This window comes from Aeromonas sp. R4-2 (assembly GCF_040908295.1).
Classification (GTDB): Bacteria; Pseudomonadota; Gammaproteobacteria; order Enterobacterales; family Aeromonadaceae; genus Aeromonas; species Aeromonas veronii.
In genome coordinates this window covers 1-57,089 of the sequence record NZ_JBFODL010000016.1, presented here as the reverse complement: position 1 = coordinate 57,089, position 57,089 = coordinate 1, and the positions used below count along the sequence as shown (strand labels likewise).

General features: G+C 57.8%; 50 protein-coding genes and 2 tRNA genes (1 of these 52 running past the window's edge). 30 read left to right on the top strand and 22 right to left on the bottom strand.

From position 1 onward, the window contains the following. The 3 genes from AB5Y99_RS15020 to gshA all read left to right on the top strand — a co-directional run. Positions 1-436 carry the 3' portion of a YqaA family protein gene (locus AB5Y99_RS15020; protein WP_139462233.1) on the top strand. It extends 2 nt beyond the left edge of the window, so only the last 436 of its 438 coding nucleotides appear in the window; only part of the start codon is in view: it crosses the left edge, with 1 base visible at position 1; it ends in the stop codon at positions 434-436. 27 nt (positions 437-463) lie between these two features. Further along, on the top strand, positions 464-3,277 hold the full coding sequence (locus AB5Y99_RS15015) for a pitrilysin family protein (protein WP_279489764.1): 2,814 nt from the start codon (positions 464-466) through the stop codon (positions 3,275-3,277). Positions 3,278-3,338: 61 nt separating this feature from the next. Next, the gene (gene gshA, locus AB5Y99_RS15010; RefSeq protein ID WP_368210049.1) at positions 3,339-4,937 is read left to right on the top strand and encodes a glutamate--cysteine ligase; all 1,599 of its coding nucleotides are present in this window, start codon (positions 3,339-3,341) and stop codon (positions 4,935-4,937) included. Positions 4,938-5,018: 81 nt separating this feature from the next. Here gshA and AB5Y99_RS15005 read toward each other — a convergent pair whose 3' ends face one another. Then, positions 5,019-6,809, bottom strand: a complete 1,791-nt coding sequence (locus tag AB5Y99_RS15005) for a long-chain fatty acid--CoA ligase (protein ID WP_127006904.1) — start codon at positions 6,807-6,809, stop codon at positions 5,019-5,021. A 185-nt stretch (positions 6,810-6,994) separates the two neighbouring features. Here AB5Y99_RS15005 and AB5Y99_RS15000 point away from each other — a divergent pair, with 185 nt between their 5' ends. Next, on the top strand, positions 6,995-7,540 hold the full coding sequence (locus AB5Y99_RS15000) for a hypothetical protein (RefSeq protein ID WP_005340504.1): 546 nt from the start codon (positions 6,995-6,997) through the stop codon (positions 7,538-7,540). Between the two features lie 43 nt (positions 7,541-7,583). On the opposite strand, the gene rimI is transcribed toward AB5Y99_RS15000, so the two are convergent. Both rimI and AB5Y99_RS14990 read right to left on the bottom strand, forming a co-directional pair. Next, a complete protein-coding gene (rimI, locus tag AB5Y99_RS14995) occupies positions 7,584-8,033 on the bottom strand; it encodes a ribosomal protein S18-alanine N-acetyltransferase (protein WP_150996070.1) in 450 nt (149 codons plus the stop codon). Positions 8,034-8,142: 109 nt separating this feature from the next. Continuing rightward, positions 8,143-8,577, bottom strand: a complete 435-nt coding sequence (locus AB5Y99_RS14990) for a DNA polymerase III subunit psi (RefSeq protein WP_335819439.1) — start codon at positions 8,575-8,577, stop codon at positions 8,143-8,145. A gap of 314 nt (positions 8,578-8,891) precedes the next feature. Here AB5Y99_RS14990 and AB5Y99_RS14985 point away from each other — a divergent pair, with 314 nt between their 5' ends. The 3 genes from AB5Y99_RS14985 to AB5Y99_RS14975 all read left to right on the top strand — a co-directional run bounded on the left by AB5Y99_RS14985 (position 8,892) and on the right by AB5Y99_RS14975 (position 14,051). Then, positions 8,892-10,505: an ATPase RavA domain-containing protein gene (locus AB5Y99_RS14985; RefSeq protein ID WP_042084424.1), complete on the top strand. Its 1,614-nt coding sequence runs from the start codon at positions 8,892-8,894 to the stop codon at positions 10,503-10,505. A 9-nt stretch (positions 10,506-10,514) separates the two neighbouring features. Next, entirely contained in the window at positions 10,515-11,978 is a 1,464-nt protein-coding gene (gene viaA, locus AB5Y99_RS14980; protein WP_368210047.1) for an ATPase RavA stimulator ViaA, read from the top strand. A 225-nt stretch (positions 11,979-12,203) separates the two neighbouring features. After that, positions 12,204-14,051, top strand: coding sequence for a diguanylate cyclase (locus AB5Y99_RS14975; protein WP_368210046.1), 1,848 nt, complete (start codon positions 12,204-12,206; stop codon positions 14,049-14,051). A gap of 152 nt (positions 14,052-14,203) precedes the next feature. On the opposite strand, the gene AB5Y99_RS14970 is transcribed toward AB5Y99_RS14975, so the two are convergent. Further along, positions 14,204-14,926 (bottom strand): SDR family oxidoreductase, encoded by a 723-nt coding sequence (locus AB5Y99_RS14970; RefSeq protein WP_139402495.1) that lies wholly within the window; start codon positions 14,924-14,926, stop codon positions 14,204-14,206. 429 nt (positions 14,927-15,355) lie between these two features. Between AB5Y99_RS14970 and prfC the strand changes: the two genes are divergently transcribed. Continuing rightward, complete coding sequence (gene prfC / locus AB5Y99_RS14965; protein ID WP_085942070.1) at positions 15,356-16,945, top strand: peptide chain release factor 3; 1,590 nt, start codon at positions 15,356-15,358, stop codon at positions 16,943-16,945. Positions 16,946-17,196: 251 nt separating this feature from the next. Here prfC and AB5Y99_RS14960 read toward each other — a convergent pair whose 3' ends face one another. Together AB5Y99_RS14960 and mdtH are read right to left on the bottom strand one after the other, a co-directional pair. Further along, positions 17,197-18,108, bottom strand: a complete 912-nt coding sequence (locus tag AB5Y99_RS14960; RefSeq protein ID WP_368210045.1) for a GNAT family N-acetyltransferase — start codon at positions 18,106-18,108, stop codon at positions 17,197-17,199. Between the two features lie 139 nt (positions 18,109-18,247). Further along, entirely contained in the window at positions 18,248-19,444 is a 1,197-nt protein-coding gene (gene mdtH / locus AB5Y99_RS14955) for a multidrug efflux MFS transporter MdtH (RefSeq protein ID WP_005340523.1), read from the bottom strand. Between the two features lie 92 nt (positions 19,445-19,536). Between mdtH and AB5Y99_RS14950 the strand changes: the two genes are divergently transcribed. Then, positions 19,537-20,430 (top strand): LysR family transcriptional regulator, encoded by an 894-nt coding sequence (locus AB5Y99_RS14950; RefSeq protein WP_005340524.1) that lies wholly within the window; start codon positions 19,537-19,539, stop codon positions 20,428-20,430. Between the two features lie 32 nt (positions 20,431-20,462). Here the strand turns inward: AB5Y99_RS14950 and AB5Y99_RS14945 are convergent, their stop codons facing one another. Then, positions 20,463-22,238: a M4 family metallopeptidase gene (locus tag AB5Y99_RS14945; RefSeq protein WP_110304087.1), complete on the bottom strand. Its 1,776-nt coding sequence runs from the start codon at positions 22,236-22,238 to the stop codon at positions 20,463-20,465. Between the two features lie 346 nt (positions 22,239-22,584). Between AB5Y99_RS14945 and AB5Y99_RS14940 the strand changes: the two genes are divergently transcribed. Both AB5Y99_RS14940 and rimJ read left to right on the top strand, forming a co-directional pair. Then, positions 22,585-23,139: a GNAT family N-acetyltransferase gene (locus AB5Y99_RS14940; RefSeq protein WP_368210043.1), complete on the top strand. Its 555-nt coding sequence runs from the start codon at positions 22,585-22,587 to the stop codon at positions 23,137-23,139. Then, on the top strand, positions 23,139-23,690 hold the full coding sequence (gene rimJ, locus AB5Y99_RS14935; RefSeq protein WP_204480175.1) for a ribosomal protein S5-alanine N-acetyltransferase: 552 nt from the start codon (positions 23,139-23,141) through the stop codon (positions 23,688-23,690). Before AB5Y99_RS14940 ends, rimJ begins: the two co-directional genes overlap by 1 nt. Positions 23,691-23,752: 62 nt before the next feature. On the opposite strand, the gene AB5Y99_RS14930 is transcribed toward rimJ, so the two are convergent. The 3 genes from AB5Y99_RS14930 to AB5Y99_RS14920 all read right to left on the bottom strand — a co-directional run bounded on the left by AB5Y99_RS14930 (position 23,753) and on the right by AB5Y99_RS14920 (position 26,659). After that, positions 23,753-24,001, bottom strand: coding sequence for a hypothetical protein (locus AB5Y99_RS14930; protein ID WP_005340533.1), 249 nt, complete (start codon positions 23,999-24,001; stop codon positions 23,753-23,755). A 309-nt stretch (positions 24,002-24,310) separates the two neighbouring features. Further along, positions 24,311-25,360, bottom strand: coding sequence for an oxidoreductase (locus tag AB5Y99_RS14925; RefSeq protein WP_368210041.1), 1,050 nt, complete (start codon positions 25,358-25,360; stop codon positions 24,311-24,313). Between the two features lie 135 nt (positions 25,361-25,495). Next, positions 25,496-26,659, bottom strand: coding sequence for a multidrug effflux MFS transporter (locus tag AB5Y99_RS14920; protein WP_368210040.1), 1,164 nt, complete (start codon positions 26,657-26,659; stop codon positions 25,496-25,498). Between the two features lie 238 nt (positions 26,660-26,897). Between AB5Y99_RS14920 and rdgB the strand changes: the two genes are divergently transcribed. Continuing rightward, positions 26,898-27,494: an RdgB/HAM1 family non-canonical purine NTP pyrophosphatase gene (gene rdgB, locus AB5Y99_RS14915; protein ID WP_005340539.1), complete on the top strand. Its 597-nt coding sequence runs from the start codon at positions 26,898-26,900 to the stop codon at positions 27,492-27,494. 90 nt (positions 27,495-27,584) lie between these two features. Continuing rightward, positions 27,585-28,730: a radical SAM family heme chaperone HemW gene (gene hemW / locus AB5Y99_RS14910; RefSeq protein ID WP_368210038.1), complete on the top strand. Its 1,146-nt coding sequence runs from the start codon at positions 27,585-27,587 to the stop codon at positions 28,728-28,730. Positions 28,731-28,833: 103 nt separating this feature from the next. Here hemW and AB5Y99_RS14905 read toward each other — a convergent pair whose 3' ends face one another. Beyond that, the gene (locus AB5Y99_RS14905) at positions 28,834-29,073 is read right to left on the bottom strand and encodes an alternative ribosome-rescue factor A (protein WP_088870129.1); all 240 of its coding nucleotides are present in this window, start codon (positions 29,071-29,073) and stop codon (positions 28,834-28,836) included. 214 nt (positions 29,074-29,287) lie between these two features. Then, positions 29,288-29,743 (bottom strand): Zn(2+)-responsive transcriptional regulator, encoded by a 456-nt coding sequence (zntR, locus tag AB5Y99_RS14900; protein WP_005341244.1) that lies wholly within the window; start codon positions 29,741-29,743, stop codon positions 29,288-29,290. Positions 29,744-30,159: 416 nt separating this feature from the next. Between zntR and purH the strand changes: the two genes are divergently transcribed. The 4 genes from purH (at position 30,160) to AB5Y99_RS14880 (ending at position 34,340) form a co-directional block, all read left to right on the top strand. After that, on the top strand, positions 30,160-31,752 hold the full coding sequence (gene purH / locus AB5Y99_RS14895) for a bifunctional phosphoribosylaminoimidazolecarboxamide formyltransferase/IMP cyclohydrolase (RefSeq protein ID WP_158109190.1): 1,593 nt from the start codon (positions 30,160-30,162) through the stop codon (positions 31,750-31,752). 114 nt (positions 31,753-31,866) lie between these two features. Further along, complete coding sequence (gene purD / locus AB5Y99_RS14890) at positions 31,867-33,153, top strand: phosphoribosylamine--glycine ligase (protein ID WP_368210036.1); 1,287 nt, start codon at positions 31,867-31,869, stop codon at positions 33,151-33,153. A gap of 277 nt (positions 33,154-33,430) precedes the next feature. Further along, positions 33,431-33,805 (top strand): cytochrome b562, encoded by a 375-nt coding sequence (locus AB5Y99_RS14885; RefSeq protein ID WP_005349056.1) that lies wholly within the window; start codon positions 33,431-33,433, stop codon positions 33,803-33,805. After that, positions 33,786-34,340 (top strand): cytochrome b/b6 domain-containing protein, encoded by a 555-nt coding sequence (locus AB5Y99_RS14880; RefSeq protein WP_158109192.1) that lies wholly within the window; start codon positions 33,786-33,788, stop codon positions 34,338-34,340. The genes AB5Y99_RS14885 and AB5Y99_RS14880 overlap by 20 nt, the downstream gene beginning before the upstream one ends. A gap of 164 nt (positions 34,341-34,504) precedes the next feature. Here the strand turns inward: AB5Y99_RS14880 and AB5Y99_RS14875 are convergent. After that, positions 34,505-34,581 (bottom strand) — tRNA-Ile (locus AB5Y99_RS14875). Between the two features lie 165 nt (positions 34,582-34,746). On the opposite strand from AB5Y99_RS14875, the gene AB5Y99_RS14870 reads away from it, so the two are divergent. The 7 genes from AB5Y99_RS14870 to AB5Y99_RS14840 all read left to right on the top strand — a co-directional run bounded on the left by AB5Y99_RS14870 (position 34,747) and on the right by AB5Y99_RS14840 (position 40,135). Then, positions 34,747-36,048 (top strand): tyrosine-type recombinase/integrase, encoded by a 1,302-nt coding sequence (locus tag AB5Y99_RS14870; protein WP_368210034.1) that lies wholly within the window; start codon positions 34,747-34,749, stop codon positions 36,046-36,048. Between the two features lie 147 nt (positions 36,049-36,195). After that, positions 36,196-36,678, top strand: a complete 483-nt coding sequence (locus AB5Y99_RS14865; RefSeq protein ID WP_128821499.1) for a hypothetical protein — start codon at positions 36,196-36,198, stop codon at positions 36,676-36,678. Positions 36,679-37,842: 1,164 nt separating this feature from the next. Beyond that, the gene (locus tag AB5Y99_RS14860; protein ID WP_368210032.1) at positions 37,843-38,205 is read left to right on the top strand and encodes a helix-turn-helix domain-containing protein; all 363 of its coding nucleotides are present in this window, start codon (positions 37,843-37,845) and stop codon (positions 38,203-38,205) included. 76 nt (positions 38,206-38,281) lie between these two features. Continuing rightward, positions 38,282-38,545, top strand: a complete 264-nt coding sequence (locus tag AB5Y99_RS14855; protein ID WP_368210031.1) for a recombinase family protein — start codon at positions 38,282-38,284, stop codon at positions 38,543-38,545. 205 nt (positions 38,546-38,750) lie between these two features. Beyond that, positions 38,751-39,104 carry a hypothetical protein gene (locus tag AB5Y99_RS14850; protein WP_368210030.1) on the top strand — a complete coding sequence of 118 codons (354 nt, stop codon included), beginning with the start codon at positions 38,751-38,753 and terminating at the stop codon, positions 39,102-39,104. Between the two features lie 225 nt (positions 39,105-39,329). After that, the gene (locus AB5Y99_RS14845; RefSeq protein WP_368210028.1) at positions 39,330-39,704 is read left to right on the top strand and encodes a hypothetical protein; all 375 of its coding nucleotides are present in this window, start codon (positions 39,330-39,332) and stop codon (positions 39,702-39,704) included. Then, the gene (locus AB5Y99_RS14840) at positions 39,704-40,135 is read left to right on the top strand and encodes a hypothetical protein (protein ID WP_368210027.1); all 432 of its coding nucleotides are present in this window, start codon (positions 39,704-39,706) and stop codon (positions 40,133-40,135) included. The genes AB5Y99_RS14845 and AB5Y99_RS14840 overlap by 1 nt, the downstream gene beginning before the upstream one ends. Before the next feature lie 426 nt (positions 40,136-40,561). On the opposite strand, the gene AB5Y99_RS14835 is transcribed toward AB5Y99_RS14840, so the two are convergent. The 5 genes from AB5Y99_RS14835 to rpsU all read right to left on the bottom strand — a co-directional run bounded on the left by AB5Y99_RS14835 (position 40,562) and on the right by rpsU (position 45,455). Further along, a tRNA-Ile gene (locus tag AB5Y99_RS14835) sits at positions 40,562-40,638 on the bottom strand. 187 nt (positions 40,639-40,825) lie between these two features. Further along, positions 40,826-42,721: an RNA polymerase sigma factor RpoD gene (gene rpoD / locus AB5Y99_RS14830; RefSeq protein ID WP_263718854.1), complete on the bottom strand. Its 1,896-nt coding sequence runs from the start codon at positions 42,719-42,721 to the stop codon at positions 40,826-40,828. Positions 42,722-42,904: 183 nt separating this feature from the next. Beyond that, positions 42,905-44,692 carry a DNA primase gene (gene dnaG / locus AB5Y99_RS14825; RefSeq protein ID WP_323894319.1) on the bottom strand — a complete coding sequence of 596 codons (1,788 nt, stop codon included), beginning with the start codon at positions 44,690-44,692 and terminating at the stop codon, positions 42,905-42,907. An 88-nt stretch (positions 44,693-44,780) separates the two neighbouring features. Further along, positions 44,781-45,224 carry a GatB/YqeY domain-containing protein gene (locus AB5Y99_RS14820; protein WP_368210025.1) on the bottom strand — a complete coding sequence of 148 codons (444 nt, stop codon included), beginning with the start codon at positions 45,222-45,224 and terminating at the stop codon, positions 44,781-44,783. Positions 45,225-45,239: 15 nt separating this feature from the next. After that, positions 45,240-45,455: a 30S ribosomal protein S21 gene (gene rpsU / locus AB5Y99_RS14815; protein ID WP_005309452.1), complete on the bottom strand. Its 216-nt coding sequence runs from the start codon at positions 45,453-45,455 to the stop codon at positions 45,240-45,242. 179 nt (positions 45,456-45,634) lie between these two features. On the opposite strand from rpsU, the gene tsaD reads away from it, so the two are divergent. Then, on the top strand, positions 45,635-46,648 hold the full coding sequence (gene tsaD / locus AB5Y99_RS14810; protein ID WP_005340567.1) for a tRNA (adenosine(37)-N6)-threonylcarbamoyltransferase complex transferase subunit TsaD: 1,014 nt from the start codon (positions 45,635-45,637) through the stop codon (positions 46,646-46,648). A gap of 248 nt (positions 46,649-46,896) precedes the next feature. Here tsaD and AB5Y99_RS14805 read toward each other — a convergent pair whose 3' ends face one another. Then, positions 46,897-48,216 (bottom strand): anaerobic C4-dicarboxylate transporter, encoded by a 1,320-nt coding sequence (locus AB5Y99_RS14805; protein ID WP_100654514.1) that lies wholly within the window; start codon positions 48,214-48,216, stop codon positions 46,897-46,899. 125 nt (positions 48,217-48,341) lie between these two features. Further along, complete coding sequence (gene aspA / locus AB5Y99_RS14800; protein WP_005340569.1) at positions 48,342-49,784, bottom strand: aspartate ammonia-lyase; 1,443 nt, start codon at positions 49,782-49,784, stop codon at positions 48,342-48,344. A 442-nt stretch (positions 49,785-50,226) separates the two neighbouring features. On the opposite strand from aspA, the gene AB5Y99_RS14795 reads away from it, so the two are divergent. After that, complete coding sequence (locus AB5Y99_RS14795) at positions 50,227-50,703, top strand: FxsA family protein (RefSeq protein WP_323889796.1); 477 nt, start codon at positions 50,227-50,229, stop codon at positions 50,701-50,703. A 34-nt stretch (positions 50,704-50,737) separates the two neighbouring features. On the opposite strand, the gene AB5Y99_RS14790 is transcribed toward AB5Y99_RS14795, so the two are convergent. Beyond that, positions 50,738-52,072, bottom strand: coding sequence for an MATE family efflux transporter (locus AB5Y99_RS14790; RefSeq protein ID WP_234822070.1), 1,335 nt, complete (start codon positions 52,070-52,072; stop codon positions 50,738-50,740). Between the two features lie 260 nt (positions 52,073-52,332). Here AB5Y99_RS14790 and AB5Y99_RS14785 point away from each other — a divergent pair, with 260 nt between their 5' ends. From AB5Y99_RS14785 to AB5Y99_RS14770, 4 genes are all read left to right on the top strand, one after another. Further along, on the top strand, positions 52,333-52,626 hold the full coding sequence (locus tag AB5Y99_RS14785) for a co-chaperone GroES (protein WP_005340573.1): 294 nt from the start codon (positions 52,333-52,335) through the stop codon (positions 52,624-52,626). 43 nt (positions 52,627-52,669) lie between these two features. Then, the gene (groL, locus tag AB5Y99_RS14780) at positions 52,670-54,304 is read left to right on the top strand and encodes a chaperonin GroEL (protein ID WP_005340575.1); all 1,635 of its coding nucleotides are present in this window, start codon (positions 52,670-52,672) and stop codon (positions 54,302-54,304) included. Positions 54,305-54,405: 101 nt separating this feature from the next. Further along, positions 54,406-54,906: a molybdopterin-binding oxidoreductase gene (locus AB5Y99_RS14775; protein WP_005349099.1), complete on the top strand. Its 501-nt coding sequence runs from the start codon at positions 54,406-54,408 to the stop codon at positions 54,904-54,906. Positions 54,907-54,929: 23 nt separating this feature from the next. Beyond that, positions 54,930-56,861 carry a bifunctional diguanylate cyclase/phosphodiesterase gene (locus AB5Y99_RS14770; protein ID WP_323894317.1) on the top strand — a complete coding sequence of 644 codons (1,932 nt, stop codon included), beginning with the start codon at positions 54,930-54,932 and terminating at the stop codon, positions 56,859-56,861. 39 nt (positions 56,862-56,900) lie between these two features. Here AB5Y99_RS14770 and AB5Y99_RS14765 read toward each other — a convergent pair. After that, the coding region (locus tag AB5Y99_RS14765) for a hypothetical protein (RefSeq protein ID WP_368210024.1) at positions 56,901-57,089 on the bottom strand (189 nt) is incomplete at its 5' end.

Here is a 57,089-nt window from a genome sequence, read left to right as displayed (position 1 = left end):
GAATGAGTTGATGCAGATGGGGCTGGGGTGGCTCTTTTTAAGCGCCTTTACCTCCGCCACCCTGCTGCCCGGCAGCTCCGAAGTGCTGCTGGGGGCCATGGCGGCCAAGGGGGAGTGGAGCATGGCGAGCCTGCTGCTGTGGGCGACGCTGGGCAATACCCTCGGCTCCATGACCACCTGGTGGCTCGGCTGGCTCGCCACCTTCAAGAAAAAACCGGAAGATTTTCAAGGCCGTGGGGAACAAAAAGCCTTAGGCTGGCTCAAACAACATGGTCACTGGTGTCTGCTGCTTGCCTGGACGCCGGTGGTCGGTGATGGTCTCTGTCTGTTGGCCGGTTGGCTGCGCCTCTCCTTCTGGCGCTCTCTCATTTTGATCGGGCTCGGTAAATTGTTCCGTTATGCCCTGGTTTTTCTGCTGGCCAGTCACATTTTCTAGCCTGTTTTTGTCACTCACGAGGTTACCGTGAACAAAGTCATACCTTTAACGATTCTGCTGGGCTTCACCCTGCCGGTGCTGGCGGCACCGACCCTGATCGCCGAACAGGGCAAGGAGGAGGGCAAGCTCGCCATCCCCTACCAGATGTACAAGCTGGACAACGGCCTGACCGTGATCCTGGCCCCTGACCGCTCCGATCCGCTGGTGCACCTCGATGTGACCTATCACGTCGGTTCATCCCGCGAGACGGTCGGCAAGTCCGGTTTCGCCCACTTCTTTGAGCACATGATGTTCCAGGGCTCGAAACACGTCGGTGATCAGGAGCATATGCGGATCATCAACGAGGCCGGTGGTGACATGAATGGCACCACCAACAAGGACCGCACCAACTACTACGAAACCGTGCCTGCCAACCAGCTGGAAAAAGTGCTCTGGCTGGAGGCGGATCGGATGGGCTTCCTGCTTGATGCGGTGAGCCAGAAGAAGTTCGAGATCCAGCGCGCCACCGTCAAGAACGAGCGGGCCCAGCGGGTCGATAACCAGCCATACGGGCTGGTGAGCGAGAAGGTAGGAGAGGCGCTCTATCCGCGTACTCACCCCTACTCCTGGCAGCCTATCGGTTACGTGGAAGATCTCGACCGGGTCGATGTGAACGACCTCAAGCAGTTCTTCCTGCGCTGGTATGGCCCCAACAACGCCACCCTGACTCTGGGCGGCGACTTTGACAGCAAGCAGGCCCTCGAATGGATCGAGAAGTACTTCGGCTCCATCCCGCGTGGTCCGGACGTGGCCGAGCCGACGCCAAAGCTGGTGACCCTGCCCGAGACCCGCTACGTGACGCTGCAGGACAAGGTGCACCTGCCGCTGCTCTATATCAGCTACCCCACCGTCTCCCTTGGCGATCCGCAGGAACCGGCACTCGACATGTTTGCCGACGTGCTGGGCGGCTCCGCCAGCTCCATGCTCTACCAGTCGCTGGTGAAAACCGGCAAGGCGATCGATGTGGGGGCGTCCCACTACTGTGAAGAGCTGGCCTGTACCCTGACGGTCTACGCCTACCCCAATCCGTCGCAGGATGGCAGCCTCAAGACCCTCAAGGGGGAGGTGGACAAGGTGATCGGCGAGTTCGCCCAGCGCGGCCTCAAGCCGGAGGATCTGGAGAAGGCGATCGCCAAGTACCGTGCCTCCGCCATCTGGGGTCTGGACAGCGTCTCCGGCAAGGTGAGCCAGCTCGCCATGGGTCAGGTGTTTACCCAGGATCCCAACTATGTGTTCAAGACCCTCGATGCCATCGGCAAGGTAACCCCGGAGCAGGTGAAGGCCGCCTACGACAAGTTCATCGCCGGCAAGCCTGCGGTGGTGCTGAGTGTGGTGCCCAAGGGCAAGGCGGATTGGCAGGTCGCCACCCCGAACTTTACCCCCGCCAAGCGTGAGTTGCCGGATTACAGCAAGCATGACGAAGCGCTGGCCGAACGACCGGTAAAAGACAATTTCGATCGCAGCGTGCAGCCCAAGGCGAGTGAGGCGGTGAGCGTCAAGGTGCCCGCCATCTGGCACGGCAAGCTCGACAAGAACATCGAGATCATCGGCACCAAGAGTGACGAGATCCCCGCCGTCTCCATCATGATTGCCCTGCCGGGCGGCATTCGTGCCGAAGATAAGGGGCAACTTGGGCTGGCCAATCTGACTGCCGCCATGATGGGGCAGGGCACGGTGCGCCTGACCGAGGCTCAGCTGAGCGACGAGCTGCAAAAGCTGGGCTCAAGCATTGATGTCTCCAGCGCCCAGTACAACAACCTCATCACCGTCAGCTCGCTGGCGGACAAGTTGCCCCAGACCCTGGCGCTGGTGCGCGAGGTGCTGGAGCGCCCGGGCATGCGGGAGGCGGACTTCGAGCGGGTCAAGGCGCAGCTGCTGCAAGGGATGCAACAGGCCCAACAGCAACCCGAGTGGCTGGCCGGGCAGGCTTTCCGCGAGCTGGTCTACGGCAAGCAGAACCGCCTCGGTCAACCTACCGACGGGGTAGCGGCCGATGTGGCCAAGCTGACCCTGGCGGATGTGAAGCACTTCTATCAGGCCTACTACAACCCCACCAACGCCAAAGTGGTGGTGGTTGGTGATGTGGAGCAGAAGCAGATCGAGGAGCAACTTGGCTTCCTGACCGAGTGGAAGGGGGCCACGCCGACTCTGGGGGATCTCAAGCTCAAGGGTGAGCAGGCCAAGCCGGGCATCTATCTGGTCGACAAACCGGGGGCGCCTCAGTCGGTGATCCGCATCGGTCGTCGCGCCATGCCGTTCGATACCACGGGGGATTACTTCACCGCCGGGCTGATGAACTTCAACCTGGGTGGCAACTTCAACAGCCGCATCAACCTCAACCTGCGGGAAGACAAGGGTTACACCTACGGCGCCAGCTCCGGCTTTTCCGCCAACCGCGAGGTGGGTACCTTCGCCACCGGCGCCAATGTGCGGGCCGATGCGACCGTCGATGCCATTCGCCAGTTCCTCAAGGAGATGGACAACTACCGCAAGAGCGGCCCGACGCCGGTCGAGCTGGCCTATATGCGCAGCGCTGTCTCCCAGCAGGATGCCCTCTCTTACGAGACCTTGGGCCAGAAGGCGGGCTTCCTGCTGCAGATGGTGATGTATGACCTGAAACCGGACTATGTGCAGGCCCAGAACAACCTGATCAAGACGGTGTCGCCCGAGGCGCTGAAGGCCAGTGCCGCCCGTTGGCTCAATCCGGCCGACATGGTGATCGTGGTGGTGGGAGACAAGCAAAAGCTTGAAAAACCCTTGAAGGAGCTTCATCTTCCCATCTATCCGCTGCAGTTGCCGTAACTGACGCTTTATAAAAATCAAGAGCCGCCCCGGATGGGGCGGCCTCACATGAGCCGTGAATATGACTACAACAAGCTTGTCGCTCACCGAGTTGCTGAATGCGTTGGGATCACCGGAGCGCCTCACCGCGCTCAAGGGGATCCGGCGCGGGATCGAACGTGAATGCCTGCGCATCACGCCGGATGGCCGACTCGCCCAGAGTGACCATCCCCGGGCACTGGGCTCGGCCCTGACCCATCCCAATATCACCACCGACTACTCGGAGAGCCTGCTGGAGTTCATCACCCCGGCCACCGACTCCATCGACAGCCTGATGGAGCAGCTCGGCGACATCCATCACCATGTGATTCAGCATCTGGGTGACGAGCGGATTTGGCCGCTCTCCATGCCCTGCTTCGTCGGCGGGGAAGAGAGCATCCGGCTGGCCCAGTACGGCAGCTCCAACATCGGCAAGATGAAGACTCTCTACCGTCAGGGCTTGAAGAACCGCTACGGCAGCCTGATGCAGGTGATCGCCGGAGTGCACTTCAACTTCTCCATGCCCGACAGCTTCTGGTGCGAGTGGCAGGATCTGGTGTGCGAAGGGTGCTGCAGCCAGCGTTTTATCTCCGACAAGTACATGGGGCTTATTCGCAACGTCTACCGCTTCGGCTGGCTGGTGCCCTATCTGTTTGGCGCCTCCCCGGCCATCTGCGAATCCTTCCTCAAAGGGCGCAAGAGCAACCTGCCGTTCGAGAAGACCGGCAAGGGTACCCTCTATCTGCCTTACGCCACCGCGCTGCGTCTCTCCGATCTCGGTTACACCAACAGCGCCCAGGCTGGGCTCAAGATCAGCCACGACAATCTGCCGGCCTATGTCAGCAGCCTGCGCCGCGCCATCAACACCCACAATCCCGACTTTGCCAAGATCGGGGTCAAGGTGGATGGGGAGTATCGTCAGCTCAACGACAACGTGTTGCAGCTGGAGAATGAGCTCTACGCCCCGATCCGCCCCAAGCGCACCCCGCGCAGTGGCGAGAAGCCCTCGGATGCGCTGGATCAGCGCGGCATCGAATACATCGAACTGCGGACTGTGGACGTCAACCCTTTCACCCCACTCGGCATCGATGCGGATCAGATCCGCTTCTTCGATCTGTTCCTGGTCTGGTGCCTGCTGCGCCCCTCTCCGGTGCTGAGTGACGAGGAGATTGCCCGCAACCGCCGCAACCAGAACAAGGTGGTGCTGGAAGGGCGTCGTCCCGGCCTGATGCTTGAAGATGAGCAGGGCAATGCCATTGGCCTCAAAGAGTACGGCCTCAAACTGTTTGACGAGCTGGCTCAGGTGGCCGATCTGCTGGATCGCTGCTGCGGCCGCAACCGCTATCGCGAGACGCTGGCGATGCATCGCGAGAAGCTGCTCAACCCCGAGCTCACCTATTCCGCCCGCATGCTCAAGGAGCTGCTGGAGAGTGGCAAGGACAACGGCTGCTACGGCGACAAGCTGGCGACCCGCTATCGCGAGGAGCTGCTGGCAGGGGAGCTGCAGTACTGGGATGAGGCCTACTTTGCCGGTGAGGCGAAGGATTCGCTGGCCAAGCAGCGCGAACGCGAGCGCAGCGACAGCCTGTCGTTCGATGACTTCCTGGCCGACTACTTCGGTACCACTACCACTACGGCCTGAAGGCGGGTTCGTACCGACCAAAGTGCCAACAAAAAGCCGCTCGAGTGAGCGGCTTTTTGATTTCTCTGAACCAGAGCGATATCAGACGTGGTTATACATGGCCTCGATTTCGCTCTGGTACTTGGCCTCGATGATCTTGCGGCGCAGCTTCATGGTGGGGGTCAGTTCACCCAGCTCCATGGAGAAGGCGCTCGGCAGCAGGGTGAACTTCTTCACCTGCTCGAACTTGGCCAGCTCTTTTTGCAGATCGGCGATGCGGGCTTCGAAGAACTCCATCACCCGGGAGTGGCGCAGCAGCTCGGTCTTGCACTGGTATTGCAGGTTGATGGAGCGGGCGTACTCCTCCAGCGACTCGAAGCAGGGCACGATCAGTGCCGAGACGAAGTGGCGAGCATCGGCGACGATGGCGATCTGCTCGATAAAGCGATCCTTGCCGATGGTCCCTTCCACCAGTTGCGGGGCCACGTACTTGCCGTTGGAGGTCTTCATCAGCTCCTTGAGACGTTCGGTGAAGTAGATATTGCCCTGGCTGTCGAGCTCACCGGCATCGCCGGTACGCAGGAAGCCATCTTCGGTCATCACTTCGGCAGTCGCGTCCGGCTTGTTGTAGTAGCCGCGCATCACGGTCGGGGAGCGCACCAGCAGTTCGTTGTTCTCACCCAGCTTCACCTCGATGCCGTTCAGTGCCGTGCCAATGGAGCCGAGCTTGAACTGGCTGTCTTCGTAGCAGCAGACGGTGGCGGTGGTTTCGGTCATGCCGTAGCCGTACTTGAGGTTGAGCCCCATCGCCTGGAAGAAGAGGTTCACATCGTCGGCCAGACGGGCGCCCGCCACCGGCAGGAAGCGGGTGCGGCCGCCAAAACGGGCGCGCAGCTTGCGAAACACCAGTCGCTCGGCGAGCCAGAGCTGGCCGTAGAGCAGCGGGGAGGCGGACTTGCCCGCCTGACGGGTGGCAACCATCTGCTTGCCGACCTTTGTCGCCCAGCCAAACAGGGCGCGGCGCAGAGCCGGAGCCTGAGCAACTTTGGCCTGGATCATGGCGTAGGCCTTCTCGTAGAGGCGCGGCACGGCACACATCACGGTCGGCTGCACCTCGCCAATCACATCCATCACCTTCTGCGGATCGCGGATATAGACGTTCTCGGCACCACAGTAGAGCACGTAGTAGCTCCAGGCCCGCTCAAACACGTGGCTGAGCGGCAGCATGCAGAGCGACACATCCTGCTGATTGAGGTCGAGGCGGCTGTTGTGCATCTCGAAACAGGCGGCGATGTTGCTGAAGTCGAGCATGACCCCCTTGGGCTCGCCTGTGGTGCCGGAGGTGTAGATCAGGGTCAGCAGATCATCCATCCGGTACTGGGTTTCCCGTACTCGCAGTTCCTGCTCACTGGGCTGATGGTTGCCGGAGACCAGAAATGTCTGGAAGTGACTCGCCTGCTCGCAGCCGCGCAGATTGACGCTGCCGTCGAGGGCGATGAGCTGGCGGATCTCGCCGCTTTCAATCAGTTGCAGCGCCTGATCGAACTGGGGTTGTTCGCCAACGAACAGTACCTTGATGCCGGCATCTTTGACGATGTAGCGCAGCTGATCGAGCGTACTGGTGGGGTAGATAGGGACGCTGACGCCGCGTGCGGCAAGGATGCCGAGATCAGCCTGGGTCCACTCCGGCATGTTGCGGGCATAGATGCCGACCATTTCGGTTGGCTGGTGGCCGGCACGGATCAGCGCCTGTGCGCAGTAGTCCATGGCCTGGCCCAGAGTACGCCAGCCGATGGCGCGCCACTGGCCATCTTGCTGAACCCGCAGGGCAGCCTTGTTGCCAAGCTGGGCAATACGTTCACGCATCAGTCGAACCAGATGAAGCTTCGGCATCAGTTAAACATCCTTTAATTACAGTTGTACGCCCGCGAGGGCACTAAAAATCGGGCTAGAGTTTAAACTCCAACATTACGGCTTACAAGTGTTCGCCGTTTGTCTTGGATCACAAAGAGTGCAAATAGCTCTCCCTTTGCGCAGACTGGCCGATACTGCTAGGAGGCAGAGAGAGGGTTAACGATATGAATCTGTGGGTGAAAGGGGCGTTGGCCGCGGTCGGGCTGATGGTGGTGGGGGGCGCTGCGTTTTGGTTCTTTGCCGGAACGTCATCACAGGGGCCCGCCAATCCCTGGTATCAGGGGGCCGAGGGGTATCAGCAGGCGCAGCAACAGGCGCTGGCGTTGGGCTATCCGCTGCTCTATGTGCTGGAGACCCCCAAGTGCCGCCGTTGCGGCGATCTGGAGAAGAAATTCTGGCAGAGCAAGGAGATGGCTGGCCCGCTTGCCCGGCTGGTGAAGGTGCGGCTTAACCCGGGCAAGGGGGATGGTAGCGAGCAGATCCTGCGCCGCTTTCCCAAAGTCGCCACGCCGCCCGGCATCTATATTCAACAGCCGGGCCAGCCCCTCAGGCCCATCAAGATAGTGGTGGATATCGACCAGATCTGGATGCCTGGGAAAACCTGGCAGCGTGGCTTCTATATGCCGCTCTCCGGGGCCGGATTCGAGGCGGTAGTGCATACCACTCTGGCCTTGCAGGATCCCGCACTGGACAATGCCCCTCTCGATTGAGGGGGGGGGGGACAAAAGGCTTGGGCGTGACGAACAGGCTGGATCAGCCGAAATCGAATAGTCGCGACATCAGCACCGCATCTTCCCTGTCGTTGCCGGTACCGTAGTAGTCGGCGCGGCGGCAATATTCGGCAAAACCGGCGCTCTCGTAGAGGTTGATGGCGGTCTGGTTACCGGCCCGCACCTCGAGAAACCAGGCCTCTGCCCCGGCTTGCTTGCTGCGCGCCAGATAGGCCTGTAACAGCACCCGCCCCAACCCCTTGCCCTGAAACGCCGGATGCACACAGATATTCATCAGCGAGCTGTCACCGGCCACCAGATCCGAGATATAGAAGCCCGCCGGGCGACCATCGACCAGCATCAAACCGTTGAGATAGCGAGGACCGAAGCAGGAGAGCAGGTTGGCCTGACTCCACGGCTCCTTGTGAGCGGCTTGCTCGATGGGGTAGACAAGGTCGAAATCGCTCTCGAGCAGGGGACGAAACTCAGGCATGGGGGCTCCGGATGGCAAGATGTTGGGCACTGGGGTTGGCAGAGGCGGCATTTGTAAAATCAGGTAAAAAGAGCGGCATCACAGTGGGTCTTGGCGGCATGATGCAGGGTCACGCCGCGTTGGCCGCAAGGTGTTGGCGCAGCTGTTGCCACAGGGCGCGCTTTTGCGCGGCGCTGGGGGCGAGCGGGCAGATCAGCGCATTTGGCCGCTCGGGGTTGGCCTCCGTCAGCCAGAGCAGAGGGGAGGCGCCCGCCGTTTGCAGATCGGCAGGCGGCAGCTCGCTGAGCAGTGAGACCTCGTCGGGGGTCATGCCGAGCAACTGGCAGATATCCGCCAGCAGCGTGGTGGCAGGCAGCTGAGGCGCCAGCAACCAGAGTTTGCCGCTGGGCAGCGGAGCGCTGGTGGCCGGTGCCGTCTGGCCCGGCTGTGTGGTGTTTTGCTCAAGCTCGGGAGCGGGTGCTGCGCCCAGCAATGCCGGACGACGCAGTTGCCAGCTTTGAATGCCCATGCGGGCCAACATGCTCTGACGAACGGGATCTTGCATTTGAGGCGACTCACTCTTGATCTGCATTGGGGAAAATTGTGTTGCGCAGGGTACACTCGAACCGCTTTTGCTGCACCCTTTGCAACGCATCATCTGGCGCATGCGGGCATGGTGCTCATCACGACACTGGCTATGCATGGGCGCAGCACGCTGCCGATACGGTATCGCACTGCCTTTGCGTTTTTTCCTGCCAGAGGCGGGTATTGTGCGGCAAGAGATACCAGAATAAACATCATAACAAGACAAAACCCAAGGTAGAGCAAATGGATATCGCGCCTTGGGGCTAACATCATCCCAGCTTCGGAACACTCTCTATGTCGTCTTTAGCTCAAGCCCAGAATCCTGCGCGTCTTATTCCCATCCAGGAGCGCTTGCCCCGGCTGCTGGCCGCCCTCGGTGAGGGACTCTACGAACGGCAGGATGCCTTGCGCCTCGGTCTGCTGGCTGCCCTCAGCGGTGAGAGTGTCTTCTTGCTGGGGCCACCCGGTATTGCCAAGAGCCTGATTGCCCGCCGCCTCAAGCTGGCCTTTCACGACGCCCGCCACTTTGAATACCTGATGACCCGCTTCAGTACGCCGGAGGAGGTGTTTGGCCCCCTATCCATTCAGGCACTGAAAGAGGATGGCAAATACCTGCGCCTCACCACTGGTTATCTGCCGGAGGCCGAGGTGGTGTTCCTCGACGAGATCTGGAAGGCGGGCCCTGCCATCCTCAACACCCTGCTCACCGCCATCAACGAGCGGCAGTTTCGCAACGGAGACAGCCAGCACCCCATCCCGATGCGCTTGCTGGTGACTGCCTCCAACGAGCTGCCGGCGCCGGACAGCGGGCTGGAAGCGCTCTACGACCGGATGCTGGTGCGGATCTGGATGGACCGGGTGCAGGAGAAAGCCAACTTTCAATCCATGCTGGCCAGCGATGGTCACGCCCACCAGAACTTGCCGGAATCCCTGCAGATCCGGGGGGATGAGTATGAGCAGTGGCAGAGCCAGATTGAACAGGTGCGCCTGCCGGATGCCTGTTTCGAGCTCATCTATCAGCTGCGCCAGCAGCTCGACAGTCAGCTGGCCCATCGCTGCTATGTGTCGGATCGCCGCTGGAAGAAGGCGGTACGGCTTATCAAGGCGAGCGCTTTCTTCAATGGCCGCGATGAGGTTGCACCGGTAGATCTGCTGCTGTTCAAGGATTGTCTCTGGCATGACGAGGAGTCTCGCACCGCCCTGCTGGAGATGATGACCGAATTCTCCCGCCTTTACGGCTATCAGCAACTGGCGATGACCCGTCAGCTGCTGGCGTTGCGGGATCAGTTCAAACAGCTCAAACAGAGCGTGGCCCAGCGCCTGTGCACAAAGGCCCGCCAGCGCAAGCAGTGGTTTGGCCGGCGGGCCCGGGGTATCGAGATCCCGCTTGCCAATGCCAGACCCTTTGGCAAGCAGGTGCACTTCCATCTGCTCACCCCGGCGCCGCTGGATGGCAGCGATCCTGAACGGCTCACCCGCACCCTGGTGTTCGATCGCACCTTGCTCTCCCACTGGCGCCCCACCGGTGAGGCGTTGGTGGGTTATGAGTTTGGCAACCCGAAAGAGGGCCATTACGAGCTGGTACTGGACGATGAGCTGCGGCTGCAGGTGCTCGATATCCAGCGCCAGCAGATCCCGCTGGTTTTGATGGAGCGTAACGCTATCCCCGAGGTGGTGCTGGCGCCCTGGTTGCAGTCACTCGACGAGCAGCTGGTTCAGGTCGGCAAGGTGATGCAGATGCTCAAGCAGCAGCGCAGCCTGTTCGAGCGTCACCAACAACACCTCTTTATCGACTCACGCTGGCTGCAGCAGGTGGAAGACAGCTTCTTTGTGCTGAACCGGGATCTCGAACTGCTGCGCAGCGAGCTGACCCAGTGGCGCGAGCGGTTGCCAAGGCTGGACGAGTAAGGAGCGCTCATGCTTGAGATCGGCATGCTGGATCTGGGCCTTCTCATGGGAGAGGGTGAGCTGGCGGGAGAGGTGGTGGCGTTGCTGGCGGCCTCGCCCAAGATTTCCGAATTTATCAAACGCTCCCCGCTACAGGGCAAGCTGCTGAAAAAGCGCCTGCAGAGCTGGGGCGAGCAGCTTGGTGAGGAGATCCGTCACAAGCCGGTGCCGGTGGCGCTGGAGCAGGAGTACCTGCTCTATCAGGCACACCGGCAACTGCCGATGACCGAGCTGATTGGTCGCCTGCCCGGCTTGCTGGAGTCGCTGGAGCAGTACAGCCCCTTCGCCGGTGAGGCCCGCTCCTTGGTGCGTCAGCTGACGGCCCACCCCACCGAGGGGCTGCGCCAGCTCTTTATCGACAAGTGGCGCGCCAGTCTGGTGGGAAGCCTGCTGCAACTGCAGCAGCAGATCGCCGAAGCGGAGCGGGAGAAGCAGCGTCAGGAGATTGAAGATCAGCTGCTGGTGAGCCGCACCCTGGCCGATGCCCTCGACCCCAACCAGATCTCAGCCGGTGGTCTTTGGGATCTGGCGCAGGGGCACTGGCACAAGCGCAGTCTGGTGCTGGTCAAGCAATACGCCCGCATGTTGCAGCGCGAACCCTTGCTGGCGGATATTGCCGGCCTGCTCGGGCGCAGCGAGCGGGATCGGCGGGCGCAGGAGCAACCTGTGCCGCCGGTTCAGGTGCTGGAGCTGGAGCCCGCTCCCAGCGATGATGTGCCGGACGACTTGGTAGGCATTCATCAGGCTAGCGATCTGATGCGGCTACTGCCAAGCGAAGCTGTGATGCTGGGGCTGCCGGAGCTGCCGGAGCTGGAGCTGGAGTTCTATCGCCGCTATCTGGAGCGGCGTCTGCTCAGCTACCAGTCGCGAGGTACCTTGCCGCGCCAGCGCATCATGTTGCGCACTCCGGAGCAGGGGGGGCAGCAGTTGCAGCAGCGAGGCCCCTTTATCGTCTGTGTCGATACTTCGGGCTCCATGGGGGGATATCCCGAGGAGTGTGCCAAGGCACTCTTTCTGGCGTTGCTCAAGGTGGCGATGGATGAGAAGCGCGGCTGTTACCTGATGCTCTTCTCCACCGAGGTGGCGACCCTCGAGATCACCGCAGATACCGGGCTGGACAAGGCGGAGCGTTTCCTCTCCATGAGTTTTCACGGTGGTACCGATCTGGTGCCCTGCCTGGAAAAAGCGCTGGCCAAGCTCGATGATCCCGCCTTTGCCAAGGCGGATGTGCTGGTCATCTCCGACTTTATCGCCCAAAGCCTGCCTCATCTCCTGCTCGATCAGATGAACCGCTATCGCCAGCGCCAGACCCGTTTTCACGCTGTCGCCATGTCCCGCCACGCCAAGCAGGCGTTGTTGCGGGTCTTTGACAACAGCTGGCTGCTCGATTGCGGCCTGCGCGGCCGGCTGCTGCGGCGCTGGCAGCATCACTAGTGACCGGGAGGGGGCAACCCCTCTTGGTTGTTATCCCGCCTCCTCTTTTTCGCTGTGCGTCCCCGCTTTTATTCCAACACGATGATATCGCAGTAAAATGTGACTAGCCTGCCATTCGGGCTCTCTGTCCGGGTGATAGCCTTTACAACCATTGTTACAGGGGAAAGATGGTGATTTTCCGGCATCGGCTTGCCCGATGATCTTTCCCATTGATCCGGAGTGTGTATGAGCCGACTTGCCTTGCTGCTGTTGCTGGCGGCGTTCGGGCTGGCAGCCAAACCCTTGTCCCCCGGGCAGTTGGAAAATGAACTGGGAGGGATGGAGCGGGTCTACCAGCCGATCGAGTTGCTGCGGGAGCGCGTTGCCCGTTTGCAGCGGGACGGCAACGCCTATCCGCCGTCGCAGCAGATGCGGATCAGTCGTCTGGCTTGCTGGGCCCAATCGGCCGATGACATGCAGGAGTCCCGTACCGCCATCGCCAATGCGGAGCGGATGCTGGCCATTGCGCGCGAACAGGGTAATGACGCCGCCGTGGCGGAGCTGACGATTTGCCGCGGCTGGTTCAATCAGCTGCTCGGCGAGGTAGTGAAGGCTCGTCACGATTACGATGAGGGGCTGCGGCTGGCAAGAGAGGCCGCCGTGCCAAAGCTGGAGGCGCTGGCGCTGGCCCGCCGGGGGGCCATGCTGTCTTTTCAGGGGGTCTCAGGCCAGGGGCTGATGGATCTCACCAAGGCGCATAATATCTACGAACAGCTGGGGTTGCCCACCTGGTATCACCAGGCGCAGCTCGAGATTGCAGCCACATTTCGTCGTATGGGCCTCTACGCCGAAGCGCTCGCCACCCTCAACCGGTTGAGCGAACACTTTGCCAGGAGCCACGATGGATTTGGCTCGGCAAGGCTAAGTGATCAACTGGCGATGGTCTATCTGCAGACCGGGCGTTATCAGGATGCGCTGGGCGAGCTTGAACGCAGTGCGGCCTTTTATAATCAGCCTCAATATCTGATTGAGCATGCCGAACGCATGGTGATGCAGGCCGAGGCTCTGCTCGGGCTGGATCGCCCCGCTGATGCCGGACGCTTGCTGGCACAAGCGGCGAAGGTGCTCTCTCCCGACGTTGACCCCATCCTCCATGCGCATCTCGAGCTGGTGCGGGCGAGGTTGAGAGTCGAAGAGCAGAAACCGGCGCCAGCCTTGCGTGCGCTTGAGAAGATTGAGCCGATTTTGAAGGTGGAAGGGCACGTGCGCTTTTTGCTCGAGCTCTACTGGGTACGCAGTCGGGCGCTCGAGTTGCAAGGCGACTATCCGGCGGCACTGGCCGCATTGCGGGAGCATCTGGTGCAGGAGCAGCGGCTCGATCAGCTGTTACGGGAACAGAGCACGGCCTGGGTTCGCGGCGAGTTCGAGCTGGCCCGTCAGGAGGGGGAGAACGAGCGACTGCGAGTCGAACAGCAGTTGCAGCAGCAGGAGCTGGAGCAGGTCAAGGAGCGTCGTTTCTGGCTGCTGGTGGTGATGGTGCTCTGCGGGGGACTGGCGCTGCTGACGATGGGGTGGCTGCTTGATCGCAACCGTCGGATGCGTCGTCTGGCCTTTACCGATGAGCTGACCGGCATCAACAACCGCCGTCGGGTGCTGCGGCAGGGCAGCGATATGTTGGCGCTGGCTCGCAGGCAGGGCACGCCATTTTGTCTGCTGGTGTTCGATATCGATCACTTCAAGCGGATCAACGATACCCTGGGACATCATCAAGGAGACAGGGTGCTGCAATGGGTCTCTCGGGCGGCAGATCGTCAGCTGCGGCACCAGGATCAGTTGGGACGTACCGGCGGAGAGGAGTTCTTGATCCTGCTGCCGGATACCAGCCTTGAAGAGGCGTGCCGGGTGGCTGAGCGGATCCGTCACTCGGTCGCCAACCGGGCGCTGCCCGGCATGTCGTACCCGGTAACCATCAGTATCGGGTGTGCCTCTCTGCGAGACGATGATCAGGATCTGGCGGCCTTGATCCAGCGTGCTGACAATGCGCTGTATCGTGCGAAAGAGGCGGGGCGCAACCGGGTGGAGACAGACGAGTGACGGGCTGGGTATTGTCACTCACCAGGGGGTTATTGCCATTGGGGAGCACTCTGATACGGCGAGGATGCTCGCCCCCTGCGCTCGTTCTTGCCTGCGATGACAGATTGGCAAGCGCGAGCGCAGAAGAGCGTCAGAAGAGCGTCAGAAGGGCGTTATGCCCAGGCGCTGCCACCATTGAGATGAAGCACCTCACCATTCATGTTGTTGTTGCTCATCAGGAACAGCGCGGCCTGCGCATAATCCTCTCCCTCTCCCAAGCGCTTCAACGGCAGGCTTTGCGCCACGGCCGCCACTTTTTGTGGGTCATTGCCCAGTGCTTTAAGCAGCATGGGAGTGCGCATGGGGCCCGGGTTGATGACGTTGATCCGACGGGGGGTCAGCTCGGTCACCAGACTGTGAGCCAGCGTTTCAACCGCGCCAGCTGCAACGGCAGGGAGTGCCTTACCTAGTTGTGGGCGGCGCGTCACCATCCCGGACGTGAGCACGATGGAGCCGCGTTCGGACAGTTTGGGTGCTGCGGCGCGGATCGCATGAACACTTCCCCAGAAGCGGCTGTCCATGTTGATTTTCAAATCCTCGATGGCAGCGGTGAGAAAGCTGCCTGGTCGCATGACGGCGGCGGTGATGACGAGATGATCCAGCGAATCCAGCTGGCTGAAAAAGTGATTGACGGAGTCGACGTCGAGAATATCCAGTTGATGGCCACTGGCATTTGGGCCCAGTTCAGCCAGCGCAGTGGCAAGCTGCTCACGGCTGGAACCGCCGATAATGACCTTGGCGCCTTGCTCGATCGCTTGCTGGGCGGTGGCCAGGCCAAGACCCGAGGTACCACCGATAATGACGATCTGTTGATTGTGCAGGGTGGAATGTTTCATGTAATGACCTCTCCATTATGTAGATACGATTTACATATTTGTAGCTGGGTAGGGAAAGTCCAAGTATGAAAATTTATCAAGAGTGGTTGTTGCTGGCATGAGGAGGGGGCCAAGTCCACGTGGTCCGGATGCTGCCATCCGATTCGGAGTGTTTGATTTTCTGTTCAGTTGGAACCTGTGGAACGGAGGAGCGGCCAAATTATCATCTCTTGTCAGGCTGGGTATTTTTCACTCGCGCGGGTATAATGTCGCGCAATTTTGCTTTGACTCAGGCGAGAAGACCCATGTAACGCAACCCTCCTCCCTCTCTCCACCAGGTTGGCAACACGCCAGCTGGCGTGGCTTTCGTTGCGTATACATGTGCCGTGAGCGGCATTCCGGATTTATTCCCACGGTGGCTGATGCCACCGCTCAATAGAAGAACGTTGAATTATGTCAGCTGAATTTCTGAGTGAAGTCTCCAAGAGACGCACTTTTGCGATCATTTCGCACCCGGATGCGGGTAAAACCACCATCACCGAGAAAGTCCTGTTGTTCGGACAGGCCATTCAGCGCGCCGGTACCGTCAAGGGCCGTGGCTCGGGCCAGCACGCCAAATCCGACTGGATGGAGATGGAGAAGCAGCGTGGTATCTCCATCACCACCTCGGTGATGCAGTTCCCCTATGCCGATTGTCTGGTCAACCTGCTCGATACCCCGGGTCACGAGGACTTCTCTGAAGATACCTACCGTACCCTGACCGCGGTCGACTGCTGCCTGATGGTCATCGATGCCGCCAAGGGTGTTGAAGACCGGACCCGCAAGCTGATGGAAGTGACCCGTCTGCGTGATACCCCTATCCTCACCTTCATGAACAAGCTGGACCGCGAAGTGCGCGATCCGATGGAAGTGATGGACGAGGTGGAGCGCGAGCTGAAGATCATGTGCGCCCCGATCACCTGGCCAATCGGCTGTGGCAAATCCTTCAAGGGTGTCTATCACCTCTACAAGGATGAGACCTATCTCTACCAGAGCGGTCAGGGCCACACCATTCAGGAGAAGCGTGTAGTCAAGGGGCTGAACAACCCGGATCTGGATGCCGCCGTCGGCGAAGATCTGGCCCGGCAGCTGCGTGACGAGCTGGAGCTGGTGCAGGGCGCCTCCCCCGAGTTCGATCACGATGCCTTTATCGCTGGCGAGATGACCCCGGTCTTCTTCGGTACTGCACTGGGTAACTTCGGTGTTGACCACATGCTGGATGGCCTGACTGACTGGGCGCCGTCTCCCATGCCGCGCAAGGCCGAGAGCCGCGAAGTGGTGGCGACCGAGGAGAAGTTCTCCGGCTTCGTGTTCAAGATCCAGGCAAACATGGATCCGAAGCACCGCGACCGTATCGCCTTTATGCGTATCGTGTCAGGTACTTACAGCAAGGGCATGAAGATGCGCCATGTGCGTATCGGCAAGGATGTGAACATCTCCGATGCCGTGACCTTTATGGCCGGTGACCGTGAGCAGGCGGAAGACGCCTTCGCCGGTGACATTATCGGTCTGCACAACCACGGTACCATCCAGATCGGCGACACCTTCACTCAGGGTGAAGATCTCAAGTTCACCGGTATCCCGAACTTTGCACCGGAACTGTTCCGCCGCATCCGCCTGCGCGATCCGCTCAAGCAGAAGCAGCTGCTCAAGGGGCTGGTCCAGCTCTCCGAAGAGGGCGCGGTACAGGTGTTCCGTCCGCTTATCAGCAACGATCTCATCGTCGGTGCAGTCGGTGTGCTGCAGTTTGACGTGGTGGTTTCTCGTCTGAAGAGCGAGTACAACGTCGAGGCCATCTACGAGGCGGTCAACGTCTCCACCGCCCGCTGGGTGGAAGGTACTGACGTCAAGAAGTTCGAAGAGTTCAAGCGCAAGAACGAGGTCAACCTGGCCCTCGATGGCGGTGACAACCTCACCTATATCGCGCCGACCATGGTCAACCTGCGCCTGGCCCAGGAGCGCCACCCGGACGTCGAGTTCCGCCAGACTCGCGAGCACTGATCACTGCTGGTTTGCTTATTGGCAGATAATCAAAGAGACCCCGCTTCGGCGGGGTCTCTTGTTTTGTGCCGTTTTGCCTGTTTTAAGGAGGGATGCAGGGGGGAATGGTTCAGCATATACCAGTCGCAAGCAGCCCTCACCCTAGCCCTCTCCCAGAGGGAGAGGGAACCGTCGGAGGTCAGCCTGAAAGATCGCGGAAGTGTTTTTGCCCCCTTCTCCCCTTGCGGGAGAAGGGTTGGGGATGAGGGGGGCTACCCCAGTGTCAGCACCATGCAGATCTCGCAATCCCCGTGGCCGGTGCAGCCAAGGGGGCCGGGCAGGTGTTCAAAGCCCAGTGATTCATAGAGGCTGGTGGCTTCGCGCAGTACTTCGGTAGTCTCCAGATAGCAGCGCTGATAACCAAGCGCGCGCGCCTCGTCAAGCGCCTGCAACACCAATCGCTTGCCAAGGCCCAGTCCGCGCAGTGCTGGCATAAAGTACATCTTCTGCAGCTCGCAGACTCCCTCTTCTCCTGCCAATGGCGCGATACCACCACCGCCGAGGATGGAACCGTCCGGTCCTTCGATGACCCAGTAGCGACTCTTCTCCCCCTGATAGCTCTGGGAGAGGGTGTCGAGATTGGGATCCGAGACCCCATACCCCTTGTCGGCGGTGAGGCCATATTCGGCCGAGACGGCGCGGATCACCAAGGCGATCTGGGGATTGTCCGCCGCCGTGATGGGGCGGATCCGGTAGCCCCGCTGGCGACGGGCGCGGGAGAGGGCGCTGCGATAGAGCCGCAGCCCTTGCCACAGCTGCTCCCGCTCGGGCAGGCTCAGCTGCGCCAGCATCTCTTCCATCGCCCCGTCCATCTCCCGGTGCAACTCCAGCAGCATCCCCTGACCGTTGACGGTGAGGCGGGCCTCCTTGCTGCGCCCATCGGAGGGGTGCGGGTGCCAGCTGATGAGATCCCGCTCGGCGAGGCGGGCCAGCGGGCGGCTGGCGTTGGATTTGTCGATGTGCAGCTTTTCTGCCAGCTGCTGGTTGGTGGCCGGGGCGTTTTCCAGCTCGATCAGCAGGTGAGCCTCGATGGGGGTGAGGGCCAGATTGCCGCACTGCTGGGAGAGCATGCCGAGTTCGCGAACCAGATCGCGCGACAGGGCGCGCAGGGGACGGGGATCCATATCGTGGGTTCCTTTTTAGTTGTGCATGACAACTAAAATAGCGTAAAAGTTGTAATTCGCAACCTTTTGCTGTGATGACTTGCAGAATATGGGGTGAGCGGCAGCCCCGTTGATTGGGCTGCCGCAGGTGGGGCGGTCGTCAGGCGGCGGCTCTGATAGCCAGCTCCGGGCGGCGGGAGAAGCAGCGGGCGAGCAGCAACATGGTGGCGACGCCTATGGTGCCCAGCACCAGCCAGGGGAGGGCCGGTTGTCCCTGTTGCAGCGAGAAGTCATAGAGGGAGCCGCCGCCCACATAGCCGGTCATGCCCCCCAGCGCCAGTCCGAGGCGGCTGAAGCCCATGTAGCTGCCGCGGGCTGTGGGGTTGGCCAGCCGGGTCATCAGGGTCTCCCGGGCCGGTTCACAGATGATGATCCCCAGATAGAAGCAGGCCAGCAGTACGAAGATGCCGGAGAGGGTGCTGACAAAGGCGACCAGCCCGATCCCCACCGTCATCAGCAGGATACCCGCCATCAGCCGGCTCTCCAGCCGATAGCGCCGCTCGCTGAAACGGGCGATGGGGTAGAGCAGCGCCAGTGACAGCGCCGTTTCCAGGCTGTACATCCAGCCCACTGCCGTGGTGGTGCCGGAGAGCTGCTTGACCAGAATGGGGAAAATAAGCATCACCTGTACCCACAGCATGTAGTAGCCGCTCAGGATCAGCACCAGTCGGCAGAAGGCGCGATCCGCCAGCACCTGCCCCAACCCTTCCCGCATCGGAGTCGGTTTGACCGAGAGGCGGTAGGCGGGCAGCAGGGTCCAGTTGCAGAGAGCCGCCAGGGTGAAGAGCCCGGCACCCAGCAGGCAGACATAGGTGAAGTCAAAGCGCAGCAGCCAGCTGCCTAGCAGGGCACCGGTGACGGCTCCCGCGCTCTCCAGCATCATCAGCAGGGAGATAAAGCGGCCCCGCTCATGGGGACGGGTAAATTTGATCACCAGTGCGGCTCGTGGCGGGTCGAACAGGCAACCGCCCAGTCCGGAGAGGAAGCAGGAGAAGATCAGCATGGCGCCGCTGTCGGCCCAGGCCAGGGTGGCGAAGCCCACCGCCCGCAACAACATGCCGGTGACAATGAGTGGGCGGGCACCAAAGCGGTCGGCCAGCGAGCCGCCAAAGATCCCCAGTCCCTGCTGGGTCAGCTGGCGCAGGCCGAGGGCCAGCCCCACCAGACCGGCCGCCCAGCCGAGTTGATCGACGAAGCGCAGGCTGATCATCGGCATCACCACAAAGAAACCCAGGATCACCAGTGTGGTATCCAGCGCCAGAAACCAGCGTCCCCAAAACCTCGCCCTATCGACCATAACGCCCTCTCATTCACAGATACCTTCATTCTGGAGAGGGTTTAGATATAGTGGTAGACGACAACTACCTATATTTCATATCAGGATTATTTATGTCTATGGATCTGGACGATCTGCAACTGCTGCTGGATGTGGCCGAGCTGGGCAGCTTCAGTCAGGCAGCGGCCATTCGTGGCTGGTCACAGCCGCTGGTGAGCCAGCGGATTGCCCAGCTGGAGGAGAGTCTCGGGGCGCCGCTGTTTCAGCGTCATCGGCGCGGGGTGACGCCGACCCGTGCCTGCGAGGAGTTTCTCCCTGCCGCCCGCTCGGCGCTGGCCACCCTGAGTGAAGGACGGTTGGCACTGCAGGGGGCGCCAGCGCTGCCTTGTATCCGTCTCTCCAGCCTGCCATCTCTTACTTCGGTGGTGTTTGGCTCGCTATTGATGGAGCTGGTGGATGAGCCGTTCGAAATCCGCTGCACCACGGATCACTCCGGCGAGATCATGCAGTCGCTGCTGACCGGCGAGGCCGATATCGGCTTTGTGCTCAAGCGCCCGCCGGTTGCGGGCCTGCAGATGGAGCTGCTTTGCTGCTCCCCCATTATCGCTATCGCCTCGCCATTGCATCCGCTGGCCGGTTGTCACGGCCTCACCCTGGAGGATATTGCCGACCAGCGGCTGGCGCCTCAGGTGTGGGGACCGGGGTGTGACGTCTTTATCCAGCAGTTGCGGCGGCTGCGGCGGGCCGCCAGCCCCCTGCATGCGGTGCAGCCCGCCAGTGCGGCGCGGGATCTGGCGCTGGAACACGGGTTTATCACCCTGATGCCGGAGCTGGCCATCAAGCGGGATCTGGAGGTGGGGCGGCTGGTCAGGCTCGATGTGCGCAATCTGCCGCAGGAACATTGGGATGTGATGATGGCGTGGCGCGGTGGCAAGCGGCCCAACCCAGCCCGGGAAACCGTGTTGGCCACCGCCCGCACGCTGGCGAAACGGTGGCGCAATGAGTAGAGCGATGCGGGACAAGGCCCGCATCGGGTGGATCAGTAGCTGGCCTTGAGGGTTACGCCACTGAACGCGGAAAACCCTGACAGCTGCACATGCCAGGTGCCCGCCTTGGGATTGGTGAACGAGCAGCTTTCGTTATTGCCCCCCTTGTAGGGACGGCAGTCGTAACTGCTGCTGGTGGGGGCGCTGCCAAAGCGGACGTAGAGGTCGGCATCTCCGGTACCGCCGCTGCTGCTGATCTGCAGCGACCTGGTGCCCGCCGGTACGTTCAGGGTGTAGTTGAGCTTGCCACCCTTGCTGGCGGCGAGGTTGCTCACCGGCACGCCGTTTTGCAGTACGTTGTCGCTTGGTGGCGGCGTGGTGCCGCAGCTGGCATCGACCCCGACGGTCTGGAAGGCCCGTGCCACATCCGCCTGACTGTAACCCAGATCGGCGGTCGCCCGGCTGACGCCGCAGGCCCCTTGCTGGTAGTTGGTGTTGGCGCCCCAGTAGAGGCGGTTGGCCAGCAAGAACACTTCAAATGCCTTGCGGGTGTTCCAGCCGCTGCTGGTGGCGAGCAGGTAGAAGGCGCGGTTATAGACCCCGGAGCTGTGGTGTACATCCATCCCCTCCTGATAATCCGCCGCATGGCCGATGGATCTGCCATCCCGGGTCGGATCCTCGAAGTAGCGCAGGGAGCCGTTGCCCTTGAAGATCTGGGCGCCGACCAGCCAGTCATTGCTCCCCTTCATGTAGAACTCGGCCGCTTCCCCCGCCATATCGGAGAAGGCCTCGTTGATGCCGCCGGATTGTCCTGAATAGATCAGCCCGGAGTTCTGCTCGGTAAAGCCGTGGCTCACCTCGTGGGCCGCCACATCGAGGCTCACCAGCGGGTGGAAGGTGGTGGCGCCGTCACCGAAGGTCATCTGGCTGCCATCCCAGAAGGCGTTCTCGTAATTCTTGCTGTAGTGAACCCGCATCTTCAGTTTGAAGGTGAGGGGCGCCGTGTTGTACCAGTTGCGGTACATGTCGAACACCACGTTGCCGAAGTAGTGGGCGTCGTTGAGGGGCGAGTAAGCGCCGTTGATCTCCTTGACCCGGTTCTCCGGGCAGGTGAACTGGTGGATGGCACCGCCAGAGGTGGCGTGGTTGAGGTTGATGGTATCGACGTTGGGGCTGGTCATCCGGCAGTTGTCATCGACGATGAGTGGGCCAAAATCGGTGCCGTAGAAATATTTGCCGGTCTTGATGTTGCCCCCCGGGCCGCTGGCGTCCTTGTGGTTGATCCCCTCCCAGCGTTTGAGCTCCTCACCGCTTTGGGCATCAAGAATGACGAAGGGGCGGCTTGGTTTGTCACCTTCGGCGATGAAGGAGACCTGATAAACCAGCCGGGCCAGCCCGTTCTCATCCTGCATCACGTAGAGTTTGACCTGCTCGTTGCTCCCCTTGCTGCCCGCTTTGGCCTTGCTGGCGGCATCCTGTGGCGAGAGGGTGGCGGCCGGGCTTGTCACATCCTGATCGATCTGGCGCAGCATGCGCCCGCTGGCCTGTTGCAGCTGGCCGTTCAGGCTCTTGTCAGCCACCACCACCTGACCCATTACCGGGATGCCGTTCCAGACCTGCTCGTAGCGGATCCGCTGCTGGCCGTTGGGCAGCTTGACCACCCGCACCTGACGAAACTCGCCATCTTCCAGCTGCAAGGTACCACTCGCGGCACTGAGGCCGGTCATGGCCCGGATGCCGTTTGCCGTTACGTTGATCTCTACCTCTTGCGCCGCCAGTGCGGCGCTTCCCCAGCAGGCCAGCGCAACGGCCAGATAAATTTTATTCATCTCTTCTTTCCTTAAATCGATGAGGTTGATAAACCGACCGAAGGTCGGGCGTTTTGAAGCTAGTGCCGGTGGGGGAAAGTGCCCCCTGTCAAAAGTGACAGCGCAGCACAAAGGGGTAGCAGGATCTGCCAAAGTGCCGTTTTGGGGCATTCATCGGCGCCATGTGGAGAGCATTATCCGGTTTCAGACACCCACCCTCCTCTTTTGAGGGAGGAGAGATCGTGCGCAGTCACCCTCTGCGAAGCCTGCCGGATGAGGGCCGTAAAAGTGGCTGGCGCGGCCAGTGGCGATTGGCTACATTGGGTGCTGGTTCGCGATTTGATCACTGATTTGAAAGGAGAATCCCATGTTTTCATGGCAGTTGGACGACGAGCTTGCGCTGCTCTTCTTGCAGCCCGATATGGCGAGCGAACTGTTTGCCCTCTGCAATGACAACCGGGAGTACCTCTCCCAGTGGCTACCCTGGCCGCCACTGATCCAGCGCCCCGTTGACAGCGCCCTCTTCATTCGCAGTGCCATCGAGAAGTTCGCCCGCGGCGAGGGGCTAACCACTGCCATCGAGTATCAGGGGGAGGTGGTGGGGGTTATAGGTTACAACAGCATCGATCATGACCTTGGCAAGGTGGTCATCGGCTACTGGCTGGCGGAGCGCTGGCAGGGTAACGGTATCATCACCCGGGCCTGTCAGGCCCTGATCCACCACGCCTTCGAAGAGATGGGGATGGAGAAGGTGGAGATCAGCGCCGCCACCGATAACGAGCCCAGCAGAGCCGTCTGTGAGCGGCTCGGGATGCAGCAAGAGGGGGTGACCCGGCGCGCAGAGCGGCTGGGCAACCGGATTGTGGATCATATTCACTACAGCCTGCTGCGCGATGAGTGGCTAAGACAGAGGGAGTCCTGATGGCGCTGCCACATATCAAGACGGCTCGTACCCACCTGACCATACTGTCGCCGGATCAGGCCCCCATGATGCTCGATTTCTACCGGCGCAATCGCGACCACCTTACCCCATGGGAGCCGCTGCGCGACGAGCACTTTTACACCCTCTCGTACTGGCATGCCCGGCTGCAGGACAGCTACAGCCAGTTCTTCAACGGCACCGGCGTCAATCTGGTGGCCCTCGATCCGGCTGGCGAGCGGGTGATCGCCACCTGTAACTTCAGCAATATCCTGATGGGGGTCTTCAAGGCGTGTCATCTGGGCTATGCCATCGACCAGCAGCATCAGGGGCAGGGGGTGATGAGAGAGGTGCTGTCAGCCGCCATCGACTACCTGTTTCGGGAGCACGATCTGCATCGCATCATGGCTTGCTATATGCCAGCCAATCAGCGCAGTGGCGCCTTGCTGGAGCGGCTCGGCTTCGAGCGGGAGGGATTCGCGCGGGCGTATCTGATGATCAATGGTCGCTGGGAGGATCACATCCTCACCTCGCTGATTAATCCGGCCCCCTGATTGTCAGATAAAAAAACGGGCCCGAAGTTGCCTTCGGACCCGTCTTCGAATGAGGTGCAGGCTTAGTTGGCCTTGGCATCGCTCACTGCAGCTTCAACCTTGGTAGCGGCTTCGGTAGCAGCTTTTTCTACGGTTGCAGTCGCTTCGGAGGTGGCCTTCTCTACGGTAGAGGTGGCTTCGCTAGCGGCTTTTTCTACAGTGGCAGCAACTTCGGCGGCCGGAGCAGCAGCAGGAGCGGCAGCTTTTTCTTCTTTCTGACCGCAAGCAGTCAACATCAGACCCAGGATACCGGCTACCAGTACTTTGTTCATGTGCATTCCCTCAAATAAATATGGAGAGATGGTCTGTGCAACCATCACAGCGCCCACCGTTGCCCGGTATTGAAACAAGAAGCCGGGAGGCAGCAGGCGGGCGCAATATAGCCCCATTAGTTACCGATGAAAACGGATATCACAATGACATTTTTTCGTGCCGTGGATAAAAAGCTCCACTGCAACGACTGATATCAATACAAGATGCCGTTAAATGGTGCTAATTGCACAATAAAACACCGCTTTGCTGCCATCTTGTGGCGGTTTAACAAGGTCAAGGTTGGTCAAGCGCGGCCGATGACCCGCACCTTAGTCAGACAGCTTCTGACAGGGCAGCCGTTTTCCCTCAAGGTGGCTCTGACGGGCCAGATCCAGCAGCGCCATCACCGCCAGCGCTTCACTTGCTGGCACCGGGTTGCTCCCTTCCCCCTTGATGGCGGCGCAGACACCGCGATAGTAGGCGCCATAATCCCCCGCCTCACCCACCACGCTCTGCTGCTGCAACTGACCATCGACAATGCGGCTGAGCTGACCGGGTTCGCTATCCATGCCCCAATCCGCCGCCGGTGGCCGCTTGCCCAGTTTGAGCTGATCTTCCTGCACATCCATACCGAATTTCACGAACGAACCCTGGCTGCCGTGAATGACAAAGCGCGGCATGGTGGCCGAGACCAGACAGCTGCCATGCAGAATAACCCGCAGAGCACCGTAACCCAGCACCACATGGAAGTAGTCGTCCGCCAGTGCGCCGGGGCGCTGCTCGGCCAGATCGGCCTGCAGCCAGTCCGGTTGGCCGAACAGCTGCAATGCCTGATCCAGCACGTGAGGGCCGAGATCGAACCAGAGGCCGGAACCCGGGCCACCCGCTTCGCGCCAGCGCTGGCGCACTTCGGGGCGATAGCGATCGAAGTGGGATTCGAACTGGGCGATCTGCCCCAGCGTCCCTTCGGCAATCAAACGGCGCACGGTAAGGAAATCCCCGTCCCAACGCCGGTTGTGGAAGATGCTGAGCAGCCGCTGCTGCTTTTCGGCCAGCTCGACCAGCGCTTGCGCCTCGGCCAGATCCAGTGCAAAGGGCTTGTCGATCACCACATGTTTGCCTGCCAACAGCGCTTGGCGGGCGAGGGGGGCATGGGTGTCGTTGGGGGTGGCGATCACCACCAGATCGATGGTCTCATCGCTTAGCACCTCCTCCAGTGAACCGACCCGGCAGCCGGGCAAATCGGCCTGCACCTTGGCGGCATCGCGGCTAACCACCCAACTCAGGGACAAGCCCGGTGTGGTGGAGAGGAAGGGGGCGTGGAAGGTCTTGCCTGCAAAGCCATAGCCCACCAGGGCTGCGTTGAGAGTGTGGCTCATCGGGAGTTCTCCGCTGACATCGAGTGAGTGGGGTTGCCATCGCCGGCTCTCTGCCTGATGGCCATATGCTGTAAAGGCGATACAAACGAGAAGGGGGCCGATGGCCCCCTGAGTGTGCCCATCAGAGCACAGGATTTATTGCAAACACAAGCGGCGGCCGCGTCGGGTCATCAGCATCACCAGAGGTGGCAGCAGCAACCACATATGCAGCGCCAGCTGGCTGAGCGGGTCGTGCATCAGGGCACCGGTCAGGCCAACCAGGGCGCCGGAGCCGCTCATCTGGAACAGGCCGAGCAGGGCGGCGGCGGTACCGGCGCAGTGGCCGAACGGTGCCAGCGCCATCCCGGCAGCCGAGCCCAGAATCATGGCAAAGCCGATGCTGGAGAGGAATACCGGCCCCATCATCGCCAGCGGATGTTCGATGTGCATGGCCAAAGTCAGGGTGATGGCCGAGAGCATCAACACCAGCAGGCCGATGTGCAGGGTGCGTCTTGGCCCCACCTTGGCGATAAAGCGCGGTGCCATGAAGCAGGCCAGAATGTTGAGCGCGGCGTTGGCGGTAAACCAGTAGCTAAAGCCGCTCATATCCAGCCCCAGTTTCACCATCAGCTGCACCGGTGCGGCGGTGACATAGGCGAGGATCACCGCCATCGCCAGCATGCACAGCGCCGCGTTGAACAAAAAGCTCGGGGAGCGCAGCACCGGGCTGTAGCGAGACCAGCTGATGAGGGCCCCTTCGCTGCGGGTCTCCTCCGGGCGGGTCTCCGGCATCCGCCACATCAGCCAACTGCCGACGATGAGCGCGTAGCCGGCCATAAACCAGAAGTTGGCAGACCAGCCCGCCTTGGCGGTGAGCCAGCCACCGAGCAGGGGCGCCAGCGCAGGAATAAAGCAGATGGCGCCATTGAGATAGGAGATCATCTGGCCGCTCTTTTTCGGGCCATAGCTGTCACGCACTACCGAGAAGGCGGCGACCGAGGTGGCGCAGGCGCCGAAGCCCTGCAGCACCCGGGCCAGCATCAATTCGCCGAGGCTGGCGGCAAAACCGGCCCCTAGCGCGCTCAGGCCATAGAGCAGCACGCCGCCCAGCGCGATGGGCTTGCGACCGTAGCGATCGGCCAGCGGGCCAACAAGCAGTTGCCCCAGTCCCATGCTGAACAGGAACCAGGTGATGGTGCCCTGCATCAGAGTTACTTCGGCGCCCAGCTGCTCGGCCATCTGCGGAATGGCGGGCAGGTAGATGTCGATAGCCAGCGGACTGAACAGCACCAGTAGTACGAGTAAAAGTATCAATGGCATCTGTCACCTCTTTAGTCAGCCAGGTTAATGAATTGGGGCGCGAGTCTACTGACTCACAGTAATGAATAGAAATGGTATTTAATCACTTTGGTTATTCCATTATGGAAACATGTATTAAAAAGCTGGTTATTAGATGGCGACAAATCCCCCGTAACCCCATCACAGCGGGTGTAATTGACGCTTTTACTAAACGCTTGCGCCGCATAGAATGCGCAGATTATTTTTGCGGAGGTGCTCGATGAACAAGCTTGTCCTGGCAACAGGTAACCAGAAAAAGGTGAAGGAATTGGCCGCCATGCTGGCCGATATGAAGATCCAGGTGATCCCACAGAGCGAGTTTGCGGTCTCCGATGCCGATGAGACCGGCACCACCTTCGTCGAGAATGCCATCATCAAGGCCCGCCACGCCGCCCGTATTACCGGTCTGCCCGCCGTGGCCGATGACTCCGGTCTGGAAGTCGATCTGCTGCAAGGGCGCCCCGGCGTCTACTCCGCCCGCTTTGCCGGTGTGGGTGCCGGCGACAAGGCCAACATCGAGAAGCTGCTCGGCGAACTGCAAGGTGCCCCCGAGTACCTGAAGAGCGCCCGCTTCTGGTGTGTGCTGGTCTATATGCGTCACGCCGATGATCCCACCCCCATCATCTGTCAGGCGAGCTGGGAAGGGATGATCATCGACGAGCCGCGCGGTCAACATGGCTTTGGCTATGACCCGGTCTTCTTCGTGCCGGATCACGACTGCACCGCCGCCCAGATGCCCGCCGAGCTGAAAAACCAGCTGAGCCATCGCGGTCAGGCGCTGGCCAAACTCAAAGCGGCGCTGGCTGCGGCGCACTGAGTCACTTCGCCACCTTGTCGGTTACACACGGTCAATTACACATAGTCATCTACAATGGGGGCCTTGAGCCCCCGTTTTATTGGAAGCCCCATGCTGCAACTGCCGCCGCTCTCTCTCTATATTCATGTGCCCTGGTGTGTCCAGAAGTGCCCTTACTGTGACTTCAACTCCCATGCCCAGAAGGGGGAGTTGCCTCACCTCGAATATGTCGCCGCTCTGCTGGAGGATCTGGATCAGGATCTGAAGTGGGCACAAGGGCGGCCGCTCTCCTCCATCTTTATCGGCGGCGGCACCCCCAGCCTGTTGACGGTGGAGGCGATGCAAGCCTTGCTGGACGGGGTGCGGGCCCGCATTCCGCTCGCCGCAGATTGCGAGATCACCATGGAGGCCAACCCGGGCACGGTGGAGGCGGACAAGTTCGCCGGTTTCCAGCGCGCTGGCATCAACCGTATCTCCATCGGGGTGCAGAGCTTCCAGCAGGAGAAGCTGACCCGCCTCGGCCGCATTCACGGCCCGGAAGAGGCGCACAAGGCCGCCGCACTGGCCCATGCCATCAAGTTGCCTACCTTCAATCTGGATCTGATGCACGGTCTGCCGGATCAGAGTCTGGACGATGCCCTTTATGACCTGCAGCAGGCGATCGACTGCGCACCGCCGCACCTCTCCTGGTATCAGCTCACCATAGAGCCGAACACGGCGTTTGCCTCCAAGCCGCCCACACTGCCGGAAGATGACACCCTGTGGGACATCTACGAGCAGGGTCACGCCATGCTCACCGCCAGCGGTTATCGCCAGTACGAGATCTCGGCTTACGCCAAAGAGGGCTATCAGTGCCATCACAACCTCAACTACTGGCGTTTCGGCGACTATCTGGGGATCGGCTGTGGCGCCCACGGCAAGGTGACTGATCTCGCGAACCAACAGATCCTGCGCACCGCCAAGGTGAAGCATCCGAAAGGGTATCTGGACAAGAGTCGCCCCTATCTGGACGAGCAGTGGCAGGTGACGGCAGACGATCTGCCGCTCGAATACTTTATGAACCGCTTCCGCCTGTTTGAACCGGCCCCCAAGGCGGAGTTCGAGGCCTATACCGGCTTGCCGTTGGAGCGGGTGGAGACGGTGCTCGCCATCGCCCAAAGTAAGGAGCTGATCGAGGATCTAGGGGATAGCTGGCAGCTCACTTCTCTCGGCCATCGCTATCTCAACGTGCTGCTCGAACTCTTTATGGATGAGTGAGCGGCCTGTTGAGGCTGTGAGTTGGCGTTGCCAAATCGCTTCTTCTGTCAAAACAATCAGGGCGCCAATGGCGCCCTGATTGTTTTGGTCGGTAGAAACCCGCTCAGTAGCAGACGCGGATCATCTGCTGTTGGCCGGGCTCCCACCGCTTGCCGAATTTGGCCTTGCGCTGGTAACTCCCCTTGCCCTTCTTGTTGCGCTCGACCCGGCTGCGAAACAGCGGATCAGAGAGCAGGGCATGCAGATGGTTATCCTTTATCTCGCCGCGCTGATGGGCATAGTTGCCCCCTTGCGCATTTTCCTCACGGGGGAGGGCGGGTTGGTCGACCCGAATTTTGGCCATAATGGCTCCTCTTCTTTTCTCTTGCTGTGTTGATTCTTGTGTCTGGATGGCGGTTTTCACTGCGAGCGCCTGTGCAGGCTAGCGCCCTGCAACCGGATGCACTGGCACCGGTTAAAAACGCGGCGATTTTGTCACCAAATCGCCGCCGGAGCAATGCGTCGGCGGCGCCGAGTCAGTCACACTGAGCTAGGCTCGCTCAGTCAGGCATACCATGTCAGCCGTGAACCGGGTCATGCTGGTCGTGGCTGTGATGCTCGTGATGGGCCGGGGCGCCAGATTCCAGCGTCTCGAGGATGGCGCAGTGCTCCGCCGAGCGGGGGCCGCCGCAGCAGATATTGGAGAGCTCGCGCAGATTGTCGCGAAAGCGGGTCAGTTCGATGATCTTCTGCTCCACCTGGGCCAGCTTGGTGTCAGCTACCGCTTTTACCTCCTGACAGGTGACTTTGGCCTTGTTGGTATCGAGGTCGAGCAGCTCGCCGATATCGGCCAGCGAGAATCCCACCGACTTGGCGCGGATAATAAACTCCAGCCGCCGCTTGTCCTGTTCACTGTAGAGGCGGTAGCCGGATTCGTTGCGGATCCCCGGTGAGATAAGCCCGTTCTTCTCGTAAAAACGCAGGGTATCTGCCTTGACCCCGCACGCCTTGGCCAGTTCACCGATCCGATACATGCTCTTTTCTCCCCTTAAATGTATGCCGCCACAAAAACCGGAATCCACTATCACCCCTTTGCCCATGGATTGCCAGCCAAGGGCATAAAAGGGGCAGATAAACATCTCCTGGCGACCCTTTTTCCCATAAAACACTGAAAGTGCAAACGTTTCGAGAAAATCAAGTGGAAAACGTTTAACGCCGCGCCAAATAAGGCTTTGCTGTTTCAAAAAATCCACCACAGGTCACATTTTTTGTGTAGAATACGCGCCCATAACAGAGCGCCGCACCAAGCGGGCATTTCCTAAAACGCTTTTGCCGGATGTCGGGGTGAGAGTGGTTTGCGAAATCCCCCACTTCCATTTATTTGGGGACTCTCTGTGTTGAGCCTCGCCTCCCATGGAACGGTCCCCGTTATGTTGAGGACGATAGTGTGATGGAACAAGCTCGACCCATTCGCCGTGCACTGCTGAGTGTGTCTGACAAAACTGGCATTCTGGAATTTGCCAAGGCACTCAACGAGCGTGGTGTTGCCCTGCTCTCCACGGGCGGTACCGCCAAGCTGCTTGGCGAGGCGGGTCTGCCGGTGACCGAGGTCTCCGACTACACGGGTTTCCCTGAAATGATGGATGGCCGGGTCAAGACCCTGCATCCCAAGGTTCATGGCGGCATCCTCGGCCGTCGGGATCAGGATGACGCCATCATGGCCCAGCACGCTATCTCCCCCATCGACATGGTTGTCGTCAACCTTTACCCCTTTGCTGCAACCGTGGCCAAAGCGGGCTGCACTCTGGCCGATGCGGTCGAGAACATCGACATCGGCGGTCCGACCATGGTGCGTTCTGCCGCCAAAAACCATAAAGATGTCGCTATCGTCGTCAAAGCTGCCGACTATGATCGGGTTATTCGCGAGATGGATGCCAACGGCAACAGCCTGAAACTGGCGACCCGTTTCGATCTTGCCATCGCCGCCTTCGAGCACACCGCCGCCTACGATGGCATGATCGCCAACTACTTCGGCACCATGGTTCCTTCCTACGGTGAAAACAAGGAGGGTGACGAGGAGTCCCGCTTCCCGCGCACCTTCAACAGCCAGTTCATCAAGAAGCAGGACATGCGTTACGGCGAAAACAGCCATCAGGCTGCCGCCTTCTACGCCGAAGAGCATGCCGCTCCGGGTTCTGTCTCCAGCGCTATCCAGCTGCAGGGCAAGGCGCTCTCCTACAACAACATCGCCGATACCGATGCGGCGCTGGAGTGTGTCAAGGAGTTCGACGAGCCGGCCTGCGTCATCGTCAAGCATGCCAACCCCTGCGGTGTGGCCATCGGTAACGACCTGCTGAGTGCCTACGATCGCGCTTACCAGACCGACCCCACCTCCGCCTTTGGCGGCATCATCGCCTTCAACCGCGAGCTGGATGGCGCCACTGCCGCTGCCATCGTTGCCCGCCAGTTTGTCGAAGTGATCATCGCCCCGACCGTCAGCCAGGAGGCCCGCGATGCGGTCGCCGCCAAGCAGAACGTGCGTCTGCTCGAATGTGGTCAGTGGACTGCTCCGGCGCAAGGCTTTGACCTCAAACGCGTCAACGGCGGCCTGCTGGTACAGGAGCGGGATCTCGGCATGGTGACGCTGGGTGACCTGACCGTGGTCAGCAAGCGCCAGCCGACCGAGGCCGAGCTGCAGGATCTGCTGTTCTGTTGGAAGGTGGCCAAGTTCGTCAAATCCAATGCCATCGTCTACGCCAAAGATGGCCAGACCATCGGCGTCGGTGCCGGCCAGATGAGCCGTGTTTATTCGGCCAAAATCGCCGGTATCAAGGCGGCGGATGAAGGGCTGACCGTGGCGGGCTCCGTGATGGCCTCCGATGCCTTCTTCCCGTTCCGCGACGGTATCGATGCTGCCGCTCAGGCCGGTATCTCCTGCGTGATCCAGCCGGGTGGCTCGATGCGCGATCAGGAGGTGATCGACGCCGCCGACGAACACGGTATGTGCATGGTGTTCACCAACATGCGCCATTTCCGTCATTGATGGGTCAGGGGCTGCCGATGGCGGCCCTTTTGTTGTCTCTTTTCAACTGACTATTTCCGCTGACTGACGGCCCGGGTTGCCGTCCAGTGACCACAAATAGAAGCGAGCGATACGATGAAAGTACTGATCATTGGCAACGGTGGCCGCGAACACGCCCTGGCCTGGAAGGCCAAACACTCCCCGCTGGTGCGTCACGTTTTTGTGGCGCCGGGCAACGCAGGCACCCAGCTTGAGCCGGGTGTCGAGAACGTCGCCATCGAGGCGACCGATATCGAAGGGCTGCTGGCCTTTGCCAAAGAGAGGCAGGTCGGCCTTACCATCGTCGGGCCGGAAGCGCCGCTGGTGAAAGGGGTGGTGGATGCCTTCCGCGCCGCCGGTCAGCCCATCTTTGGCCCGACCGCTGCCGCTGCCCAGCTGGAAGGCTCCAAGGCTTTCACCAAGGATTTCCTGGCCCGTCACGCCATTCCGACCGCCGAGTACCAGAACTTCACCGAAGTGGAGCCTGCGCTCGCCTATCTGCGCGAGAAGGGCGCCCCCATCGTCATCAAGGCCGATGGTCTGGCGGCGGGCAAGGGGGTGATTGTCGCCATGACCTTGCAGGAAGCGGAAGACGCGGTGCGCGACATGCTCTCCGGCAATGCCTTTGGCGAAGCGGGCTCCCGGGTAGTGATTGAGGAGTTTCTGGAGGGGGAAGAGGCGAGCTTCATCGTCATGGTCGATGGTGAACACGTGCTGCCGATGGCCACCAGTCAGGATCACAAGCGAGTTGGCGACGGTGATACCGGCATCAACACCGGCGGTATGGGGGCTTACTCCCCGGCGCCTGTGGTGACCGCCGAGGTACATCAGAAGGTGATGGAGCAGGTGATCATGCCGACCGTGCGTGGTATGGCGGCCGAAGGCAATGTCTACACCGGTTTCCTCTACGCCGGTCTGATGATCGACGGTGCAGGCAATCCCAAGGTGATCGAGTTCAACTGTCGTTTCGGCGATCCCGAGACCCAGCCCATCATGCTGCGGATGCAATCCGATCTGGTGGAGCTCTGCCTGGCCGCTTGCGCAGGCAAGCTGGATCAGAAAGAGGCCATTTATGATCCCCGCGCCGCTATCGGCGTGGTGTTGGCGGCGGGAGGCTATCCTGGCGATTACAGCACCAACCACCCCATCAGCGGCTTGCCGGTGGATGAAGTGGCGGGTGAGAAGGTATTCCATGCCGGTACCCGCCTGGAGGGCGATACCAGCCTGACCGCTGGCGGCCGCGTGTTGTGCGCAACCGCCCTCGGCCATACTGTGGCAGAAGCCCAGCAGCGTGCCTATCAGCTCGCTGGCCGCATCAAGTGGGATGGCGTCTTCTACCGCAAGGATATAGGCTGGCGCGCCATTGCTCGCGAACAGGAGTAACTGACGCCAGCAAATGGCCAGCTGATTCAGACCCCGCTACGGCGGGGTTTTTTGTCCCTGTTTACCGCTTTCAACCATCCTCATGCTGCGCGTCACCTGCTTTCAATCAGTTACCAAGCGCAAACAAGCGCGGCATATCTGTCACTATTTGCCACAAAAAACAGCATTTTTCACAAACCTTTCACCATGAGTCATGGCATCATGCTGGTGATGAATTCTTGTTTGGATTCATAAGTACCCCTAACAATTCGAGCATGTCGTTATATAAGGAAATCCCATGTTGAAAACCGTCCGCCCCCTGCTGCTGCCCCTGATGTTTGGCCTGATGACCCTGCCTGCCGTGGCGGGTGATCTGGAACAGCCGATGAAGAAGATTGGCTTCAACTACAAGCAGGCCGTCAAGGCTGATGATGCAGCCACCATGGAGAAGCACATCAACGAGATGAAGGCCCAGCTGGATGTGGCCAAGCAGAAGAACATGCCGGCCGCCAAGAAAGAGAAATTCCTTGAAGGGATGAACGAGGTACAGACCGAGCTGGACGCCAGCCTGGCCGCACTCAAGGCGGGTGATGAGGCCAAGGCGCGCGAACATCTGGCCAAGGTCAACGACCTGAAGAAGGAGTACCACAAATATGCCAAGCAAAAAGGGTGAGCCCTTTCGCTGGGATCCGCTGGTTCGCCTGACCCACTGGGGCTTGGTGGCGGTCTGCATCAGCAATCTCTGGGTTAACGAAGCGGGCGAGGAGTGGCACGAGTGGCTGGGTTACGGCGCCATTGGGCTGGTCTCCTTGCGTTTGCTCTGGGGGCTTACTTTTGCCCGTGGCTACGCTCGCCTTGGTGCCCTCATCCCCAGTGGTGAGGATTTTCGCCAGCAAGCGCGCGAGATGCGTGAGCGGCAGCCTCCGGCACCGGGTCATCACGGTAGCGGCAAGCTGGCCGTGTGGGCGCTCTGGCTGGTTGTGCTGGCCACTGCTGGCAGCGGCTGGTTTCAAAATACCGAGACGGGATTTGAACTGGGGGCTGACGAGTGGCATGAGTGGTGCGTGGTGGCGCTGCAGGGACTGATTGGTCTGCACCTGCTGGCCATCGTCTTCACCTCCTGGCGTCAGCGCAGCAATCTGGTTACCCGGATGCTACCCGCCGGGCGTCGCTCATCCATCCAGAGCGGCAGCAACGAGCAAACCTGAGGCTCAGCATTAGGCTCCTTGTCTCTGAGTGAGGCGCCTGATCCGGACCCTGCCCAGACCCGCCCATGGCGGGTCTTTTCTATGACCTCATCGAGCTCATCACTGGACATTGCTCGATCCGCAGATGCAAAAAGGCCGCTCATCATGAGCGGCCTTTTTCAATTTGGTGGCCCCTGGGGGACTTGAACCCACGACCAATCGATTATGAGTCGACTGCTCTGACCAACTGAGCTAAGGGGCCAAATTTTGCATTTAGCGGCGTGGATTATATTACCCTACAATATCAATCATTTGCGCTTTGTGGTCGTATTATCTTGCCTCAAGCTGTATCCGGTAGCTTCACTCCAAGTACACTTGAAAGTACACTTTGAAAATATTGAAGTGCACTTAGCGAGGTTGCCATCCAATGCCATTGACTCACAGCGAAGTAAACGCGCTACCCGCGAAAAAGAACCCATATTTTCAGACTGACGACAATCGCACCCGAGGGGAAGGGAGATTGGGGGTACAGGTATTCCCTAGCGGCACAAAGACCCTGACGTTTCGCTACAGGCGCGATGGGAAGTGGGCATTTATACCGCTTGGCAGCTTCCCAAACCTCAGCCTTGCTGATGCCCGCGAAAAGGCCAAGGCGTTTGGCCAGATGATCCGTGATGGCCTAGACCCCAAAGATGAGCTGGCTCGTCAAGCAAAGGAGCGGGAGCAAGAAAAGCGGGAGCGTGAGCAGCAAGGAACCATTGAGCAGTTATTCAAAAGCTATACCGAGCAGATGAAGAAGGACGGGAAGCGCACCCATGAGGCCGTATTGGTGGCCTTGGAGAAAGAAACCTATCCAGTGATCAAACCCACGACCAAAGCCAAGGACGTGACCCCGCACGACATCAAAGTGATCCTGGCGCATATGATTCGCCGTGGTGCTGATACCCAATCCAATCGTGTCAGAAGTTACCTGATGGCGGCGTTTAATTACGGCCTCAAGCATGACAACGACCCCGCCAATTTTATAGACGATGCCAAATTTGGCTTGGTGCTTAATCCGGTGGCGGCCATACCCAAGCAAAAGGCTGCCGAGCGTGTCGGGGAACGCTTCCTGACGTGGGCAGAGGCTCGCAAGTTGCTCGATGATATGGAGCAGCCCACTAGCCTAGGCTTGACCCTGCGTAGCCTGATCCGGCTTTGTTTCTTCACGGGTGGCCAACGCCCTTATGAACTGGCTGCCTCACGCTGGACGAGTATCGACTGGGAAGCCAAAACCTTGACCATTACCGCCGAGCTTTCCAAGAATGGCCGCCCTCACTTGACCCCACTCACTGATAGCGCCTTGCGGGTGTTGAGAGAGCAGCAAGCGGCAACGGGAGATAGCCCCTTTATCTTTGCCCACGCCACCAAGCCGAGTGAACCAATGCCGATGGCCTCACTTAGCCAAGCGATTGACCGTTACCGCAAACGCGCCGAGATGGCGCACTTTATCCCCCGTGATTTCCGCCGAACCTGTAAAACCCTGATGGGTGAGCTTGGCATAGCTAAAGATCTGCGCGACCGCCTACAGAATCACGCCCTGAATGACGTATCCAGTAAACACTATGACCGATATGAGTACCTGCCAGAGAAGCGCCGAGCCTTGGAGCTATGGGAGCGGCGGTTGTTGGATCTGGCAGCGGATACCGTGGTTTCCGTTAACTTCGGGGGGCGTGGGTTATCTTCCTGACGCCAAAGGCATTGCTTTAGCGACGATGAATAGTAATGTGAGCCCTAATGGTGTTACTCAATAAAGGGTGACAATAGCTCTTTACAATAACAGCGAGCTAGCTTAGCTCACAAAATCGTCAGCAATGCACTTGGAGTACTTAAAAAAATGCTCAAGCTCATTTCTCAACTATTCACCGAAGCAAAAACAGTAAGAAAGGCAGTGGACATATTGTCACGTACCCTAGGGGTTAACCCATCATTGGTATCACGTATGATGGGGGATCTTGGGCCTGAGTGTGGTAACGAACTAGGGCTGATGATTGCAAAAACGGAGGGGAGTGCAACTGATCCTTTCCGCTTCATCTATGAATGTGGCGCACTAATATTTTTCTTCCATTGGTGTTTGTATAAGAGTGCTGGTGACATCAATTGGATGCACCAACATCTAGCAAAACAGGGATTCTTGATTGATCAGATCAGTACAGATACGCATGCGTTAAGTATCGCACAGTCACTACTAGGTGGTATTGAATTACGGGGGTACGACCTGCGCAGATTCAACCAAAACCTCTCTGTCTTTATGGCCGAATATGAAGAGTATCTTGACAGTGATGGCACAAGGGAACCGCCAAAGCTAGTTTTACATTAGTGTAGGGATTGTATGGATTTCTATAGAAAGGCTTCCTTCATAGCGATCATTGTAGTGTTACTGACCTTAGTGGCAGGGCCATTCCTATTCAAGTTCTATCCAAACTTTGAAAAGGGAAAAGTTATGTGTGAATCACAAGGAGGGCATGTTAGCTTTGAAGGGAGGGACATCAAGGTTTATGGTGATAGAATCGAATTGGTCGGTGTCTGGGGAATATTGGATAGTGGTAAACCCAGACACATTTTGATCCAAACTAAAGGACGGTTGTGTGTAATTGAAGAAAGTAACGCTGATTAGATAAACATACAGGAAGGCGTCTAGGATCGTCCCTAACGAGGTTGAGAGGCTTACGTGTAGAATCTCTAGGCTACGCCTAGTGACACTATATAGCATAAGTGAGTAGACCAACGCCTTCGGCAAAGAGTAAAAGACACGCCAAAAAAGGGAAGAAATCCACACGGTAAGTAGCTAGTAGCCAAGGGCTACAAGGACAGGGGAAGGGGTTTGTCTTTTCTGTCTTTCCTTTAGGCGTCTTCTTTAGCTTGGCCCTGCCGGCCTGAGGCACATATCTCCAGTAATCCCCTCTAACGCCTTCGGCACAAGAGGGTGGCACTACGTGCCGCATAATAATTACTTAATTTATTTGTTATATTATATGTTATTGGGCAAATAGTGCCACCCCCCCTGGCAAATAGTGCCACCCCTTTTTGCACCTAGAGGATGCGCCCTCATTACAAATGGTATCATCCATTACTTCTCAAGTAAGAGAAAGAACCACCTTCAAGCTGACACTGGGTTAGACCCCCTTCCATTCCTCAATTTTGAGGAGTAGAGGAATGAAACAAGAGATTGTCCCCTGCTCCCCACCTGACTATTAAAAATAGTTTGTAGTAAAAACACCTATAGCACCAGTATAAGTATATATAGAAGCTATTGAAATTAGCCTGCTTACGCAAGTAAGTGGGCTCTTGCCCGTTCCAAATCAAGATTGAGGTAATGAGATGATGGTGTATTCCCAAGAAAATGGCCTTCGAGTGAAGGTGCCCGCCTTTTGCGCCAATGAGCTTATCAAGTATCTGCCCGAAGGTGTGAAACCGACCCGCTATATCATTGACCTAATCCTGAGGGATTTGGCTACAAAGAAAAAGGATCACAGCACAAGTGATGAAAACTCAACTGGAAATAACAACAGCCCTGTGTAGGGCAAACCTATCTGACCTTTCGAGCAACGATAAACACTTGCTCCTAACCCTCTCATCCTTTATCAACCCCCTACGTGACGGTGATTTACGTGCATGGCCTACAAACGCTCAGTTAGTAGCATTAACTGGCTTGTGTGATCGGTCTGTACGCAATTCCATTTCCAATCTTGAAGAGCATGGCTACCTACAACGTATTACAAAGTACGATGCTGGCGCTAACAAGAAGACTCGAATTCTAATCCTTAACCTAGACAAGCTGACGCCAGTAAAGGCAGAGCAAGACGTCAAAGGGGATGCTTGGGAGGATGATTTAGATGATTGGTAAAGTCCTACTTCTATATCCCCTTGTAGTGTATTTAACCCACACGATTTCCATTTTTATAATCCAATAGGTAACGACAATGCAACGATACAACTCCACTCATGAACAATTCAACACTGCCAAAGAGGCGGCCAATGCAGCCTACTTCACTAAGCTGCTAGAGCCAGTGCAAGAGCTCTTGGCGTTTGGTTACGGATACAAGGCTTTGGCTTCAGCACTGAATGCGAAAGGGTATTTGACCCAACGAGGTAAGCCCTTCACTCGTGAGAGTGTACGCACCCTGCTAAATAACTTAGGGCTTTCTACAGTGGGAGCAGAAGAACAAGAATGCAAAGAACAATAATAGCGCACCTCGATCAATATGGTCGCTGTTGTGCTGTAGAACGAGAGCGAGCAGGTGAATTAATTCTCCTAGCAGGGAGCTTAGATAACGCGGTGAGTTACAAAGAACTTCCAGAAAGATACATAAGCCTGGCTATGCGAGAGATTAGCAATACCGTCTCCTCCCAAGTCATCACGGTTGTAGTTGGCGAGGAGGTTGCTACTGTATGAACCTTTATCATGTCTATTACAACCAACAAGATAGGGCGGTATGCGTAGAGCGCCAAAACGCAAATGGTATCATCAAGATTATTGCAGGCATCAGGCCGACCAGCCTTTACAGCCGAATGCTAGTCACTGATACCTACGCTCTCTCAGAGGCAATCGATGAATCCTTGCTCACCAAGCAAGAGCAATTGAATAAATCGAAAGGGATACGTTACCAACGCACCCCAGAGCTAGAGCGAGAGATTAAGCTCGGTTGTTCTCATTCCGTATTACATACCAAATACGGCATCTCTAAACGTACCTATCACCGATTGCGTAACGAGCTTATCAGTGCCACTCCCCCTACCCTGTAGGGTAGTACCTCCCCCCTGTGTCACTTCCTCTCTAGACCTTGTATATCAAGGCTTAAAACAGTCATTTTTAGCAAAGTAGGACTCTACTATGTGGTGTTTTCTTAACACACGCAAACGGGTTGCTGTAACCCACTGTGACCACTACCGCGATTATTCAAAATTCAAGAACTATGACATTGACGCCCCTTTCACCTGGGCACCTAATTCCTTTCGGAGAAGTTAAATATGAATGAACAAATCAAAGACCTGTTTCAAGACGAATCAATCAGTGATGATCAGCTTGCAGCCATCATTCAAGAGGCACAAGGAGATGCCTCTAAAGTCAGTAAGAGCATGAAAGCTCTTGGTATTGGTGCAGGGTCTAAAGAGCACATTGCTTATATGCAGTCATTGAAGAATGATGTTATGCGCAAGCATGGATTCTCTGAAGCTCCCCAACAAACAGAATTTACGGGGGAAGAACTAGCCAACGCCAATTGGACAACCAAGCAATGGCAGCAATGGGAACGGGCTAGACGTGTGAAAGCTGGCTATAAGCCAAATCCGCTTAACAACACTCAGGACGCCGTAGACTTCTTCAAGAAGTTGAGAGGTGGTTAATGTCCCTCATCAAGATGCCAAAGGCTGCAAATTACAAGTTCGGAGGGCAGGCCGATAAGCCTGTCCGCTTTCATGAATACAAATCAGAAATTACTAGATTCTCTTACAAGGGCGTTGTCATTGAGCGTAACAAGAACACTTACCGTATTACGCCACCCAAACTTAAAGGCTTTGATATGGCTTTGTGTGATGGTATCTATACCGATACTCGTTCGCTACAAGGGGCGCTTGATTTGGCCTTTCTGAATGTTGACAGTGAACGCCAAGAAGAACTAAGGGCGCTGAATATCAACCATCGGTGTCCAGCTTGTAAGGGCGTAACGCTCATTCAGAAGAGAGATTGGCAAGAGGAGCGGATTTCTTGCCCCTTATGCGCTCGACACTCCCACTATTCCTACTATGAAGCTGTGAAAGATGAAGTAATCCGGTGATAGAGAAGAGTTACTTTACCCCTCACGCCTCTCAAGACATGCAGCCCCCATCTGATTACTATCCCCTATAGCCAGTATGCTCATGGGGTTGTATTGACTCTTGCAGAGGGGGCCATTTGTCATATTTTCTGTGAGATTTTTTCAAGCCTCATTGCATATATAAGAAGACCCCCTTACCCCCTGCTCCCCTCCATGCAATCCCCCCAGCAAATCGACGATGCCTCTATGCACTCCCCGCACAGCTTTTCTTCCTGTCCCCTAAAACCACTGCCATTGTGTCAACCCATCACTGGGCAATTGATAGGGCTTGGAATGCCGTCATCATTCCGCCCCTAGCAGTTAGCTAAGTACACTCACAAGTACACTTCAAAACGCCAGAAATAGAAAAGGCGCAGCGGTTACTAACCTACTGCGCCTGTCTGGAATTGGTGGCCCCTGGGGGACTTGAACCCACGACCAATCGATTATGAGTCGACTGCTCTGACCAACTGAGCTAAGGGGCCAAATTGTGCGTTTAGCGGCGTGGATTATAGGGGAAGAGGAAAGGGCAGTCTATAGGCATATCAACCACTTGGCGACTAATTGTCCAGCTTGATTGAGGGCGCAAAGAGGGTTGCAAGGGTAAATGCCAGACAAAACAAAGCCCCGCATGGCGGGGCTTTGGCAGAGTAGTTTGACACAGGGTCAGGACTATTCGTCCAGGAAGCTGCGCAGCACTTCCGAGCGGCTCGGGTGGCGCAGTTTGCGCAGTGCCTTGGCTTCGATCTGACGAATACGCTCACGGGTAACGTCGAACTGCTTGCCCACCTCCTCGAGGGTGTGGTCAGTGTTCATGTCGATACCGAAACGCATCCGCAGTACCTTGGCTTCGCGAGCTGTCAGTCCGGCCAGCACTTCGCGGGTGGCATTGCGCAGGCTTTCGCTGGTCGCCGCATCCGCTGGCAGAGCCAGGGTGGTATCTTCGATAAAGTCGCCCAAGTGGGAATCTTCATCATCACCGATGGGCGTCTCCATGGAGATAGGCTCTTTGGCGATTTTCAGTACCTTGCGGATCTTGTCTTCCGGCATGCCCATGCGCATGGCCAGCTCTTCCGGGTTCGGTTCACGACCCATCTCCTGCAGCATCTGACGGGAGATTCGGTTGAGCTTGTTGATGGTCTCGATCATGTGTACCGGGATACGGATGGTACGGGCCTGATCCGCGATGGAGCGGGTAATGGCCTGACGGATCCACCAAGTTGCATAGGTCGAGAACTTGTAGCCACGACGGTATTCAAACTTGTCTACTGCCTTCATCAGACCGATGTTGCCCTCCTGGATCAGATCCAGGAACTGCAGACCGCGGTTGGTGTACTTCTTGGCGATAGAGATAACCAGACGCAAGTTGGCCTCAACCATCTCTTTCTTCGCACGGCGGGCTTTGGCCTCACCGATGCTCATACGACGGTTGATATCCTTGATCTGGGCAATCGACAGACCGGTCTCTTCTTCAATCTGCTGCAGCTTGCCGATGGCGCGCTGAATATCCTCGTCCATTTCAACCAGACGGGGAGACCAGGCTTTGCCAGCCTGCTTCTGGTATTCAAACCAGGCAGTTTCACACTCGTTGTTGGTGAAGGCCGCGACGAAGGTTTTCTTCGGCATCTTGGCCTGCTCAACGCAGAGCTTCATGATGATGCGTTCCTGCACGCGGACGCGCTCCATCATTTCACGCATGTTGTTGACCAGGCGATCGAACTGCTTGGGCATCAGGCGGAATTGACGGAATACATCGGCCAGCTGGGCGATGGCGGCCTGGGTATCTTCGTGCGCGCGACCATTCTTCTGAATGGAGAGGCGGGTCACTTCATACTGGGCACGCAGTTCGCCAAACTTCTCGCGAGCGACTTCCGGATCCGGACCACCGTCACCGTCGTCGTCAGAGCTGTCGCCATCTTCGTCTTCGTCTTCTTCGTCTTCTTCATCTTCGTCGGCCAGATCGTCTTCGCCGAGCTCGGAACCGATATGCGTGGCGGTAGGCGCCATATCTTCAGTTTCGTTCGGGTCAATAAAGCCAGAGATGATGTCAGAGAGACGCAGCTGCTCGGCTTCGTACTTGTCGTACTGTTCGAGCAGGTAAGTAATTGCTTCAGGGTACTCGGCTACGGAGCTTTGTACCTGGTTGATACCGTCTTCGATCCGCTTGGCGATGTCGATTTCGCCTTCACGGGTCAGCAGTTCGACGGTACCCATTTCCCGCATGTACATGCGGACGGGATCGGTCGTGCGACCAATCTCAGATTCAACAGATGCCAGAGCCTGGGCCGCTGCTTCGGCAGCGTCCTCATCGGCGGTACCACCTTCAGCCATGATAAGGTCATCGGCATCCGGAGCGTTTTCAACCACTTGAATGCCCATATCGTTGATCATCTGAATGATGTCTTCGATCTGGTCTGAATCGACAATGTCTTGCGGGAGGTGATCGTTCACCTCGGCATAGGTCAGGTAGCCCTGTTCTTTACCTTTGGCAACGAGGAGTTTAAGCTGAGACTGCGGGGTTTGCTCCATAGAACTCATCCGGTTGGTGTTGCTAGGTTGCGCGTACAGTGCGCTGCTGCGCAAATAGCCAATTCTAATAGAAAACCGCCAGACATGCTATGTCTGGTTGCGGCGTCGGTCATGAGAAACCCCTGCCCGCAGTATTGTCGGGGCCAGGCGGTTATAAAAATTTTGCTTTTCATCCCGTCGATTCGGGCAACGCTATCCATATTGGGACTAATCACTCAAATATCAAGCCCCACTCTCATTTCTTTTCTCAATTTGCACCTCTCTTATCAGCATCATCAGCTCTTGGGTTTCTTCGGAGCTTAGTCCTTCCTGAGCCACTTTGGCCTGCAATTCTTCGATCCGTTGTTTCAGAAACTGGTTGATGAAGCCGACGAAGGTGTCCTGCAATTCTCCCAGAATATCCGGCTCCTGATCGAGTTTGATCTCCTCGAACAGGTCGTGCATGGCCAGCTGAGCAAGGATCTCTCCCTCCTTGGTACCACGCCAGTGTTCCAGCAGGATACCGGTTGTGATACCGGGCTGTGCCAGGATTTGCTGGTGCAGTTGCAGCAGGAACTTGATGCCCTGTACGCGTAGCCCGGCCAATTCCGGCATGGGGGGAAGCTCAGCTGTTACTGCCGGATATTGCACCATCAGTGCCAGTGCACGCCGCAGTGGTGTCAGCTTGGCTGCCTTGGGTTTGTTGACCTCGGCCTTGGGCTGACTGTTGCGAGCAAAGAGCTCGGCGATGCGCTGCTTGTTCTCGCCCCAACGCATCATGCTGGAGAGACGAGTGATCAGCCCTTCGCGGGTAAACCCTTCCGGAACGCGACGAATAAGCTCGGCGGCCTTGTTGGCCACTTCGAACTTGCCTGCCTCACCGGAGAGCGCCGCATCCCGGCCGAGACGCTCGAACATGAAGTCGGCGAATGGCTGGGCTTGATCGAGCAAGGCTTCGAAGCCCTCCTTGCCGATCTGACGAACCAGCGAGTCGGGATCCTCGCCATCGGGCAGAAACACGAACTTCAGCTCGCGGCCATCCTGCAGATGAGGGAGGGCATTATCCAGCGCGCGCCAGGCGGCTTCACGACCGGCGTTGTCACCGTCGTAGCAGCAGACTACCTCGGCAGTGGTGCGAAACAGGGTGTGGATATGGTCGCTGGTCGTTGCAGTACCCAGCGCCGCCACCGCATAGTCGATGTCGTACTGACCGAGTGCCACCACATCCATGTAGCCCTCAACCACCAGGATCCTACGTGGATCCTTGTGTGCCTGCTTCACCTCGTAGAGACCGAACAGCTCCCGCCCTTTATGGAAGATGGGGGTCTCCGGCGAGTTCAGGTACTTGGGGGTGCCATCACCCAGCACCCGGCCACCGAAACCGATGACCCGGCCACGCTTGTCGCGGATCGGGAACATGATGCGATCGCGGAAACGATCATAGCTGCCCGGGCCATTATCACGGGTGATCAGCATGCCGCCCGAGATAAGCAACTGCTCGTGATCCCGGCTGGAACCAAAGCGGCGGCGCACCTGATCCCAATCGCTGGGGGCGTAGCCAATATTGAAGCGCTTGACCACTTCGCCAGTCAGACCGCGCCCTTTGAGGTACTCCACCGCATGGGGAGCACTCTTGAGGTTGCTCTCGTAGAAGCGGGCGATCTGGTTCATCAGCTCGAACAGATCCTTGCTGACGGCGGGCTGATTATTGGCCGAGCCGCCGATACTCTGCTCGCGAGGTACCTGCATGCCTTGCATGCTGGCGAGCTCTTCGATGGCATCGGGAAATTCGAGACCGTCGTACTCCATGACAAAGCCGATGGCGTTGCCGTGGGCGCCACAACCGAAACAGTGGTAGAACTGCTTCTCCTGGCTGACGGTAAAAGAGGGGCTTTTTTCGTTATGAAAAGGGCAGCAAGCCTGGTAGTTCTTACCGGCTTTTTTCAGCCGCACTCGCGAGTCGATCAGCTCGACTATGTCTGTGCGTACGAGCAGATCGTCGATAAAGGATTGGGGGATCCTGCCTGCCATAACCGTCCTGTTTCATTGCGGAGAAAATAAAAAAGCCGCGCATTCCAAGGGAAGCACGGCTTCTTCGACCAAACAAGAGAGTTGCCTGTTACGCCAAGCGGGTTTTCACCTGAGCACTGACGGCGCCGACATCGGCACGCCCCTGAATTTTCGGCTTCAAGACAGCCATGACCTTGCCCATATCAGCCATGACGGCAGCACCACTTTCAGTGATGGCTTGCTCGATCAGGGCGGCAATTTCATCTGCGGTCAGCTGTTGCGGCAGGAATTCCTGCAACACAACGATCTCGGCGGACTCTTTGTCGGCGAGATCCTGGCGACCTACAGCTTCAAATTGGCTGATGGAATCGCGGCGCTGTTTGACCATTTTGGTCACGACAGCGAGGATATCCTCATCATTCAGCTCGATACGGGTATCGACTTCACGTTGCTTGATTTCTGCCATCAACAAGCGGATCGCTCCCAGACGTGCCTTATCTTTGGCAAGCATGGCGAGCTTTTGCTGATCCTTGAGTTGATCCTTCAGAGGCACGGCAATATCTCCCGATTAGTACAGGCGGATACGACGTGCGTTTTCGCGAGACAGCTTCTTGGCGTGACGCTTGACAGCAGACGCTTTGGCGCGCTTACGAATGGTAGTCGGCTTCTCGTAGAACTCACGGCTACGAACTTCGGACAGGATACCGGCTTTTTCGCAAGAACGCTTGAAACGACGCAGAGCAACGTCAAACGGCTCATTTTCACGGACTTTGATTACTGGCATGTGCCTTTCACCTCAGTGATAAATTGTTAGCTGACCTTCAATCGATCAGCATGTCTTAAAATGGTGCGAAATTATACTCTGGACAGGGAATGAAAGTAAACCCGCAGAGATCGCTCTGGTTTAAAAAACCCGCGAAGGTTACCATAGCCGTCTCATTTTAGCAGTGAAATTTTTTAGCAATGCGTGTATTGGGCATAGAGACATCCTGTGACGAAACCGGGATCGCGATCTTCGACGATCAAAAAGGGATCCTTTCCCATCAGTTATACAGCCAGGTCAAGCTGCATGCGGACTACGGTGGCGTCGTCCCCGAACTCGCCAGCCGGGATCATGTTCGCAAGACGATCCCTTTGATCCAGGCCGCATTGCAAGAGGCGGGACTGGGCAAAGATGACATCGACGGCATCGCGTATACCGCGGGTCCGGGTCTGGTTGGCGCCATTCTGGTGGGAGCCACTATTGGTCGTTCGCTGGCGATGGCATGGAACAAGCCTGCTATCGCCGTCCACCATATGGAAGGCCACCTGCTGGCTCCCATGCTGGAAGAGAAAGCTCCCGAGTTCCCCTTCGTGGCGCTGCTGGTCTCCGGTGGTCACTCCATGCTGGTGCGGGTTGACGGCATCGGCAGCTATCAGCTGTTGGGCGAATCCATCGACGATGCCGCTGGCGAAGCGTTCGACAAGACCGCCAAGCTGATGGGGCTGGACTATCCGGGTGGTCCGCTGCTCTCCCGTCTGGCCGAGAAGGGCACTAAGGGGCGCTTCCACTTCCCCCGTCCCATGACTGACCGTCCCGGGCTCGACATGAGCTTCTCCGGCCTCAAGACCTTCACCGCCAACACCATCGCCGCCAACGGTGATGATGAGCAGACCCGCGCCGATATCGCTCGGGCGTTTGAAGATGCGGTGGTCGATACCCTGGCCATCAAGTGCCGTCGTGCCTTGAAAGAGACAGGTCTCACGCGTCTGGTGGTCGCCGGTGGCGTCAGTGCCAACCGTCATCTGCGTGCCCAGCTGGCCGAGCTGATGGAGAGCCTCAAGGGCGAGGTGTTCTATCCGCGCACTGAATATTGCACCGATAACGGCGCCATGATCGCTTACGCCGGTATGCAGCGCCTGAAAGCGGGCGTGTTCGAACCGCTGGCGGTCAAAGCCGTGCCGCGTTGGCCGCTGGATACCCTGGATCCGGTCTGATCCGAAGGATCCCGCCTTCTGGCGTGGTGCTGAGTACCATGGTGGCCTACTACTCCGGCAATCCGGCAGCGGTGGTTATAGCGCCGCTGGCACGCTGTTGTGGTGTCTGCTGTCGCCGTGGTTGAGCCATCCGGATAATACGTCAGGTCTCTCGCTGCCAGACAGCCAAGCTAAGTACAGAGTAAAGAGATAAAAAAATCCCCGCCAACTGGCGGGGATTTTTGTTTGGTAATCGGCAGACGATAGGATTACAGCAGGATGCCGCCGAAGAAGAAGCCCAGCGCCACGGCGATGGCGATGGTGGCGGTGCCCGGTACGAAGAAGGGATGGTTGAAGACCGCCTTACCGATACGGGTGGAGCCGGTGTCGTCCATCTCTACCGCAGCCAGCAGGGTCGGGTAGGTCGGCAGTACAAACAGGGCGCTCACGGCTGCGAAAGAGGCAATCGCAGTCAGCGGGCTGACACCCAGTGCCAGTGCGGCAGGCATCAACGCTTTGGTGGTGGCGCCTTGTGAATAGAGCAGCATGGCAGCGAAGAACAGCACCACGGCCAGCAGCCAGGAGTACTGGTTCAGCAGGTCGCCAGCGATCAGCTGGATGGTGTCCATGTTGCCTTTCACGAAGACGTTACCCAGCCAGGCGACACCCAGTACGCAGATACAGGCGGACATACCGGACTTGAAGGTCGGCATGTTGGTCACTTGGGTGGCGTCCAGTTTGCACACCAGGGTCATGATGGTGGCCGCGGCCAGCATGATACCCATGATGGCGCCGTCACGGGGGATCGGCGGGTTGGTGATCAGGCCCACTTTACCGGAGATGGCAGTGGCATAAGCCATGACAGCAACGATGGCGGCGATGAAGATCCAGACAGACAGTTTGGCGTACGGTTTGATCTCGAGCTTGGTAGTACCACGCAGTTTGATCTGGCCCTTGGCTTTACGCTCCAGATAGACTTCGTCCTGGTCCAGCGGTTTGCCCATCATGTTGGCAATGAAGGCGCCCAGGATACAGGCCAGGAAGGTAGAGGGGATGCAGATGGCCAGCAGGGTCAGGTAGTCAACACCAAACGGCTCGAGCATGCCGGAGAAGGCAACCACAGCGGCAGAGATCGGGGAAGCTGTGATGGCGATCTGGGAGGCGACAACCGCGATGGAGAGCGGACGGGATGGGCGGATCCCTTGCTCTTTGGCCACTTCAGCGATCACCGGCAGGGTGGAGAAGGCGGTATGACCGGTACCGGCCAGCATGGTCATCAGGTAGGTGACCACCGGGGCGGCGAAGGTAATGTATTTGGGGTTCTTGCGCAGCGCTTTTTCTGCCAGGAAGACCAGATAGTCCATCCCGCCAGCCAGTTGCATACAGGCGATGGCGCAGATGACGGACGCGATGATCATGATCACATCCCAAGGGATGTAGCTGACCAGTTGATCGCTCGGGATGGGCATGCCCAGACCCCACGTCAATACCAGTACCCCCAGACCACCGGCAAAGCCGATGCCGATGCTGCCTATCCGGGCCCCCAGATAGATAGCGGCGAGCACGACAAGTAACTCGATTCCAATCATAGCGATAACTCCATTTTTTAGTTTTTGGTTTTTATTTGGCAAAAAGCCAATTCCCGATCGGGCTGGGGATAAAGACCAATCGGGAACTGACTTTATGGGCCGGGAAGATCCCGGCCCACACTCGCTTATACGGCAGCTTCGCGGGTGAAACGCTTGGCTTTGTATTGCGGGTTCATCAGGTTCTCGATGGAGAGAATTTCGTCCAGCTGCTCGGCGCTCAGCAGGCCGCGCTCAAGAACGACTTCGCGGACGTTCTTGCCGGTCTGGGCACAGATTTTGCCGACGATATCCCCTTCGTGGTGGCCGATGAAGGGGTTCAGGTAGGTCACGATACCGATGGAGTTCAGCACGTGATTCATGCAGATTTCCGGGTTGGCGGTGATACCTTCCACACACTTTTCGCGCAGGGAAATACAGGCTTTTTCCATCAGGCTCAGGGATTCGAACATCGCCTGACCAATCACCGGCTCCATGACGTTCAGCTGCAGCTGACCGGCTTCGGCGGCGAAGGTGATGGTGATGTCGTTACCGAATACCTTGAAGCAGGATTGGTTGACCACTTCCGGGATAACCGGGTTGACCTTGGCCGGCATGATGGAGGAACCCGCCTGCATTTCCGGCAGGTTGATCTCTTTCAGTGCAGTGCGCGGGCCGGAGGAGAGCAGACGCAGGTCATTACAGATCTTGGAGAGCTTCATGGCCAGACGCTTGATGGCGCCGTGCAGCATGACGTAGGCGCCACAGTCGGAGGTCGCTTCGATCAGGTCTTCTGCCGGCACATAGGCACGACCGGTGATCTCGGCCAGACGCTTGATGGCCAGTGCAGAGTACTCAGGCGGAGTGTTCAGACCGGTACCGATGGCGGTCGCGCCCAGGTTCACTTCCAGCAGCAGCTCCTGGCAACGCTTGATGGACTTGATCTCTTCACGCAGGGTCACGGCGAACGCGTGGAACTCCTGACCCAGGGTCATCGGAACCGCATCTTGCAGTTGGGTACGGCCCATCTTCAGGATGTTTTTGAACTCTTTCGCTTTGGCATCGAATGCCGCGATCAGGTGCTCCAGCGCATGCAGGGTCACGTCAGTGCTGTTGACCACCGCAACGCGGAAACCGGTGGGGTAGGCATCGTTGGTGGATTGGCACTTGTTGACGTGGTCGTTCGGGTTGATGACGTCGTAACGGCCTTTCTCCAGACCCATGATTTCCAGGGCGATGTTGGCCAGTACTTCGTTGGTGTTCATGTTGACGGAGGTGCCGGCACCACCCTGGTAAACGTCGACCGGGAACTGGTCGAAGCATTTGCCGGTGTTCAGCATCAGGTCGCAGGCTTCTACGATCTTGTCAGCAATTTCAGGACGGATGGTACCCAGTTCACCGTTTGCCAGCGCAGCGGCCTTCTTGGTCAGCACCATACCGCGGACGAATTCCGGAACGTCAGAAATCTTCTGAGAGCTGATCTTGAAGTTCTCGACAGCGCGCAGGGTGTGCACACCGTAGTAGAGATCATTGGAAACTTCTTTGGTGCCCAGCAGGTCTTCTTCAATGCGGACGTTCTTGATGTCGCTCATTGTAATGCCTCAGAAATCAGATAAATGGAAAAATCCTCACCGAGTGGTCGCGAGTTCCTTGCGCACAGCTCATCCTGAAGCACCACACATCGAGTGGGGCGGTTGGGAGAATGACCTCCCGAAAAACTAATGAATATACTACTCCAATTGAGGTATCGGTTATTAGAGGTGGATCACTAAATTTGCGACATTTTCAAATTACTTTGAGAAAAGTACACATATGTTATGAAGTTTTTATCATGATGATTTTTATAAGTTTTTGTGACTTTTTGCTGGTTTTTTAGATTGCTGATGACGTAGGAGTCAGTTGACCAACTTGAAAAGAGGGGGGCTGCCCCCATTTATTCAGGGCAGAAAGTGGTGATGATGGGGTGGCAAAATCGCCTTTGGCCATCGTTGGATGGGCGCCACTTTTTCTCAATTTACCGGTGCTGGAGTGGATATGGGCAAGTTGTTTTTGTTGTTGGTGGGTCTGGTTGTGCTGGAGCTCACCGTGATGATCGAGGTCGGCTCGGTAATCGGGGCGCTGCCGACTGTCGGCTTGCTCATCCTGACTGCGGTATTGGGCTCCTCGCTGGTGCGCAGTGAAGGGATCAAAACCCTGTTCAGCGCCCAGCAAAAGATGCAGATGGGCGAGATGCCGGGCCGCGAGGTGATGGGGGGCATGATGCTGGCGTTGGCCGGCTTGCTGCTGATCATTCCGGGTTTTGTCACCGACTTTTTCGGGATCCTGCTGCTGCAGCCCTGGCTGCGCAACAAACTGGCTGACAAGCTGATCGGCAGCAGCCAGTTCCGGATGCAGATGGGCGGTTTCCAGCGTACTCAATCGCCGTTTGGCAACGCACCGTCCGATGATCATCTGGGGAACGCCAAGCAGGGCGGCACCACCATCGAAGGCGAATTTGAGCGTAAAGAGTAATCGACGAGACGAAAACCCGAGGCGAGTGACTGAATCAGGGTTTACCCTGATGGCACAAGGCCTCGAAGCGGTGTCGGGCATACCACCATGCGAGGGTGCCCGCCGCCAGATTGGCCAGCAGTATCCCCAGATATATCCCCTGTTCTCCTCCCAGCTTTGCCCCCAGCCAGGCTCCTGGCAACAGAAAACCAAACAGCCGCAATCCGTTGAACAAAAACGAGATACTGGATGCTCTCACGCCATTAAGTGCCGAGGCCAACAGCATCACCATGCCCTGAAAGCCGTAACCGATCGGCACCAGATGCAGATAGAGAATGATGAGGCGAATGACCTGCGGATGATCGCTGAACAGGTTGGCGATGAGTGGCGCCAGTAGCCAGGTCAGGCCATAGATGGCGAGCTGGAACAGCAACGCAAACCTCATGCAGCTCTGCAGTGCAGCCTTGGCCCGGGCCGGATTACCGGCACCGCAGTTTTGCGAGATGAAAGGGGCCAGTACGGAGGCGAGGGCCATCATCACAATCAGCAGCAGCGCCTCAACCCGCGATGCGGCGCCGTAAGCGGCCACCACCTCGGTACCCAGTCCTGCAAAGATCGTCATCAGCACTGCATTGGCCAGGGGGTTGAGCATATTGGTAAAAGAGGCGGGGACGGCGACATGGAGCAGCGCCCGCCAGTGGGTCAGCAACCGGGCCCGCGGCGAGAGGCGCCACAGCAGCAAGCCCTCCCGATGACGCAGGATATAGAGGCTGACCAGCATCGCCATCAACCAGGAGATAGAGGTGGCGATGGCGGCCCCGCGGATCCCCCATTCGGGAAAGGGACCGATACCGAAGATCAACAGAGGATCCAGTACCCCGTTGACCAGCCCGGCTACTGCCATCACCAAACTGGGGGTTTTGGTATCGCCGGTCGCCCGGATGGCGGCATTGCCCACCATGGGCAGCACCAGCATGGGGACGGTGAGATACCAGATCAGCATGTAGTCATGGATGAGGGAGATAAGCTCGGCACTGGCCCCCAGCAGAGTAAACAGAGGCTTGATGGTGAGAGCGCCCCCAGCGGAGAGCAGGGCCACCATGATCACCGCCAGAAACAGGCTGTCGGTGGCGAGATGGGCTGCCTCATCGTGTTTGCCCTGCCCCAGGGTATGACCGATCACCGCTGACAATCCGGCGCCCAATCCCATCGCCAGCGAGGTAACCACAAAAGTGACGGGAAAGGTAAAACTGATGGCGGCCAGAGCTTCGGTGCCCAGCATACCGATAAAAAAGGTATCGACCAGATTGAAGGCCAGAATGGCGATGATGCCGAAGATCATGGGGCCCGTCATCTGGCGCAGTACGACCGGAATAGGGGCTGTCAGCATGGGGTTGGTGCGGGTCAAGGGCTCGTCTCTACAGCTGGCTTTGAAGGTTCTGGCATCGAAAACGGGCGGCTTGAACCGACCTTGCACCAGGGTGCAGACATGGCTGAACCATCGAAGATGTTTATAGTACGTGAAAAAATTTTTTTTGTATTTGCCCTTGAAGGGTTAGCAACTCTGCCCCACATCAGGGACATATCTAATTTGGCCTGGAACGGCCATTCCTCAAAGCAACAATGAGACTCATTTTGGGAGAGTTATCGATGAAAATTCGTCCACTGCACGACCGCGTCATCATCAAGCGCATCGAAGCTGAAGCCAAATCTGCCGGCGGTATCGTCTTGACTGGTACTGCGGCCCAGAAGTCCACCCGTGGTGAAGTGCTTGCCGTGGGGACTGGTCGCATCCTGGATAATGGCGAAGTCAAAGCGCTGGCCGTGAAGGTTGGTGATAAGGTGATCTTCAACGAAGGCTACGGTGTGAAGACCGAGAAGCTGGATGGTCAGGACGTCCTGATCCTCTCCGAAACCGACATCCTGGCGATTGTCGAAGAGTAATCCATCCTCCTTTTCCCCGAATTGATTTAAGGATTGAAGAAAAATGGCAGCTAAAGACGTTAAGTTTGGTAACGAAGCCCGCATCAAGATGCTGGAAGGCGTAAACATCCTGGCTGATGCCGTCAAGGTGACTCTGGGCCCGAAAGGCCGCAACGTGGTGTTGGACAAGTCCTTCGGCGCCCCGACCATCACTAAAGATGGTGTTTCTGTTGCGCGCGAAATCGAGCTGGAAGACAAGTTCCAGAACATGGGCGCCCAGATGGTCAAGGAAGTGGCTTCCAAGGCGAACGATGCCGCCGGTGACGGTACCACTACTGCAACCGTTCTGGCTCAGGCTATCGTCAACGAAGGTCTGAAAGCCGTTGCCGCCGGTATGAACCCGATGGATCTGAAGCGCGGTATCGACAAAGCCGTTGTGGCTGCCGTTGCCGAGCTGCAGGCGCTGTCCCAGCCGTGCGCTGACAGCAATGCCATTGCTCAGGTGGGCACCATCTCCGCCAACTCCGACGAGAAAGTGGGCAAGCTGATTGCTGAAGCAATGGACAAAGTGGGTCGCGATGGCGTCATCACTGTTGAAGATGGTCAGGGTCTGGAAGATGAGCTGGCAGTTGTTGAAGGCATGCAGTTCGACCGCGGCTACCTGTCCCCCTACTTCATCAACAAGCAAGAGACCGGTTCTGTTGAACTGGACGACCCGTTCATCCTGCTGGTTGACAAGAAAGTCTCCAACATCCGCGAAATGCTGCCGGTGCTGGAAGGCGTTGCCAAAGCTGGCAAGCCGCTGCTGATTGTTGCTGAAGACGTAGAAGGCGAAGCCCTGGCGACTCTGGTGGTTAACACCATGCGCGGTATCGTGAAAGTGGCTGCCGTCAAGGCGCCTGGCTTCGGTGACCGTCGCAAGGCCATGCTGCAGGATATCGCCGTACTGACTGGCGGTACCGTCATCTCTGAAGAAGTTGGCATGGAGCTGGAAAAAGCGACTCTGGAAGATCTGGGTCGTGCCAAGCGCATCGTCATCACCAAAGAGAACACCACCATCATCGATGGCGTGGGCGATGCCGGTGTGATCGAAGGCCGTGTTGCCCAGATCCGTCAGCAGATCGAAGAGACCTCTTCCGACTACGATCGTGAGAAGCTGCAAGAGCGCGTAGCCAAGCTGGCTGGCGGTGTTGCCGTGATCAAGGTTGGCGCAGCCACCGAAGTCGAGATGAAAGAGAAGAAAGCACGCGTTGAAGATGCCCTGCACGCTACCCGCGCCGCGGTTGAAGAAGGTGTGGTTGCCGGTGGTGGTGTCGCGCTGGTTCGCGTTGCAGCCAAACTGGCTGGTCTGCGCGGTGACAACGAAGACCAGAACGTCGGTATCAAGGTTGCCCTGCGCGCCATGGAAGCCCCGCTGCGTCAAATCGTCATCAACGCCGGTGAAGAAGCCTCCGTCATTGCCAATGCAGTGAAGAACGGCGAAGGCAACTTCGGTTACAACGCTTACAGCGAACAGTATGGCGACATGCTGGCCATGGGTATCCTTGATCCGACCAAGGTAACCCGTTCAGCCCTGCAGTTTGCCTCTTCCATCGCCGGTCTGATGATCACCACCGAGTGCATGGTCACCGAACTGCCGAAGAAAGATACCCCTGCCATGCCTGACATGGGCGGCATGGGTGGCATGGGCATGATGTAATCATCCCCCTTGCTCTGTTTGACAAACGGCTCGCTCAAGGCGAGCCGTTTTTTTATATCTGGCTAAACTGAGTCTGTTGAGACAGCAAATATGGGGGCGATATGAAAATGTTTGGTTGGCTGACACTACTGTGTTCATTGGTCATCATGCCGGTGATGGCTGCTGAGGCGCTGACTGGGCCGGTGATCCTGAAAGTTGGTGGTAACATCAGGTCGGCAGACGAAGTTGATGGCAAGGTGTTGTTTGATCTGGCAAAACTACAGGCTCTGCCGCAACATGAGATAGTGACAGGCAACCCGTGGGTGGATAAGCCGCACACCTACAGAGGCCCAAAACTGGCCGATGTATTGGCTGCAGTCGGTGCGGATGGCAAGACCATTACGTTGACAGCACTGAACAGTTTCCAGATCCGCATTGAATGGGACAAGGTTGCCAAATACGAGCCCATTCTTGCATGGGAAGACAATGGGGCTGTCATGCGGGTGCGTGACAAGGGGCCGGTCTGGTTTATGCTGCCTCTTGATCAATATCCGGAATTGAAGCGATCCGAATATACCGACATGATGATCTGGCAGCTGGATTTGATAGACATTCAGCACTGATAAAAACAGCACGGGAGCGTGGGGTGAAAGGAAAGACCAGGGCGTGGCCACTGCTCGTCATTCTGTATGTATCCATCCTGTCCTTTACCGGGAGCACCCTCTATTGCCTGATGCAGATCCAGAATGCGACCAGAGCGATGGAGAAATACACCTATGATGTCTCCTGGGCGCTGATGCAGTTGCAGCTGGAGCTCGGTCGTTTCCTCAATGCGGTAGAGGTCTATCACTATGGTGGGATTGATCATGACACCTTGATGCTGCGTTATGACATTCTCTGGAGCAGAACGCCCATCCTGTTGAGCGGCCAGCTGCGCAAGAGCATGCAGGACAAGCAGAAAACCTTGCGTCTGGTGCAGCTGATTGAAACCAATATTCGCCAAATAGAGCCCGACATCACCAAGTTGCAAAGCGGGGCATCTGACTATCAGCAGATCATGATGCGCCTTGCCCCGCTGCAAGAGCCGCTCTCCTACTCCCTCGCGTCTGTGATGCAGAAGAACATTAACGTCTATTCCGAGAACGATCGCCATTTTGGCCAATTGCGCAATGCCTTGTTGCTGATGGTCTCCGGTCTGGTCATGTCAGTGCTGCTGCTCAGCATGCTGCTTATATATGAAGGGCGTCGTCATTTCAGAGCGGCCAGACGGGATCCGCTGACCGGGTTGTCTAATAGGGTTGCCCTACTGGAGCGGATGGAGCTGTACGCCACACAGGAAGTGCCGTTTGGGCTGGTGCTGGTCGACATCAACGACTTCAGAGATATCAACAGCAAGTTTGGCTATGACACTGGTGATTATCTGCTTTGTGAGTTTGCCACCCGGATCCGAGTGCTCTGCGAAGAGGGAGAGTGGAGTGGACGTCTAGGGGGAGATCAATTTGCCATTATTCAGCGTGGCAGCAGCGATCTGCGTCAGGTCAGGGAGCTGGTAGCGCGATTGCTGCATGCTCTGAAGCAAGATATCGTCTATGACAACTATCCCTTCCGGCTCGAAGTCGGGATCGGCATTGCCTTCTATCCGATGGACAGCGACAAGACTCAGGAGTTGTTGAGTCGTGCGGAACAGGCCCTGTTCCATAGTCGCAAGACCCATGTCCCCTATGTGATTTACGATAACTCCCTGCTCAACGAGACGGCGCGGCGCAAGCATCTGGCGTCGGACATGATCATGGCGCTGGAACACAATGCGTTGGAACTCTATTACCAACCCATTGTCAATCTCGAAAGTGGCCGCTGCGAAGCTGTCGAGGCTCTGCTGCGCTGGCGGCACCCTGAGCTCGGTTTCATTCCGCCAAACGAAGTGATCATGGTGGCTGAGGAATTCCAGCTTGCCGAACGGGTTGGCAGCTGGGTGCTGAACACCGCTTGCGAGCAGCTCTATCAGTGGCACCAGCTTGGTATGGTTGATCTGCAAATGTGTGTGAATATCTCGCCTGGCATGTACCAGCGTAATTTGCTCAAACTGGTGGCCAAGGCATTGATGGAGTACCACCTGCCTGCCCGTAGCCTGGTCTTGGAGGTCACGGAAGATACCACCATGCGCGAAGTGAAGAACTCGCTGCAACTGATGCAGGATCTCAATCAGCAGGGGGTACTGCTGGCATTAGACGATTTTGGGACTGGTTATTCATCTTTGAGTTATCTGCAAAAGTTACCGGTCAGCAAGGTGAAGATCGACCGCTCCTTTATACAAGGCATTGACACCTCAATGGAGGCATCCGAACTGGTCGCCAATATTTGTCGGATGGGATCCATGCTGGGCAAGAGTCTGGTGTGTGAAGGTATTGAGACACAGGCTCAGTTGGATGTACTGCGATCTCTGACCGACATCCACTTGTATGGGCAGGGCTATCTATTCAGCCGACCAGAGCAGGCGGAGAAAATCTATCAAACCTTGTTGGAGATGGAGGAGCTTTGGCTGGCGCGTCAACAATCCGAAATGGCTTATATGAGTTGAGAGGGGGCTTGCCTGTCATCTGCCTCCAGAATGTGTGATTTAGCTCGAACTTTCTTCTTTTTGTTTGTTGTTTGAACGGTTGTGCGGTTTTATCAAAAAAACATGGAATTTAGCCTTGCCAGAAAGAATCTGTTCCCTATAATGCGCCTCCATCGACAGGGCAAGCGGCAACGCAAACAACCTCGTCGATAACCTCGAAAAGCCTTTGAAAATAAGGCTTGACTCGAG

Bases quoted from the DNA above. Each gene is read 5' to 3' on its own strand.
- gshA (WP_368210049.1), top strand. From the start codon at position 3,339: ATGACTACAACAAGCTTGTCGCTCACCGAGTTGCTGAATGCGTTGGGA.
- AB5Y99_RS15005 (WP_127006904.1), bottom strand. From the start codon at position 6,809: ATGCCGAAGCTTCATCTGGTTCGACTGATGCGTGAACGTATTGCCCAG.
- AB5Y99_RS15000 (WP_005340504.1), top strand. From the start codon at position 6,995: ATGAATCTGTGGGTGAAAGGGGCGTTGGCCGCGGTCGGGCTGATGGTG.
- rimI (WP_150996070.1), bottom strand. From the start codon at position 8,033: ATGCCTGAGTTTCGTCCCCTGCTCGAGAGCGATTTCGACCTTGTCTAC.
- AB5Y99_RS14990 (WP_335819439.1), bottom strand. From the start codon at position 8,577: ATGCAAGATCCCGTTCGTCAGAGCATGTTGGCCCGCATGGGCATTCAA.
- AB5Y99_RS14985 (WP_042084424.1), top strand. From the start codon at position 8,892: ATGTCGTCTTTAGCTCAAGCCCAGAATCCTGCGCGTCTTATTCCCATC.
- viaA (WP_368210047.1), top strand. From the start codon at position 10,515: ATGCTTGAGATCGGCATGCTGGATCTGGGCCTTCTCATGGGAGAGGGT.
- AB5Y99_RS14975 (WP_368210046.1), top strand. From the start codon at position 12,204: ATGAGCCGACTTGCCTTGCTGCTGTTGCTGGCGGCGTTCGGGCTGGCA.
- AB5Y99_RS14970 (WP_139402495.1), bottom strand. From the start codon at position 14,926: ATGAAACATTCCACCCTGCACAATCAACAGATCGTCATTATCGGTGGT.
- AB5Y99_RS14960 (WP_368210045.1), bottom strand. From the start codon at position 18,108: ATGGATCCCCGTCCCCTGCGCGCCCTGTCGCGCGATCTGGTTCGCGAA.
- mdtH (WP_005340523.1), bottom strand. From the start codon at position 19,444: ATGGTCGATAGGGCGAGGTTTTGGGGACGCTGGTTTCTGGCGCTGGAT.
- AB5Y99_RS14950 (WP_005340524.1), top strand. From the start codon at position 19,537: ATGTCTATGGATCTGGACGATCTGCAACTGCTGCTGGATGTGGCCGAG.
- AB5Y99_RS14945 (WP_110304087.1), bottom strand. From the start codon at position 22,238: ATGAATAAAATTTATCTGGCCGTTGCGCTGGCCTGCTGGGGAAGCGCC.
- AB5Y99_RS14940 (WP_368210043.1), top strand. From the start codon at position 22,585: ATGTTTTCATGGCAGTTGGACGACGAGCTTGCGCTGCTCTTCTTGCAG.
- rimJ (WP_204480175.1), top strand. From the start codon at position 23,139: ATGGCGCTGCCACATATCAAGACGGCTCGTACCCACCTGACCATACTG.
- AB5Y99_RS14930 (WP_005340533.1), bottom strand. From the start codon at position 24,001: ATGAACAAAGTACTGGTAGCCGGTATCCTGGGTCTGATGTTGACTGCT.
- AB5Y99_RS14925 (WP_368210041.1), bottom strand. From the start codon at position 25,360: ATGAGCCACACTCTCAACGCAGCCCTGGTGGGCTATGGCTTTGCAGGC.
- AB5Y99_RS14920 (WP_368210040.1), bottom strand. From the start codon at position 26,659: ATGCCATTGATACTTTTACTCGTACTACTGGTGCTGTTCAGTCCGCTG.
- rdgB (WP_005340539.1), top strand. From the start codon at position 26,898: ATGAACAAGCTTGTCCTGGCAACAGGTAACCAGAAAAAGGTGAAGGAA.
- hemW (WP_368210038.1), top strand. From the start codon at position 27,585: ATGCTGCAACTGCCGCCGCTCTCTCTCTATATTCATGTGCCCTGGTGT.
- AB5Y99_RS14905 (WP_088870129.1), bottom strand. From the start codon at position 29,073: ATGGCCAAAATTCGGGTCGACCAACCCGCCCTCCCCCGTGAGGAAAAT.
- zntR (WP_005341244.1), bottom strand. From the start codon at position 29,743: ATGTATCGGATCGGTGAACTGGCCAAGGCGTGCGGGGTCAAGGCAGAT.
- purH (WP_158109190.1), top strand. From the start codon at position 30,160: ATGGAACAAGCTCGACCCATTCGCCGTGCACTGCTGAGTGTGTCTGAC.
- purD (WP_368210036.1), top strand. From the start codon at position 31,867: ATGAAAGTACTGATCATTGGCAACGGTGGCCGCGAACACGCCCTGGCC.
- AB5Y99_RS14885 (WP_005349056.1), top strand. From the start codon at position 33,431: ATGTTGAAAACCGTCCGCCCCCTGCTGCTGCCCCTGATGTTTGGCCTG.
- AB5Y99_RS14880 (WP_158109192.1), top strand. From the start codon at position 33,786: ATGCCAAGCAAAAAGGGTGAGCCCTTTCGCTGGGATCCGCTGGTTCGC.
- AB5Y99_RS14870 (WP_368210034.1), top strand. From the start codon at position 34,747: ATGCCATTGACTCACAGCGAAGTAAACGCGCTACCCGCGAAAAAGAAC.
- AB5Y99_RS14865 (WP_128821499.1), top strand. From the start codon at position 36,196: ATGCTCAAGCTCATTTCTCAACTATTCACCGAAGCAAAAACAGTAAGA.
- AB5Y99_RS14860 (WP_368210032.1), top strand. From the start codon at position 37,843: ATGAAAACTCAACTGGAAATAACAACAGCCCTGTGTAGGGCAAACCTA.
- AB5Y99_RS14855 (WP_368210031.1), top strand. From the start codon at position 38,282: ATGCAACGATACAACTCCACTCATGAACAATTCAACACTGCCAAAGAG.
- AB5Y99_RS14850 (WP_368210030.1), top strand. From the start codon at position 38,751: ATGAACCTTTATCATGTCTATTACAACCAACAAGATAGGGCGGTATGC.
- AB5Y99_RS14845 (WP_368210028.1), top strand. From the start codon at position 39,330: ATGAATGAACAAATCAAAGACCTGTTTCAAGACGAATCAATCAGTGAT.
- AB5Y99_RS14840 (WP_368210027.1), top strand. From the start codon at position 39,704: ATGTCCCTCATCAAGATGCCAAAGGCTGCAAATTACAAGTTCGGAGGG.
- dnaG (WP_323894319.1), bottom strand. From the start codon at position 44,692: ATGGCAGGCAGGATCCCCCAATCCTTTATCGACGATCTGCTCGTACGC.
- rpsU (WP_005309452.1), bottom strand. From the start codon at position 45,455: ATGCCAGTAATCAAAGTCCGTGAAAATGAGCCGTTTGACGTTGCTCTG.
- tsaD (WP_005340567.1), top strand. From the start codon at position 45,635: ATGCGTGTATTGGGCATAGAGACATCCTGTGACGAAACCGGGATCGCG.
- AB5Y99_RS14805 (WP_100654514.1), bottom strand. From the start codon at position 48,216: ATGATTGGAATCGAGTTACTTGTCGTGCTCGCCGCTATCTATCTGGGG.
- aspA (WP_005340569.1), bottom strand. From the start codon at position 49,784: ATGAGCGACATCAAGAACGTCCGCATTGAAGAAGACCTGCTGGGCACC.
- AB5Y99_RS14795 (WP_323889796.1), top strand. From the start codon at position 50,227: ATGGGCAAGTTGTTTTTGTTGTTGGTGGGTCTGGTTGTGCTGGAGCTC.
- AB5Y99_RS14790 (WP_234822070.1), bottom strand. From the start codon at position 52,072: ATGCTGACAGCCCCTATTCCGGTCGTACTGCGCCAGATGACGGGCCCC.
- AB5Y99_RS14785 (WP_005340573.1), top strand. From the start codon at position 52,333: ATGAAAATTCGTCCACTGCACGACCGCGTCATCATCAAGCGCATCGAA.
- groL (WP_005340575.1), top strand. From the start codon at position 52,670: ATGGCAGCTAAAGACGTTAAGTTTGGTAACGAAGCCCGCATCAAGATG.
- AB5Y99_RS14775 (WP_005349099.1), top strand. From the start codon at position 54,406: ATGAAAATGTTTGGTTGGCTGACACTACTGTGTTCATTGGTCATCATG.